We start from the raw sequence: 55,354 nt of genomic DNA on the forward strand, positions 1-55,354 counted from the left end.
GCGAAGAACCCCTTCTTCCGTTCTTCCGCCGCCTCCATCACGCCACCCGCCCCAGAATGTGCCAGCCGGCGCCGTTGGACATGGCCGTGACCGCGCTGCCGGTGGCGCCCAGCGTCACCGGCGCGTTGTCCGGCCCGCCGCCGCCCTGCACGGTGACGGTGACCGGGTTGCCCGAGACATCGGCCTTCTTGACCGTCACCGTGCGCCCCACCGCGTGCAGCGCCCCCGGTGGCGGCAGCCGCACCGTGACGGCGCCGCCGAAGGCGCTGACCAGATACAGCGCCTGGTTCAGGTCCGGCTCGAACAGGCCCGGCTGGTCGTGGAAATGGGCGTTGCCCGGCCGGTTGTTGCCTCCGACCACCCACCAGCCGGCGCCGTTCGACACGATGGTCACGAAGTCGTAGCGGTTGCCCAGCGCCACCGTCCGCCCGTCCGGCCCCGGCCCACCGTCCTCGGTGAGGATCAGGCGGTGGGTGGAGGCGTCGGTCCGCTTCACCGTCACCGCATGGCCGTTGGCCGCCCCCGCCGCCGGCAGCCGAAGCTCCACGTCCCCGCTGTAGGCGCTGACCAGATAGACGGAGCTGGTGAGGTCCAGCGCGATCACCCCGCCGGCCTGCGGCTCCACATACTCGGTGTCGTAGCGCATGGCCTCGACGACCAGTTCGGAGACGCGGCTGCGCGCCAGCCGGTTCTTTTCCGGATAGCCGGCGTTCACCGCCGTGTAGCGGCCGCCCGACAGGTCGTAAATGGCCGGGCCGGCGGACATCGACAGCAGGTTGACGATGGCCGTCTCGACCGACCCGGCGTCGAGCTGCACGTTCGGCACGCCGCCCAGCGATTCCGCGTAGAAGTTCAGGATCAGCGTCTTGTCGGTGTTGGCGCCGACCCGGAATCCGGCCAGCGCCATGGTCGACAGGTTGGCCTCGCAGTCCTGGAAGCTGTTGTTGTACTTGCCCTGCTCCACGAAGAAGCCGCAGCCGGCGATGGGCGCCGACAGGGAATAGACGCGCACCATGGAGAAGCGGTTGGCGTTGGGCGTGTCGCCCTCCCCCGTCCGGGTCAGCCACACCCCGTGCAGCGACGGGCGGGCCACCAGAACGCGCGACACCATGTTCCAGTAGCAGGGCCGGTTGGGATCGGCGTACCCGTCGAACAGCAGCCCCACCCGCGGGTCCCAGACGGTCAGGTCGCTCAGCGTGTTGTGCACGCAGGGGCCGTCCCGCCCGAACAGCCGCACCGCGGCGTCGCCCCGCTCCAGCCGCAGGCCGCTCACCGTGGCGTAGCCGTCCGGCAGATGGATCAGGTCGAACGCGGCCGAGGACCCGGCGATGACCGACCTCTGCCCGGCCCCGTACAGGGTTTGCCCATAGCCCACGGTCAGCGTGCTGGTGATCCGGTAGGTGCCCGGCGGCACATAAACGGCGTCCGCGCCGGTCAGCGCGGCTTGGATCGCCCGCGTGTCGTCCACGACGCCGTCGCCGACCGCGCCGAAATCCTTCACCGACAGGGCGTCGGCCAGCTTCTCGCGCACCGGGCGGCGCACCGCGCCGGCGCCGGGGGCGACGAAAGTGGACAGCGCCTCCTCGTCCACCGGCTTGCGGGCGATGGGGTTTCCCACCGTGTCGAAGGCCAGGAGCTGGCCGGCCCGCACCGCCCGTTCCGGCAACCGGTTGGAGGCCGGCAGGTCGGTGTCGGTGTAGCGCAGCATCAGTTCCTGGTCGCCGGCCACCTGCTGGAGCGCCGCGGTGAGCTGGTCGAACTCGCGGTTCAGGCTGGCGGCCGGAAGCGGCCCGCTCTCCAGAAAGTCGCTCATCCGCTCGATGGGCAGGCGGCGGCGCAGCAGGACCGGCGTCCCGGCCTCCGGCGGCTCCGCGAAGGCCACCGTGCCGCCCGCGGTCTCCCCGGCGCCGCTGACCGCATAGCCGGTGGTCTGCCGCGCCGCCCCCAGGAAGACCTGGAGGTCGCCCTCTTCGAAGACCGGAAACGGAAAGGTGAAGTCCGTCTGCACGCCGTCGGCAAGATACTGGACGCGCGGGTTGCCGCGCGGAACGTCGAGTGCGCTGGGCATGGGTTGCGCCCCTCCTGCTGCTGGGTGGACCGAAGGAAAGCGTTCAGTAGAAGCGGCTCATGAACTCCAGCCGCTGGCGCTCGGCGAGCTGCGCCTGTTCCAGCAGGTTGCGGCGGCGCACGCTGTCCACCTCCTGCTGGATGGCCTCGCGCTTCAGCCGGTCGGTGCTTTCCGCCTCCCCGCGCTCCGCGGCGCTGTCCTTGACGACGCCGAGCAGGATCGCCTCGCCGGAGCCGTCGGCCGCGCTGACCCCGTTGGAGCCGAGCGTGGCGCGGGCGCGCGCCACGGTCCGGCGCAGGGCGTCCACGCGCCGCCGCTCGTCGGACTGGGCGGCGGCGGACATCTGGGCCAGCCGCGTGCGGGCGTCGCCTTCCTTGTCGGCCAGCGTGACGGCCTGCCCCGCGCGGAGCTGCTGGGCGGCCAAATTCTGGCTCTGCGCCAGCCAGTCCATCTCGCGGGTGCGCTGCCGCTCCGCCTCGGCGCGGGCCTGCTCGTCCTTCTGGCGCTGAAGCTCCTGGTCCTGGCGGCGCAGCTCGTCCTCGCGCTGCCATTGCAGGCGCTGCTGCTCCGCCTGATAGGCGTAGCGGCGCTCGTCGGCGGCCTGCTGCCGGCGCGCGCTGTCCGAGGTGCCGGAGACGCGGTCCACCGTGTCGGCGACGGAGTTCGCCAGCGGCAGCGCCGCGGTGGCCAGGGTCGTGATTCCGCCCATCAGTCGTTCACCCTCAGTTCCATGGTTACGGACAAAAGCGTGAAGGGCAGCGGCGCGTCCTGCCGGATGCTCCACAGCGGCCGGTCGCTGTCGCGCCGCCAGCCCAGCGCCCGCAGCTTGCGGTCGCCGGAGACCGGCACAGGAACGCCGCCCGCCGGCTGCGGCCCCGTCCGGTGCAGCGGCAATTCCTGAAGCCCGCGCCCCAGGTCGGCGTGGAGCGCCGCCGTCTCCTCCAGCCGGAAGCCGACGGAGACCAGCCGCACCGCGTCCGTCCCGCCCGCCTGCCCCAGCAGGCTGACCGGCAGCGGCTCGATGCGGTGGCTGTAGGGCAGCCCGGCCTCGACGTGGCGGGCCGGCGGGTCGAGCACGATCTTTCCGGCGGCGACGGTGGCGTCGGCGCGCACCGTCCCGTCGGCGACCACCGCGACGGTCCGCCCCTCCAGATGGTCCAGCCCGCTCCACACCGCCGTCGGGGCGTCATGGTCGCCGACCAGGGCGGCGTCGAGGTTCAGGCCGTCGTCGAAGCGCTCCACGCTCCACCGCCCGGCGCGGTCGACCAGCGCGTAGACCTCGTCGCCGACCACCGCGACGGAGCGCACCGCCCCGTCCGTCTCCAGCCGGGTCCAGGCGGTCACCTGCTCCAGCCGGTAGACGGTCAGGGCGCACAGCGCCCCGTCCTCCATCACCACGAACATCAGGCGGCGGCCCTGGTCGTAATCCTGGTCGCGCGGCCTCACCACCAGATGGCGGGCGAGCAGCGCCAGATCGTTGGCCTGATAGGCCGCCTCGGTGTCGGTGTAGAGGAATTCGCGGATCTCCCGCCCGTTGCGCGACACGAACAGGGTGGCCCCGTCCACGTCGCGCGGCGGGACGGATCGGTCGACGGGGGAGCCGATGCGCGTCTGCCGGTGGACCTGGATGTTCTGCGGCGTCAGCGGGTCGCCCGACACCATGTATTCCGCGCCGGAGGTGAAGACCTGGAGATGCCGCCCGGAGAAGACGGCGCGCACCGCGTTGACCTGATCGGACAGGATGCCGAATTCGATGGCCTCGTCGTCCTGGCCGGTGCCCAGGTCGAAGTTCCACAGGTCGGCGGAGCGCGACAGCCAGAGCCGGTTGGGCAGGTCGCGCGACCCGCCGATGACCAGCCGGTCCTGATGGAAGGCCGCCGACACCGGCCAGCCGCGCAGCGGCGAGAAGGACTGCTCGTCCCAGGCCGTCGTGGCGGCGGTGCCGGCCAGCGTCTCCAGCACCGTCGCGGTGACCTGGGTCGCCGACACCACCCCCTCGACGCGGAGCTGTTTGCCCTGGATGCGCAGGCGCGTGCCCTCCTGCTTCGGGTCGAAGACGGCGGCGGAGGCGGTCACCGTCACCAGCCCCGCCGTTCCGGACGGGGTCAGCGTCACGGCGGGATCGGCGAAACGGTAGAAGGGCATCGCCACCCGCTCCCCGTCGGCGACGTAGCTCCAGCCGGTCAGCGCCCAGGCGTCGGCGCCGCTGCGCGTCAGCTTGCGCGGCGGCACGTCGGGGTGACAGACCAGCAGCGTGTCGGCGCTCTGCGTCCAGGTGATCTGGGGCAGCTGGGCCGCGGTCCAGGGGGCCGCGACGGTGGCGATGGGCGTGTCGTTGCCGTAGACGTCGATCCGCCCCTCGGAGAAGACCAGCAGGTAGGTCTGCTCCGTGTTGAACTCGAAGGCGACCAGCCGTCCGTCGCCGTGGGCCGGATCGACGAAGGCGAGGCCGGAGCGGCGCGTCACCCCGCCCGTCGGGTGGATGAACAGGTTGCGCAGCGCCAGCGCCCCGTTGTCGTAGGCGCGCAGGTCGCCGCGCCCGAGCAGGCGGCGGGAGATCTCCCCCGCCGTGAAGTTGGTCTTCACCTGACGAATCCGCGCCATCAGCCCCTCGCGTCGATCAGGGTGAAATCCTCGAAGCCCGGCTGGCTGTCCTGCAGGGCGTCGATCTGGCGGGCGCGGCGGAACTCGCTCTCGGCCAGCCGCTGCAGCAGCTCCGCCCGGCTCGTGCTCTCGGTCAGCGGGATGCAGAACTCCGCGGCCAGCCGGGCGATCAGCGCCTGATCGAAGAAGGCCGGGAAGTCCTCTTCCGCCGGTCGCCCGACATAGGTCAGCACCACCGCGTCGGACGCCGCGTGCAGCGCCCGCCCGGCGATGCGGTAGTCGAGCCCGCGGCCCCGTCCACCCGCCCCGGCGCCGAGCGCCCGCAGGAAATCGGCGGGAAGCTGGAAGGCCACGCCGTAGTCGGCGACCGGGTCGTCGGCCAGCCGGGCCAACCGGGCCTGCCGGGTGGCGAAGCTCCAGGCGTTGGCGGAGAGCAGCGCGTCGCGCGCCGGCTCAAAGAGCGCCGCCGCGACCTCCGCCTCGGCGGTGCCCTCGTCGAAGGCGGTGATCGCCGTCGCCCCGATCTTGATGAGCGCGCGGCTGCACAGCCCGATAGCGGTCAATGCCATGGGATCGATCCTTCCGGTCAGGGCGTCGGTCAGAGGCGGGGAAGCCCCGCCGGGGCTTCCCCACGACCCCCGTCAGTCCGTGTTGGACGCGCCGAAGGGCGACAGGTTGGTGACGTCCACCACCCCCGCCGCGTTGGCGGCGACCACGAAGACGCCGGCGGCGGGCGTCCCGGCGGTGCCGGTGTTGGCCAGGATCATGTCGCCGCTGCGCAGCAGGTCGGACGCGCCGTTGAAATAGCCGCTGTTGTCCACCAGCGTGGCGGCGTCCGGCGTCGTGTAGTGCCACAGCGTGAAGCCGTTGGCGTAGGCAAGGACGCTCAGGTCCTTCGGAAGATAGGCCATGGGAGGAAACTCCAGGTCGGTCGTCGGCAGGGGGGCGTCAGGCGCCCGGGGTCAGGCTTCTGGGAGTCAGGCTTCCAGGCAGCGCATGGTGACGACGCCCGCCGCGTCGATCAGGCCGGCGCCCTGCGACATCATGTTGTTGACGAAGTGCGCGGCGCGGTCGCCGTGCCAGGAGATGTCCGTCTTCACGTCGGCGCCGGAGGCGTGGCCGATGGCCGTCTTGTGGTACCAGTGGCACAGCCGGACGCCGCCCTCCGCCTTCAGGCCGGAATGCGGCATCCACAGCGTGCCCAGCCAGCGCTTGGCCTGGGTGCCGCGCCAGGGCAGCTCGTCGGCGCCGACATATTCGGTGCTGGCGAACTCGTCGATGCCCAGAAGCTGGCTCCACTGCTTCCAGCCGACGACGGCGTAGCGCTGGCCGTCGTCCGGCACATCGGACTCGCCCAGCTTCTCGAAGGCCGTCAGCACCTTCGCCTTGGTCAGCCCGTCGCTGGAGCCGCCCGCGAAGTTGGTGGACCGGTTCAGCTCGCCGAGGATGAGTTCGTCGGTCTTGCGGCCCAGCGCGTAGGCGCCGGCGCTGGCGATGATCTGCCGCTCGTCGATGTTGGTCTTCAGCTCGTCCAGCCGGTCGACCCAGTCGCCGGCGTAGAAGTCGTAGAGGGTGCATTCGACCGGCGTGTGGTCCAGGTTCATCACCGGAACCGCGCCGTGGCGCGCCTTGGTGGAGGCGGTGCCCTTGCCGACCTTCTGGAAGACGGTGGAGGCGCCCTGGACGTTGTTCTTGGTGCGCACCGTGTTGCGCAGCTTGGAGCCCATGCGCTGGTAGGCGTCGTGCACTTCGCGTTCGAACTGCTTGACGAAAGCCTGGGCGACCGAGGTGGACATCGGATTGTTTTCCTTTCGCGTTCTGCGGGGTCCCGTCCGGCGGGAAGCATTCCGCCACCCGGTTGTCGGGCGCGCCCGATCCCGGAACAGGACGCGGGGACGCGCGCCCGGCCGCGGGCGAAGCGCGAAAAAGAAAGGGGCCGACCGGGCCTTTCGGTTGTCCGGTCAGCCCCTTTCAGGACAGGCGTGGAGGGAGGTTCGCAACGCCGCGGCCCGCCGCGTGAGGGGACGCACGACGGGCGTTGGCAAGACCGTTTCTAGGACACGCGCCCTTTCATGTCAAGAATATTTTCCTTCATCGAGCCGGCATCCCTTGGCGCGGTACTCCCTTGGGGCATGGAATATCCCCCGGAACCGCGCTGTTGAATGGTTGGCCTCAACGGCCCGAAAAACACGGCATAAAAAAGGAATACGCTTCATGAAGACGATCATCACCGCCTGCGGCGTCGCGGCGCTTCTGCTCGCCACGCCGGCCCTGGCCGAAAGCATGTCCGGAACCACCGCCAAGGAGGTCCCGAACAACAAGGCGACCGGACAGGTCGCGGCCACCCACGGCTCGCTCGACCCGGCGGTCGGTAAGATGACCGCGGCCCAGCTGAAGGGAAAGGACATCTACGGCAGCGACGGCAAGGACATCGCCGAGATCGAGGGCATCGTCCGCAAGGGGGGCCAGACCTTCGCGGTGATCGACGTCGATCACGTCGCCGACATCAGCGACAAGGACGTCGTCCTGCCGCTGGAGCGGCTGCACATGAAGGGCAAGCGCCTGACCGTCGACATGACGGAGAACGAGCTCAAGGGCCTGGAGGCCTGGCAGAAGGACAAGTACGAGGACGTCAAGGGCGCGCTGCGCTGACGTCCGGGGCGGACCGGGGGCGGCTCATGCCCCCGGACGCTCACATCATTAGGCCGATCCTCACGCCGTCCGGCGCAGGCGCACGGCCAGCAGGTCGGCGGCCTGCCCGGCGGGTACCGGCCGCCCGGTCAGCCAGCCCTGGACCAGGGTGCAGTTGTGGTGGCGCAGGAAATTGGCCTGTTCCTGCTTCTCGACCCCCTCCGCCACCACGTCCAGCCCCAGCATGTCGGCCATGGCGATGATGGTGGAGACGATGCCGTTGTCCTCCCGCTCGCTCGGCACGCCGTTCACGAAGGAGCGGTCGATCTTCAGCGTCGTCACCGGCAGCCGCTTCAGGTAGCTCAGCGAGGAATGGCCGGTGCCGAAGTCGTCCACCGCCACCCGGATGCCCATGGCCTTCAGCGCCGCCAGCACGGACAGGGCGTGGTCCATGTCCTGCATCACGGCGCCCTCGGTGATCTCCAGCTCGACCAGATCGGGCGACAGGCGGTGGCGGTCGATGATGCGGCGGAAATCCTCGGCGGAGCGCTGGCGCAGATGGCGCGGGGAGATGTTGACGGCCACCGGCACCGGTTCCAGCCCGCGGTCGATCCATTCCCGCAACTGGCGGCAGGCCTCGTCCAGCACCCAGTCGCCGAGCGGCACGATGAAGCCGGTGTCCTCGGCGACCGGAATGAACTCGCCGGGGGAGATCATGCCGAAGCCCGGCTTGTCCCAGCGCAGCAGCGCCTCGAACCCCTCCAGCGACTGGTCGATCAGCGACACCTTGGGCTGGTAGTGGAGCTGGAACTCCCCGCGCGCCAGCGCCGCCCGCAGGTCGCGGTCCAGCGCGAGATGGCGGTGCGCCTGGTCGGCCAGCTCCTTGCGGAAGAAGGCGTGGCGCTTGCCGCCGGCCCGCTTGGCCGCGTAGAGCGCCGTGTCGGCGGAGCGGATCAGCTCCTGCGCGCTGTCGGCGTGGTCGGGGAACAGGGCGATGCCGATCGACGGGCGGACGTAATGCTCCGTCCCCATCAGCAGCACCGGCTCGTCGAAGGCGGCCAGGATGCGCTGGGCGGCGACCTCCGCCTCCTTCGCCTCGCCCACCTCGTCGAGGATCACCGCGAAATCGTCGGTGCCGATGCGCCCCACCGTGTCGCTGGCCCGCACCGTGACGACGATCCGCGAGGCGACCTCCTGAAGCAGCAGGTCCCCGGCGTGATGGCCCAGCGTGTCGGTGATCAGCTTGAAGCGCGACAGGTCCAGGCACAGCACCGCGAAGCGGCGGCCATGGCGGCGCGCCCGCTCGATCGAGGTGTCGAGCAGCGATTCGATCAGGGCCCGGTTCGGCAAGCCGGTCAGCCGGTCGCGGGTGGCGAGGCGCAGCAGCTCCCGCTCGTGGCGCAGCCGCTCCGTCATGTCGGCCAGCGCGCAGACGTAGCTGCGCCGTCCCTGCACGTCCAGGCAGGACAGGGAGAGCGAGGCGTCAATCCGCCCGTCCCCCCGCTCGATCACCAGCTCCTCGGCGCGCTCCGTGCGGCCGCCGGCGCCCATCACCGCATCGTCCCCGCCCGGCGTCTCCAGGCCGAGCAGCCGGGCGACCCGCTCGCGGTCCTCCTCGGCGAACAGGTCGGCGAAGCGATGGCCGTCGAGCCGCTCCGCGGGCACGCCGAACAGCGCGACGGCGGCGGGGTTGTGCTCCTGGACCAGACCGTCCTCGCCGACCAGCACGATGGCTTCGCCGATGTTGTTCATGATGCCGAACAACCGCTCGTCGCGCACGATCAGCGCCTCGGCGGCCTGCCGGAAATAGTCCATGGCGCGGGCCATGGCGCCGAACTCGTCCTTGCGGTCGCGGCCGGGGATGTCGATGCCGGTCTGCCCTTCGGTCAGCCGTTCCATCCGCTCCGACAGCGCCTCGATGGGACCCAGCACATGCTGCGACAGGAACACCGACAGCGGCCAGCTCAGCACCAGCAGAACGGTGATGAACAGGACGAAGGCCAGGGCCTCCATGGCGAATTCGCGGTCGAGGTCGTCGGTCCCGCTGGCCGCCGCGATGGCCCAGCCCCAGGGCTCGAAGGTCAGGCTGGCGCGGACCGAATGCCCCTCGCCCATCCAGCCCTCGGGCACGCGCCCGTCGGTGAAGACGCTGACATGGAACGGGTCGCGCCCCAGAGCCCGCAGCGCCAGCCGCGCCTGCCCCTGGCCCTCGTCCCGCGGCAGGGCGCCCGCCTCGATGGCCGCGTTGATCTCGCCAAGCATGGCGTGCGCCGAGCCGACCAAAGCGTGCGTCAGCCGTTCCCGCTCCGAGATCAAACCGCTGCGCAGCAGGTAAAGCGCCGGTATTGCCGCCATGAGGCAGCCGATCAGGCCAATCCAGGTCAGCCAACGGATCTTGCGGCGCAGCGTCATCACGGTTCCGGCGGCGGTCGTCGCACCCGGCCGCTGCCTCCGGCCGGTTGTCATTCTGCGCGAAAGCGTCGCTTTTTTATTTCAAACACGCAACGGTCAAGTTGCCCGCCCCGGCCCTCCCGCACCACTTTCAATCCGGCTGCGACATTTCGCCCATCCGGCGCGGCGTGACTTCGCAGGCCCTCCCGAGAGGCCATCCGCGAAACCACGCCGCGCCGCCGGTCCGCCGCCTCAGGCGGTCGGGTAAAGGCGCCGGAACCCGTCGGTCACCCGCGACACCACCGCCGGGTCGCGGTCGCGCCAATAGCGGGGGTCGCGCATCAGCGCCTGAAGCTCCGCCTCTCCGCCGGCGGACGGCGCGCCGGCCGGCATGGACAGGGCGGCGGGCTCGCCGCCGGTCATCATCCGGTGAAGCGCCATCACCCCTTCATAGGTGGTCGACAGGCCCTCGACCGCCGCGGGCGGCAGATTCTTCACCGCCCAGGCGTGGAGCTGCCGCGACACCTCCCGCCAGCGCTCGGCCCCGCCGAACTGGGCGGACAGCCGTTCGACCTCGCGTTCCGCCTGGAACTCGGCGGCCAGCTCCTGGATCAGCGGGACCAGCCGCTCGGCGGCGAGGTCGTAGACGAGCTGCGCCTGCTCCGGCGTGAAGCCGGCGCCGTGCAGACGACCGTTGATCGCCGGGTCCGGCTCGAACAGCCCGTGGTCGCAGGCGATGCAGTAGCCCTCCGGCCCGTCCGGCACGCCCGGCGCCGCCAGCAGGCCGGGCCGCTCGCCACCACCAGAAGCTGGGGCGGACAGCTTGCGCTCCAGCTCCAGATAGGACTTCAGCAGCGCCTCCACGCGCACCGCGCCGGTTTCCGGGTCGCGGAACTTCTCGGGCACCGCGGGCGGGGCGCCGGGAACGGACGCGGTCAGCAGATTGTCGGCCATGGATAGCTCCTTATCGATGAAAGTCTTCAGACGCCCTGCCCACGGGCGGTCAGGGCGAGGATGAGGGCGACCAGACGGCGCTGGCCCTCCAGGTCGCGCAGCGCGGCGTCGGAGGCATCGGGGCCGAGCGTGCGGCCCAACGTCATCGCCTTCAGCGTGGCCAGCACCCGTACGCCGTCCGGCCCGGCGAAGCAGCGGGCGAAGCTGGGCGCCGGATCGCCGGCCGGAACGGCCTCGGCGGGCGTGGCGCCATCCAGCCAGTCCCACCCTCCGTTGTTCCAATCCGCCGGATCAGCCATGGGGCGCCTCCGCCCGCACCAGCTTGGCGGGGACGCCGAAGGCCTCGCCCAGCCAGCGCGCGGTCGCCGCGACGTCCACCGCGGACAGCGCCTCCGGGCCGAGCTGGCGCGCGGTGTCCAGCCAGCGCAGCGTCGCCTGGACGTCGCGCTGCGCCTGGGCCTGGGCCAGCGGGGAACGGTGCTGCAGCGCCACCGTGCGCCCATCGACCGCGATGTCCGGGATCTCGCCGCGGCGGCGCAGGATGCCGACGGCGCGCAGCACCAGCGGGGTCAGCAGCTCCGCCTGGAGCCGCCCGTAAGTCGCGCCGAGCAGCCGGGCCATCTCGGCGGACCGTTCGACCACCTCGGTCGCGGTCATGCGCGGCTGGTCCAGCGGCCCCAGCCGGTCGGCGAGCAGCGCGTGGCGGATGCGCGCCCGCAGGTCGTCCAGCACGAGCTGCGACACGTCGAACCGGCCGGGGTTGGCGAGCGGCGTCAGCCCGGCGGAGCCCACCGCCTTGGGGATGATCGTCCCCGGCACCAGCCGGATGGTCGCGGGATTCAGCACCCCGTCGTCGTCGGCCTGCCAGATGCCGGTGACGGCGACCGAGGCGTTCTTCAGAACCAGCTCGACCACCTTGTTGGCGGTCTTGATGTCGGGCAGCGCCTTCATGACCGGCGACCGGCCATAGGTTTCCCCCGGTGCCTTCAGCCAGCGGAAATTGATGAAGGGGGACTGCGCGAAGCGCCCCTCGGCCAGCGTGGCGGGATCGGCCAGCCCGCTGTCCAGGACCACCGTCCAGCGATAGGCCAGCCCGTCCGGCAGCACCGCCTCGACCAGCGGAAAGCGGCTGTCCGGCTCCGCGGCGCCGCGTTCCCGCACCGCGTCCGGGAGGGCCGCGCCGGGGAAGCGGCGCTCGATCTGGGCCAGGGTCGCCTCGCTGCGCCGGAAGGTGCCGTCCAGCCGCCCGTCAGCCCCCTCCTCCAGCACCGCCTCGGCCAGCGGCACTGCGGTGAAGCGCAGGCTGGACGCGGCGCCGGGCGGGGCCTCCTCCATCAGCAGGCAGGCCGTGCCCACCGTCACGAGGTCGAGGAAGGCCTGATGGATCTCCACGGCGAAGTTGGAACGGTCGACATGCGCCTGCACGATGCCGGCGGCGCGGTCGAGCATCGGGGCCACGCGGTCGCGCTCGCCGTCCGGCAGCGACGGGCCGGGCTGCAGCCCGAACCAGCGCGACCAGGGCGGGGTCAGCTCGGCCAGCAGGCTGGCGGCGAGCTGTTCCACCGCGTCCGGCGCGGTGCCGTCGAACAGCCGGTCCACCCGCCGCTCGCCGGGGGTGCCGCCGCCGCGGAAGGGCTGCCCGTTGGGCAGGGCGTGGTCATAGCATTCCTGCCAATGGCTCTCCCAGACCGACCGGCGCTCCCGCGCCGCCCGGTAGCGCTCCAGCAGACGCTCCGGCCCGTTCGGCGGAGCGTCGGGGGCAGTGCCCTTGCGGTGCCCTTGCTTGGTGTCGCTCACGGCCTCACTCCCCCAACAGGCGCTTGCGCAGCGGCACCAGCGCGCCGGCGTCCAGCGCGCCCCGCCAGGAGGTCTGGACCGTCCCCGCCCGTCCCCGGTTGCGCCGCTGGATCATCGCCTCGGCGGCCTTGGCCGGGTCCTTCTCCTCCTCCGTGGCCGGAGCCGGGGTGGCCGGATCGACGGCGGGCGGCGCCACGGGGGCCGGGACCTTGACCACCGGGTTGGCCACCGGGGCGGCGGGTTCCGGAATCGGTTCCGGGGCCGTGTTCCACCAGGGCGTCGTGACGGGAGCCGGCGCCGGAACCTCCACGGGCGCCGGTGCCGGTGCGGGCTCGGGCGCGGGTGCTGGGGTGGGTTGAGGCGCAGGTTGAGGGATGGGCGCGGGTTCCGGGGCGGGCGCCGGCGGCGCCGTCGGCCGGGGCGCCTTGAACAGGTTCGCCATGGTTGGGAATTCCTTGTTCGTGGTGAGACAGGGCGACAGGAAGCGGGGACGGACCGGCGGCGCGGATCAGGACCCGGCGGCGGAGCGCGCCAGCCGCCGGTAAAGCTGCCAGGGCGTCAGGACGCCGGGCGCGTGCAACCCCAGCAGGCGCTTGACCGCCTCGACGCAGGTGAAGGGCGCCCAGGGGGCCGGGCGGGTCAGGCCGCGCCGCACCGGCGCCGGGGTCACCGCCATGCCCATCCCGTGGTACCAGCCCGGCAGATCGAAGGCCGCCGGCAGGTCGAGGACCGACACGTCGGTGAAGGGCGAGAGCGGATCGACGATCACCCAATGGCGCCCGTCGTGCAGCAGCGCGAAGCAATGGCGGAATCCCGGTTTCAGCAGGCGCAGCCACCACAGCTCCGCCTCGCCCCGGAAGACCACCCAGACGCGCGGTGCGTCCGCTGCGGCCCGGCAGGGCTGAGGCATCGGCATGCTCACTGGACGATGCCCTTCTCGCGCAGCACCGGGCGGAGCCGGTCGAACGCCTCCCGCCACAGCGTGTGGGCGCGCTGTTCACGGTAGCGCGCCGGGTCCGGCGCCATCAGGCGGCGCCCGTAGTGAACCAGCACATGCAGATGGTCGCGGATCAGCAGGCGGCGGCGGTACAGCCGGTCCACCGCGCACAGCACGTCGCCGGGCTCGCACGGGCGCTGGACGAGCCCCCGCCCGGCGGCGATGCGCGCGCCGGCGGCCTTGGCGTCCTGCGCCTGGACCGACCAGAACCACGCCTCCTCCGCGCTGCCGAACGGTTCCCCGACAGCGTCGGACAGGACCATGGACGTGTTGCGGTGATGGACCATGCGTGGGGTCTCCCTCGGAATTGCAGCTCTTGCGTTCGCGGGCGCAGCTTCGCTCTCGGGCGGAGCGCCGGATGGGCCGCGGCACGCGCGGCTGGCGAACAGATGTTCACGTTATGTACTGATTAAAATCCTTCGTCAAGGAAAATATGAATAGGTTCCTAGGGACGGGCCGGCCCGTTTATGTGATTATCCTCCCATGCTCAAACATGCGGACATTTGGCGGGCGATCGACCGCCTCGCGGCCCAACACGGGCTGTCGGCCTCCGGGCTCGCGCGGCGGGCGGGGCTGGACCCGACGACCTTCAACAAGAGCAAGCGGACCACCGGCGACGGCAAGCTCCGCTGGCCCTCGACGGAGAGCGTGTCCAAGGTTCTGGAGGCGACCGGAGCGTCGCTGTCGGAGTTCGTCAGCCTCGTCGGCGATGCCGCGGGCGCCGGCTCGCTCCAGCGGGTGCCGGTCATCGGCTACGCCCAGGCCGGCAACGCCGGCTTCTTCGACGACGCCGGCTTCCCCTCGGGCGTTGGCTGGGACGAGCTTCTGTTCCCCAGCATCGGCGACCCGCACGCCTACGCGCTGGAGATCGCCGGGGACAGCATGGACCCCGTCTACCGCGACGGCGACACCATCATCGTCTCGCCCGCCGCGCAGATCCGGCGCAACGACCGCGTCGTCGTCCGCACCAAGGGCGGCGAGGTGATGGCGAAGCAGCTCCTGCGCGAAACCGCCACGAAGATCGAGCTGATCTCCATCAACCGCGCCCATCCGGACCGCAGCATCCCGCGCGCCGAGGTCGCCTGGATGGCCCGCATCGTCTGGGCAAGCCAGTAAGCGGCAGCCCTGCGGCACACGGTCCTAGGATAATTTTCCTTTACATTGGCGACTTGAGGGCTTAGCGTCCGGTCATGACCGGAATCGCCGGAACGCTCCCGCGTTCATCCCTTCTCGAAGATTTGGTCCTTCTCGAAGATTTGGCCCTTCTCGAAGACTTGGCCCCTCTCGAAGCTTTGGAACGCCGTCACGATGACGCGCCGCCCCGCGACGCCTTGCGGGCTGCGGTTCTGCAGGGGGCGGAGCGCTACGCCATCCTGGCCCAGGCCGCAGCGCTTCGCCTGCATGCCCGAATGGCCGAGGAGGCGCGTCGGGGCTCCGCGCACCGTCGCCGCGCCCTGCCCGCCGACCGGACGGCCAGCGATGTCTGGCTGGCCCGCCTCGCCGCCGCGCTGACCCATCACCGCAACGCCGCCAGCGCGCTGGTCCGCGCGGACGGGTGAACCGGCGCGGTCCTCAGACCGCCGGAGGGGTGGCGGCCCCGTCCGTATCCGAGGACGCACCTTCGACGGCGGCGGGCGCGGCCCGCGCCTTCCTGACGCGCGGTTTGCGGACCGGCCGTGCGGGGGACGGGGCGTCCACCGGTTCGGCCACGCCCTCCACGCCCGAAGACTGGGTGGGGGTGGGCGTCGGCGCCTCCGCCGTCGCCGCGACCTTGTCCCGGTCCGCGCCCCTTTTCAGCACCTTGCTCTTGGAGAATCCGGACTCGCGCAGGGCCGTCTTCAACTCCTCCCACGCCAGCCGGATTTCCGTGGCGAAGGCCCGCGCATCGTCGTCGCGGTGGGTGCGGAAATACTCCGCCGCCTCCCGCATCTGGGCCGGCAGGGTTTCCGCCCCGGCGCGCACCGCCTCGTTGCGCAGGCGGTTGTGGCGGCCGTCGAGATAGGTGAGGACCTCCGGCAGCTCCTCCGGCGTGCAGCTTCTCTGAAGCTTGTCGGTGATCACGGGCGCGGCCTTGTCGATCTTCCCGACCAGCTCCGACCGCCCGCGCTTCAGGTCCGGATCATAGACGGTGCGGATCACCTGGATCACGCGGCGCCGTTCGCGGAATTGCATGAATGCCTCCCAGCCGCTTCCCTCGGCGGACCCGATCCGCCGTTTCGTGGGCATCATGCCGCGGAGAGCGCCGCCCATCAAGCCGGTTTCCGGGCCGCATACCGCCCGGAAACCGGCATTCTGAAGCGACCGGCGCCGCTCAGCGGAAGGCGAATTCCCAATAGAGCGCCCGCGCCCGCGCCGCCAGGGGGCCGGGTTGCAGGGCGCGCTCCTCGACGCGGGTGACCGGCACCACCTTCGCGTAGTTGCCGGTCGAGAACACCTCGTCCGCCTCCAGAACGTCGCGGGCGCTCAGGGTGGCCTCCTCCACCGTCACCCCGTCGTCGCGCAGCAGGGCGATCACGCGCTGGCGGGTGATGCCGTTGAGGAAGGTGCCGTTGTGCACCGGCGTGCGCACCACCCCGTCCTTGGCGATGAACAGGTTGGCCGTGGCGAATTCCGCCACGCTGCCGATGGGGTCGAGCATGATGGCGTTGTCGAAGCCGCGCTGCCGGGCCTCCTTCAGGGCCAGCCCGGCGTTGGGGTAGAGGCAGGCGGCCTTGGCCTCGGTCGGCGCCATGTCCGGCATCGGGCGGCGGCGGCTGGACAGGCAGGCGGTGAAGCCGGCGGCGCTGGGCAGCGGCGCCTCGTAGACCGACAGGACGAAGCGCGTGCTTTCCGCGTCGGGGGCGACGAAGCCCTCCTCCGCGTAGAACATGGGCCGGATGTACAGCTCGGCCTCCTTGGGGAAGCGGCGGATGCCGTCCCAGCACAGCTCCTCGATCTCCCCGGCGGTCAGCATGGGGGCGAGGCCCATCACCTGGGCGGAGCGCACGACGCGGGCGCAGTGGCGGTCGAGGTCGGGGGCCACGCCCTGGAAGGCGCGGGCGCCGTCGAAGACGACCGAAGACAGCCAGAGCGCGTGAGTCATCGGGCCGACGATGGCGGGGTTGCCCGCGATCCATTCGCCCTGGATGTAGCTCAACGCCTGACCGGCCGTGCTGCCCATGATCTTCTCCCTTTGTGGCTTCGGGTTGGTTCTATCCGGATGGTTCGCTCCCTCGAAAAGCATACCCCCTCATCGCCGCCGGTCAACCTGCGCAGACGGGCCGGCCGGACGGTTGATGCAGGACACCCTCACCACACCGGGAGCGACCGACCCATGGGCTGGACCTATTCGAGCGCCTTTCCGCAGCCGCTGCGCGCGGCCCCGCCCTTCCCGCCGCCGGGCCAGGACGTTCCCACCCCGGGGCCCCTGACCGACAACCCGGACCTGCCGACCCCCGGCCCGCAGGAGGACATGCCCTCCCCCCTGCCCAACGACGACCTGCCGCCCTCCCGGCCCACCGATCCGGACTTCGCGTAGGCCGACGCGCCGCCGAAAGGCCAAAGCAAACGGGGCGCCCCCTTGCGGAGGCGCCCCGTTTTTCATCGGTGAACCGCAGCGGACGGATCAGCGGCGCTGAACCATCAGCTTCTTGATCTCGGCGATGGCCTTGGCCGGGTTGAGGCCCTTCGGGCACGCCTTGGTGCAGTTCATGATGGTGTGGCAGCGGTAGAGGCGGAACGGGTCCTCGAGGTTGTCGAGGCGCTCGCCCGTCATCTCGTCGCGGCTGTCCACGATCCAGCGGTAGGCCTGGAGCAGGATCGACGGGCCGAGGTAGCGGTCGCCGTTCCACCAGTAGCTGGGGCAGGAGGTCGAGCAGCAGAAGCACAGGATGCACTCGTAGAGGCCGTCCAGCTTGGCGCGGTCCTCCGGCGACTGCAGGCGCTCGCGGCTCGGGGCCGGCGACTGCGACTGCAGCCACGGCTTGATCGAGGCGAGCTGGGCGTAGATGTGCTTCAGGTCGGGGACGAGATCCTTCACCACCGGCATGTGCGGCAGCGGATAGATCTTGACGTCGCCCTTCACCTCCTCGATGGCCTTCAGGCAGGCCAGCGTGTTGGTGCCGTCGATGTTCATCGCGCAGGACCCGCAGATGCCCTCGCGGCAGCTCCGTCGGAAGGTCAGGGTCGAGTCGATGTTGTTCTTGATGTAGATGATCGCGTCCAGGATCATCGGGCCGAACTTGTCGAGGTCGACGACATAGGTGTCGACCCGCGGGTTCTGCCCGTCATCCGGCGACCAGCGGTAGATCTTGAAGGTCTTCGCCCGCTTGGCGCCGCTGGCGGCGTTGATGGTCTTGCCGACGCCGACCTTCGAATTGGCGGGCAGGTTGAATTCGACCATGGTTCGTATCCTTGCCTTGCTCTTGCCGCCTTAGTAGACGCGGGCCTTGGGCGGGAACACCTGCACCTCGTCGGTCAGGGTGTAGAGATGGACCGGGCGGTACCCGATCTTCGTCTCGCCCTTGTCCGACACCTCGATGACGGTGTGCTTCATCCAGTTCTCGTCGTCGCGGTCCGGATAGTCCTCGCGGGCGTGGGCGCCGCGGCTCTCCGGCCGGTTCTTCGCCGAGTGGAGCGTGGCGACCGCCTGGTACAGCAGGTTGTCCAGCTCGATGGCTTCGACGAGGTCGGAGTTCCAGACCAGCGAACGGTCGCTGATCGCCATGTCGCTCTTCTTGGCGAAGGTCTGGTCGATGAGCTTGACGCCCTCCTCCAGCACCTCGCCGGTGCGGAAGACCGCGCAGTTGTTCTGCATGGTCCGCTGCATCTCCAGGCGGAGCTCCGACGACTTGATGGAGCCCTTGGCGTTGCGGATCCGGTCGAAGCGCTCCAGCGCGACGTCGGTCGCGGCGGCGGACGACGACACCGACTTGCCCTTCTCGACGATCTCGGCGGCGCGGATGGCCGCCGAACGGCCGAACACCACGAGGTCGAGCAGCGAGTTGGAGCCGAGACGGTTCGCACCGTGCACCGACACGCAGGCCGCCTCGCCGATGGCCATCAGGCCGGGCACCACGCGATCCGGATCCTCGGCGGTCGGGTTGACCACCTCGCAACGGAAGTTGGTGGGGATGCCGCCCATGTTGTAGTGCACCGTCGGTAGAACCGGGATCGGTTCCTTGGTGACGTCCACGCCGGCGAAGATCTTGGCCGTCTCGGCGATGCCGGGCAAGCGCTGGTGGATGATCTCCGGCGGCAGGTGCTCCAGGTGCAGGTGGATGTGGTCCTTGTGCTCACCGACGCCGCGGCCCTCGCGGATCTCGATGGTCATCGAGCGGGACACCACGTCGCGCGAGGCGAGGTCCTTGGCCGACGGCGCGTAGCGCTCCATGAAGCGCTCGCCGTTGGAGTTGGTGAGGTAGCCGCCCTCGCCGCGCACGCCCTCGGTGATGAGGCAGCCGGAGCCGTAGATGCCGGTCGGGTGGAACTGCACGAACTCCATGTCCTGCAGCGGCAGGCCGGCGCGCAGCACCATGCCGCCGCCGTCGCCCGTGCAGGTGTGGGCCGAGGTGGCGGAGAAGTAGGCACGGCCGTAGCCGCCGGTCGCCAGCACGACGAGCTGGGCGCGGAAGCGGTGGATGGTGCCGTCGTCGAGGTTCCAGGCCACCACGCCCTTGCAGACGCCGTCCTCCATGATGAGGTCCAGCGCGAAATACTCGACGAAGAACTCCGCCTCGTGCTTCAGCGACTGCTGGTAGAGGGTGTGCAGGATGGCGTGGCCGGTGCGGTCGGCGGCGGCACAGGTGCGGTAGGCCTGCTGCTTGCCGTAATGGGCGGTCATGCCGCCGAAGGCGCGCTGGTAGATCTTGCCTTCCGGCGTGCGCGAGAAGGGCACGCCGTAGTGCTCCAGCTCGATGATCGCCGGGATGGCCTCGCGGCACATGTACTCGATGGCGTCCTGGTCGCCCAGCCAGTCCGACCCCTTGACGGTGTCGTACATGTGGAAGCGCCAGTCGTCCTCGCTCATGTTGCCGAGCGCCGCCGAGATGCCGCCCTGGGCGGCCACGGTGTGCGAGCGGGTCGGGAAGACCTTGGTGATGCACGCCGTCTTCAGGCCCTTCTCGGCCATGCCGAAGGTGGCGCGCAGGCCCGCACCGCCGGCACCGACGACGACGACGTCATAGGAATGATCGATAATATCGTAGGCGGCCATGGCTCGTCAGGCTCCGAACGAAATCTTGAGGACGGCGATGACGCAGGCGGCACCCAGCACGAAGCACAGGGCTTTCACGGCCAGGATGCTCAGGATCTTCGCCATCTCATTGTGCACGTAGTCCTCGATCACCACCTGCAGCCCGGCCTGGGCGTGGTGGAAGGTGACCACGGCGGTCAGCACCATCATCAGCGCCGAGAAGGGCGACTTGAGCCACGCGACGAAGGCCGCGTGGTCGGCGCCGAGATGGCGGATCACCCCGAAGACGAACCAGACGGTCAGCGGAACCAGGGCGATGGCGGTCACGCGCTGGTGCCACCAATGCTCGGTGCCGTGCTTGGCGGAGCCCAGGCCGCGCGCGATCTGCAGCGGCGAGCGGAGGGTCTTGCTGTTGGACGCCATGTCTTCTCTCCTCACCACACGGCCAGGCCGATGATCCAGGTCAGCACGGTCAGCACGGCCGCCGCACCGATGACGATCTGGTTGCCGCGCTCGGCCTCGCTCAGCTCGAACGACTTGCCGGCGTCCCACACGAGATGCCGGATGCCGTTGCACAGGTGATAGTAGAGCGCCAGCGACCAGCCGAACATCAGCAGCAGCCCGAAGAAGGAGCCGATGAAATGCTGCGCGCGCTCGTACGCGGCGGGGCTGGTGGCGGCGGCGACCAGCCACCAGGTCAGCAGAAGGGTGCCGACGGCCAGCCCCACGCCCGTGATGCGGTGCGTGATGGACAGGAGCGCAGTCCTGGGGAGTTTGTAGACTTGCAGATGCGGAGAGAGCGGCCGACCGCTGCCGTTTGCCATTGCGTCGTCCTCAGTTCGGCGACCGGTCGCGGCAAGGAGGGCTGTTGCCGCGACGGCGGGTGATGCGAGACCGAAAGTTTTAAGCCCTGCTGTGTTTGGCGATTGAATTACGCCTCTACCGCACACGAGTCAACGGCAGGGACTTGGCCGTGGCCAAAATGGCGCACCGCGGGAAGTGCCTGAAAACTAACGGGCTTTGCTGCAGCTGGTATTACCAGGGCCGAAACCCGGTTTCGCCGTTCAGCCTATTACTTGTCGAAGCGGCGAACATTCTCCACCATCATCGAATACATCTGGGTAATCAGCTCCGCCGGACGCAGCCGGCCGAAGGGGATGTTCTCCTTGGCCCACTCCACCAGCCCCTCGGGCGGGCGGACCGGAGCGACCTCGTAGCCGGCCTTCTTCAGCGCGTTCATCACCGAGCGGGCCTGCTTGGTGTAGTCCTCGTTGAAGAAGGACTTGTCCGCGTCCTTGATCGCCTTGGCGATGATGTCTTCGAGCGGAGTGGGCATGCCCCGGAGTGCCGGTCGCGGTCGTTCGTGATAGGGCGCACACGGTGTCACAACGCGGGCGCTGTTGCAATTCCATTGGGAACCGCATACCTCAAGCCCTCTTCGCACCGTATATCACAGGGATTAACCGCCATGGGCTACACAGTCGCGGTCGTCGGCGCCACCGGCAACGTCGGACGGGAAATGCTGGCCACCCTCGCCGACCGCCGGTTCCCGGCCGACGCGGTGATCGCCCTGGCCGCCGACAGCGCGGTCGGCAAGGAGGTGTCCTTCGGCGAGGACGAGGTGCTGAAGGTCCAGGACGTCGCCCGCTTCGACTTCAAGGGCGTGGACATCGCGCTGTTCGCCGCGGACGCCAAGGTCTCGGCGGCCCACGCGCCGCGCGCCGCCGCCGCGGGCGCCGTGGTGATCGACGCCAGCCCGCAGTTCCGCATGGACCCCGACGTCCCGCTGGTGGTCCCGGAGGTCAACGCCGACGCGCTCGCCGGCTACGCGAAGAAGAACATCGTCGCCAGCCCCGGCGGCGCGGCCATCCTGCTGGCCATGGCGCTGAAGCCCCTGCACGAGCAGGTCACGGTGAGCCGCGTCGTGGTCTCCACCTACCAGGCGGCCTCGGACGCCGGCAAGGAGGGCATGGACGAGCTGTTCAGCCAGACCCGCGCCATCTACGTCAACGACCCGGTGCAGAAGTCCGTCTTCTCCAAGCAGATCGCCTTCAACGTCATCCCGCACATCGGCCCCTTCATGGAGGACGGCGCGACGCGGGACGAGTGGGCGATGAACGTCGAGACGAAGAAGATCCTCGACCCCAAGATCAAGGTGAGCGCGACCTGCGTCCGCGTCCCCGTCTTCATCGGTCATTCCGCCGCGATCACCGTCGAGTGCGTGGAGCCGGTGACCGCCGAGGAGGCCCGCCGCATCCTGCGCAAGGCGCCGGGCATGCAGGTGATCGACCAGCAGGAGAACGACGGCTACATCACCCCGGTCGAGGTCGCCGGCGACGATCCGGTCTTCGTCAGCCGCATCCGCGAGGACTACACGGTGGACAACGGCCTGTCCTTCTGGGCGTCCACCGACAACCTGCGCAAGGGCGCCGCGCTCAACGCGGTGCAGATCGCCGAGCTGCTGGCGAAGGAGTATCTCGACGCGTGATCCCGATCCGCTCCTCCCGCCCGGACGACGCCCCGGCGCTGTTCGCCGTCTGGCTCGCCGCGGTGCGCAGCACGCACGACTTCCTGAGCGAGGAGGACATCGGTTTCTACGCCGACCTCGTGCGCGACCAGTATCTTCCGGCGGCAGCGCTTCTGGTCGCCGTGGACGGTGACGACCGGCCGGTCGGCTTCCTGGGCATGACCGGGCGGAAGATCGACACGCTGTTCGTCGATCCGGCGTGGCACGGCCGGGGGATCGGCCGCGCCCTGGTCGCCCGCGCGCTGGAAGGCGGACCGGAGCTGACGGTCGATGTGAACGAGCAGAACGGCGCCGCCCGGGCCTTCTATCGGCGTCTCGGTTTCCGGGAGGTCGGGCGGTCCGCGCTGGACGACAGCGGCCGCCCGTTCCCCTTGCTGCATCTGACCCTTGATGGCTTGTCCTCAATGGCTCCGGACGAAGCGACCCGACCGGAGCCTGAAGGGCTTACTTGACGAACAGCCGGTACAGGGCGGAGTGGTCCAGCCCGCCGTCGCCCTGTTCGGCCAGCAACTCGAACAGCTCCAGGCTGAGGCCCAGCGCGGGAAGCTGGATGCCGGACTGCTCCGCCAGTTCCTCCGCCTGTTTCAGGTCCTTGATCTGGGTGACCACGCGGCCGCCCGGCGTGAAGTCGCCGGAGACCATGCGCTGGCCGTGCAGCTCCAGGATGCGCGACTCGGCGAAGCCGCCGCGGATGGCGTCGCGGACCTTGCCCGGCTCCACCCCCGCCGCCTTGGCCAGCGCCAGCGCCTCGGCCACCGCGCCGATGCTCAGCGCGACGATCACCTGATTCGCCATCTTGGCGACCTGCCCGGCCCCGCTGTCACCGACATGGGTGATGCGCTGGCCCATCGCCTGGAACAGCGGCAGGGCGCGGGCGAAGGCCTCCTCCGTGCCGCCGGCCATGATGGTCAGGGTGCCGGCCTCCGCCGCCACCGTGCCGCCGGACACCGGGGCGTCGACCCAGTCCGCGCCCTTGGCGCGGACGGCCTCGGCCAGCTTGCGGGTCGCCCCGACCGCCGTGGTGCCCATGTCGATGACGAGATGGCCGGGCCGCAGCGCCTCGATCAGGGCCGCGGCCACCGCCTCCACCGCCACCGTGTCCGACAGCATCAGAACGATGGCATCGGCGCGGGCGGCGACCTCGGCGGGAGAAGCGGCGGGGCTCATGCCCTCGCCGGCCAGCTCCTCGACCGGGCCGGGGCTGCGGCTGCTGATCACCAGGGCCGCGCCGGCCTTCGCCAGATTGCGGGCCATGGGCCGGCCCATCAGGCCCAGCCCGATGAAGCCGACCGTCCGCCCCGCCAGACCCGTCCGTCCGGTCATGTCGCGGTCCGTCACAGGCGGGTGTGGCGCGCCCGCGCGCCGCGTTCGATGGCGGCGGCGCACAGCCGGTCCACGCCCAGCTTGTGCCGGATCAGCTCCAGCATCCGCAGCTCCTCCTGCGAGGCCGACGGGTCCGCCGCGGCGATGTCGCAGGCGAGCGCGTAGGCGGTTTCGGACAGCTTGGACGGAATCGCCTCCTTGACGATCTGGAGCGTCGTCTCCAGCCCGTCGGCGTCGGCCAGCAGGCCGGAGCATTCGCGGGTCACGTCGGTCAGCCGGTCGATGTCGAAATCCTTGAAGATCGGCAGGTAGCGGACGTTCTCGCCGATGGCCTCAAGCTCCGCGTCCGTCATGTCGCCGTCGCACGCCGACACCAGCACCATGACGTAGATGAGCGCGCTGTGGTGGTTGATCATCGAAACTCCTGCGGAAAAAGGGCCCCGCCCAATCTTGCCCGCCCCCCGCGCGCCGTCAAGGGAGCCATGTCTCCGACGGAAGGGTGGGTCCCTCGACAGGAGACGGGCTGCCCCTTAAGGTCGGGCCCCATGTCGGTGGTCATCAACGTGGCGCTCCCGGTCTTCGCCATCATCCTGGCGGGCGTCCTCTCCGGTAAGGCGAAGCTGCTCGGTCCCGCCTCGTCGGAGGCGCTGAACAAGTTCGTCTATTGGATGGCCCTGCCGCCGGTGCTGTTCCTCGGCACCGCGAAGCGCTCGGTGGCGGAGATCTTCAACGGCCCCTTCATCGGCGCCTTCCTCGGCTCGATGCTGGCGGTCTACGCGCTGGGCGCGCTGCTCGGCTGGCTGATCCACCGGGAGCGGACGCAGATCCAGTGCATGCAGGGGCTGAACGCCTGCTTTTCCAACACCGGCTACATGGGCATCCCGCTGTTCCTGGCGGCCTTCGGCCCGGACCGTCTGGCCCCGGCCATCCTCGCCACCGTCATCATGAGCGCGATCATGGTCGGCATCGCGGTGATCTGGCTGGAATTCGCCAACAGCCAGGGCGGCGGGATCGGCAAGGCGCTGCGCGACGTCGGCCGGGCGCTGGTCAAGAACCCGCTGATCATCTCCACGGCCCTCGGGCTCGCCTGGTCGGTCTTCCTGTCCGGCATGCCGGTGCCGCGCCCGATCGCCATCTACTGCGATCTGATGGGCGCCTCCGCCGGTCCCTGCGCCCTGTTCGCCATCGGCCTGTTCCTGGCGACCCAGAGCCTGAAGGCCAACCTGCTGGAGGTCGGCTGGATCAGCGCCCTGAAACTGGTAGTGCAGCCGGCGCTGGCCTGGCTCCTCATCCAGACCCTGTTCCCGCTGGACCCCTTCTGGGCCGGGTCGGCCATCATCCTCGCCGGCCTGCCCACCGGCGCCCTGACCTTCGTGGTGGCCAGCCAGTACCGCATCTATGTGGAGCGCACCTCCGCCGCGATCCTGATGTCCACCATCGCCAGCGTGGTCACCCTGTCCTTCCTGCTGGCCACCTACGCGCCGTCTCTCTGACCCTTGGCCGGCGGCCTTCCGGCCGTTCATCTTTATTAAAAGAAAGAGTCCACCCGGGAAAGCGCAAGGCGGACCGCCCTTCGCCGCCCTTGCGTCTTTCTTAATATTTGTTGTTCCATCATTTGATCCCGGTAAGTCCAACGCCCGGCGCATGGGCGTCTGGTCTGCCAAATCCTTTCGTTCAGACTCAATACAATCGATCGCCATGATTTCGCTTCCGGGGAAGAGACACGTGCCATGTCCATGCTGAGTTCCATGACCATCCGGACCAAGGTGGTCGCCGCCACCGTCTGTGTCCTGCTGATGTCGGTCGCCTTGGGACTGTTCGCCGTTGACCGGCTGAGCACCGTCAACCACGCCGCTGAGGAAATTCGCTCCAACTGGCTGCCCAGCGTCACCGCCATCGGGGAGATCGACGGTGCGGCGAACGACTACCGCATCCTGGAGGCCTCCCACATCCTCGCCCTTTACCCCGCGGAAATGGCCGAGGTGGAAAAGGAGATGACCACGGTTCTGAACCGCTTGGCGGAGGCCAGGCGGAAGTATGAGCCGCTGCTCGCCTCCGGCTGGGAAACCCAGACCTTCAAGCGCTGGGAGGCTGTCTGGGACAGCTATCTGAAAATCAGCCAGGGCAAGCTGCTTCCCCCTTCCCGGGCCAACGAGAACGAGAAGGCCACGGGTATCTATCGGGAGGAATCACGCAGGGCGTTCGATGAGTGCTCCGCGCTCATCAACGAGCTGACCGCCTCCAACGTCCAGAATGCGGCGAAGGCGGCGGACTCGGGGCGGGCCACCTATGTCGGGGCGCAGCGCTGGATTCTGGGGGCCATCGCCTTCGTGGCGGTCCTCTGCCTGTTCGCCGGCATCGCCATGACGAAGTCGGTCGCCCGGCCCATCGTCGCCCTGACCTCCATCATGGACCGTCTGGCCAAGCGCGACCTCGGCGTCGCGGTGGAGGGCGGCGCCCGCCAGGACGAGATCGGCGCCATGGCCCGCGCGGTGCAGGTCTTCAAGGACGGGCTGATCGAGGCGGAGCGCCTGACCGCCGCCCAGGCCGCCGAGGAGGAGAACAAGCGCCGCCGCACCGAACGGATCGATTCGCTGATCCGCAACTTCGACAGCGCGGTGCACAGCGTCCTGCAGACCGTGGGCGCCGCGGCGTCGCAGCTCGACACCACCGCCCGCAGCATGACCGACATCGCCGAGCACACCCGGGCCGAGGCCGGCAGCGCGGCGGCGGCGGCCGAGCTGACCTCCGCCAACGTGCAGACCGTCGCCGCCGCGTCGGAGGAGATGGCCGCCTCCATCACCGAGATCTCCCAGCAGGTCTCGCAGTCGGCCGGCATCGCCGGCAAGGCGGTGGACGAGGCCGACCGCACCAACGCCACCGTGCAGGGGCTGTCGGAAGCGGCCCAGCGCATCGGCGACGTGGTGGACCTGATCCAGAACATCGCCGCCCAGACCAACCTGCTGGCGCTGAACGCCACCATCGAGGCGGCCCGCGCCGGCGAGGCCGGCAAGGGCTTCGCCGTCGTGGCGAGCGAGGTCAAGAGCCTCGCCAACCAGACCTCCAAGGCGACCGAGGAGATCGCCCAGCAGATCGGCGCCATCCAGGCGGCCACCGGCGGTGCGGTCGGCGCCATCCGCGGCATCGGGGCGACCATCTCCTCGATCAACGACATCTCCTCCTCCATCGCCGCCGCCATCGAGGAGCAGGGTGCGGCGACCCAGGAGATCAGCCGCAACGTCCAGCAGGCGGCGCAGAGCACCCAGGAAGTGACCAGCAACATCGGCCGCGTGTCGCAGGCCGCGACCGAGACCGGCAGCGCCGCGACCCAGGTGATGTCGGCCTCCGGCGACCTGAACCAGGGGGCGATGCGCCTGAAGAGCGAGGTCGAGAACTTCCTCGTCGCCATCAAGGCGGCCTGAGGCGGCGCGGCCTGGACATCATGCGACCGGGACCGCCCGCCGGCGGTCCCGCCGCTGTTGCCAAGCCGCCGCTGCCCGTATAATGTGCACCGCGCATCAAGAGTTGAGCGGACGCTCAACGCCAACCTGCTTTCCCGAGCAAGGTGGCGTCCCGAAGGGGGATGTGGCCGGACCGGCAAACAAACGGGGTTCGCCATGACGTCTGTTCCGACCGATGCACCGACAGCGGAGCCGGACGAGTCATGCCCATCAAGATACCCAACGATCTTCCCGCCTTCACCGCCCTGCAGGCCGAGGGCGTCATGGTCATGCAGGAGGCCGACGCCATCCGGCAGGACATCCGGCCCCTGCGCTTCGGCCTGCTCAACCTGATGCCCGACAAGATCCGGACCGAGACGCAGATCGCGCGCCTTCTCGGCAGCACGCCGCTTCAGGTCGAGCTGTCGCTGATCCGGATCACCAACCATGTGCCGCGCAACACCGCGGCGGACCACATGAGCGCCTTCTACCGGTCGTGGGAGGACGTGCGCCGCGAGACCTTCGACGGCTTCATCATCACCGGCGCGCCGGTCGAGACGATGCCCTTCGAGGAGGTGTCCTACTGGGACGAGCTGTGTTCGGTCTTCGACTGGACGCAGAGCCACGTCCATTCCTGCCTGAACATCTGCTGGGCGGCGCAGGCCGCCGTTCATCATTTCCACGGCGTGCCGAAGCATCTTCTGCCGCGCAAGGCGTCCGGCGTGTACCGGCACCGCAACCGCGCCCCCGCATCGCCCTATCTGTGCGGCCTGTCCGACGGCGTGCCCATCCCGGTCTCGCGCTGGACCGAGGTGCGGGAGGAGGACATTCCCCCCGAAAGCGGCCTGCGGGTGCTCCTGGACTCCCCGGAAACCGGCCCCTGCCTGCTGGAGGACGCCGCCCACCGGTCGCTGCACATGTTCAACCACATCGAATACGACACCGACACGCTGCGCAACGAGTATGTCCGGGACGTCGCCAAGGACGCGGCCACGCCGGTTCCCCAGGGCTATTTCCCCGATGACGACCCCAGCCTCCCGCCCGAGAACCGGTGGCGGAGCCACGCCCATCTGCTGTTCGCGAACTGGATCAACCGGATCTACCAGACGACGCCCTTCGATCTCGCCCGCATCGGAACGGCGGGATAGGCCGCCATCAGGGCAGCCGATCCGCCCCGTCACCCTCCCCCGCCGGCCGCACCGCGTCGTCCATCTGCAAGGCGAGCCAGAGCAGATGCGCCGCGGCGGCCGGGCTGACGCGCGGCGGGCGGGAACCACCCCCGTCACCGTCCTCCCCCTCCATCGCCAAACCGTACAGGGCCGCCACGAGATTGCCCTTGGCGCGGGGCGACAGGCGCCGGCCCCGGTCGGCCAGCCCCTGCTCGACAAGGGCGATCGCCTCGCTCAGCAGCGCGAGGTCGAGCACCGGCCGGGGAACGCCGGATTCCCGCGGCGCGGGCGGAAGCGCGCCGTCGCCGGACTCCGGTCGGCCGCCCGCTGCCCGCATGCTGCCCCGTCCGGTCAGCAGCCAATTCATGTCGATGCCAAGGGCGGCAAGCTCCGCCAGGGTCTCCCCCTTCGGAAGCTTGCCGTTCAACTCGTACGACTGCCAGGTGTTCTCCCCGAGATGGAACCGGCGAGACATGGTTTTTTGTGTCTCACCGAGAAATTCGCGCACGGCCTTGAGCCGATCCCCAAGCTGAGCCATGCCGGCCTCTCCCGACCGTGGGGAAATATCCGTTGTCCCAAGGGTGAATTTGCTTTCCACGGCACCCCACGCGCGACGAGGCCAATCGTCGGTTGCACGCTTTCTCATGTTGCGACGATACGTATTATCGTGTAAGAAACGCTGGGATACGCGGTGCGCAGCACTTTTACACATGGATAAGACATGGGCATCCTCGGTGTGCGCTCCATTCATTCCGCCTTCGGTCCGGGCTCCGCGGGGCCACCCGACTCCTGCCCATGACGCCAGAAACCATGCGCGTCCATGGGCCGCGCTGGTTCTGCGTCGATAGAATAGCGAAGTCTCCTTCACCGCCTGCGGGAGCAGGGCGGCCGTGATGACTGTGCGACGCCAGTTTCTTCCCGATCAACGTCTTCGGAGGCGTCCCGCGAACCTCTCCGCATGGTCACTCCTTGGCCGGCGATCAATCATTCAACTTATCGCAGAACATGTGGGGTTTTGCATTGCCCATCCGCGCGCCCGTGCAGCCGGGCGTGCGGAACCGTTTGAGACATCCCGTCACCGACACACAACGAACGATTTCGACGCAACGCACTCATCACGAAATTTTAAAAACCAACCAAAAACAACAAAAATGGCGAACGCCTCTTTGGTGAAAACGCGAGGAAACCGACCACAAAACACCGCCGAAAAGAGAAAAAAACACCATGAACGACATCAGCGTCAGAACAAAAACCTTCACCGTCTTTGCGTTTCTATCCCTGCTTTTTGCTGGAATCAGCGTTCTCGGAATCAATCGGCTGTCGGTGGTCAACGACAGCTCGACGGAGATCGCCACCTTCTGGATGCCGCGGGTCGTGCAGGTCAACACGATGAACGACACCGTGTCGAGCTTCCGCATCCTGCAGAGCACGCACATCCTCGCCACCAGCGAGCCGGACATGGCCGCGGCGGAGAAGAAGATGGACGATCTGGAATCCGGCATCACCACCGCCCGCCGGGTCTATGAGGCGACGCTGAGCAGCGTCGAAGGGCGCGCTCTGTTCACCCGGTTCGAACAGCAGTGGGGGCAGTATCTCACTCTTCACCGCCAGATCGTCGCCCTGTCGCGCCGCAACGAGAACACCGCCGCCACCGCCCTGTTCCGCGACGCGGCGGACAAGGGCTTCCAGGAGGTCGGGCAGGCGCTCGACGCCATGATCGACCACAACAACCGGGGGGCCGCCAAGGCGAACGACGACGCCGACGCCGTCTACGCCCAGTCCAGCTCGACGCTGATCGTCGCGCTGGTCATCGGCATCGCCGTCTGCCTGGGCGGCGCGCTGATGATGATCCGCGGCGTCTCCTCGCCGATCGGCGCGATGACCGAGGCGATGCGCCGGCTGGCCGGCGGCGACAAGACGACGGCGATCCCCTTCGCCAACCGGGGCGACGAGATCGGCGCCATGGCCACGGCGGTCCAGGTGTTCAAGGACGGGCTGATCGAGGCCGACCGGCTGGCCGCCGAACAGGCCGCCGAGCAGGCCGCCAAGCTGCGGCGGACCGAGGCGGTCGAGCGGCTGATCGCCTCCTTCGAGGAGCAGGTCGCCGACGCGCTGCGCAACGTCGCCGCCGCCGCGACCGAGCTGGACACCACCGCCCAGAGCATGGCGGTCACCGCCCGCCAGACCAACGACCAGGCGGCCAACGCCGCCGCCGCCGCGGAGCAGACCAGCGCCAACGTGCAGACGGTCGCCAGCGCCGCGGAGGAGATGTCCAGCTCCATCGGGGAGATCGGCTCGCAGGTCACCCGCTCCACCGGCATCGCCGGCCAGGCGGTGCAGGAGGCCGGGCGCACCACCGACTCCGTGCGCGGGCTGGCCGACGCCGCGCACCGCATCGGCGCCGTGGTCCAGCTCATCACCAACATCGCCGGCCAGACGAACCTGCTGGCGCTGAACGCCACCATCGAGGCCGCCCGCGCCGGCGAGGCCGGCAAGGGCTTCGCCGTGGTGGCGTCGGAGGTGAAGCAGCTCGCCAACCAGACCGCCCGCGCGACGGACGAGATCGCCGCCCAGATCACCGCGATCCAGGAGGCCACCGCCGGCTCGGTCGGTGCCATCGAGGGGATCGGCCGCACCATCGCGGCGATCAACGAGATCTCCACCTCCATCGCCGCCGCGATCGAGGAGCAGGCCGCCGCGACCAACGAGATCTCCCGCAACGTCCAGCAGGCCGCGATCGGCACGCGCGAGGTCTCCAGCAACATCGCCCAGGTGACCGAGGCCGCCGGCACCACCGGGGCCGCCGCCCACCAGGTGCTGGGCGCCGCCGGCGGTCTGGCGTCGCAGGCGGAGAATCTGCGCCGCGACGTGGAGAGCTTCCTGGCGGCGATCCGCGCCGCCTGAGGCGCTGTCCGCCTCCTGCGGGGTCTCACCAGCCCCGCAGGAACTCCGCCGTCGCCTCCACTGCCTCCTTGATGCCGACGCGGCGGACCTCCACCCCCTCGGGGAAGGCGCCGAACAGGCGGCTCGGCATCATCGGGTCGAGCAGGACGAACACCCCGGTGTCGTCGGCCCGCCGCACCAGCCGGCCGAAGGCCTGCTTCAACCGCAACCGCGCGATCATGTCCTCGTAGCGCCGCCGCCCGAAGGCGTCGCGCCGGGCGCGGTGCAGGATGTCCGGACGCGGCCAGGGCACCCGGTCGAACACGATCAGCCGCAGCGAGCGGCCCGGCACGTCCACCCCGTCGCGCACCGCGTCGGTGCCGAGCAGGCAGGCGTGCTCCTCCCCCGGAAGATGTCGATCAGGGTCGCCACGTCCAGCGGGTCGACATGCTGGGCGTAGAGCGGGACGCCGGTGGCGTCCAGCGGCTCCACGATGCGGTCGTAGACGGCGCGCAGCCGGCTGATCGCGGTGAACAGCCCCAGGCCCCCACCCCCCGCCGCCTGGAACAGCGTGCGGTAGGCCGACGCCACCTGCCCCAGATCGTCCTTGCGCACGTCGGTGACCACCATCACCCGCGTGCGGTTGGGATAGTCGAAGGGCGAGGGCACCTGGGCGCGCAGCGCCGGCTTCGGCAGGTGGCTGGCGCCGCAGCGGTCCTCCGCCGCCTGCCAGTCCATGGCGGTGTCGCCGGTGCCGTCGGTCAGCGTGGCGGAGGTCACCACCATGCCATGCGCCGGCCCGGCCAGCGCCTCCGCGAAGGGAACCGTCGGGTCGATCCAGTGGCGGTAGAGCCCGACGTCGACGTCGCGCCCGTCGATCCGCTCCACCGCGAACCAGTCCACGAACTGCGCCGGCGTCTCCACCGGCAGCGTCTTCAGCATGGCCCGCCACGCCTCGACCGTCAGCACGCCGCGCCGGGTCAGGCTGCGCGCCATGGCGTCGATGCGCCGCCGCTGGTCGCTGTCCAGCTCCGCCGTCTCGTCCTCCAGCCGTGCCGCCAGCCGCTTGGCCAGCCCGGCCAGCGGTTCCGACAGCCGGACCAGCGCCGCCTCCAGCGCCACCGCCGCATCCAGCAGCCCGTCCACCGGGTAGGCCTTGTCGGCCTCCAGGCTGTAGGGGCCGCCTTGCCCCGCCGTTCGCGAATAGACCTGACGGCGCGCGGCGAGCAGGAAGGCTTCGGTCGGCCCCTGCGGGTTGTCGGCGGACAGCCGCGCCGCCCAGCCCTCCGCCGGCAGGACGCGGGCGCCCAGCATCACCGCGTCCATCAGCTCCTGCGCCTTCTCGTCGCTGGCCACCAGATCCTCGATGCGGCGCTTCAGCCCGCGGGCGCGGCTGCGCCCCGTCTCCTCGGCGCCCAGCAGCCAGCGCCGCAGCTCCTGCGTCTCGCGCCCGGTCAGATGCCCGGCGAAGGCGCTGTCCGCCGCGTCGAAGACGTGGTGCCCCTCGTCGAAGACGTAGCGGGTGGGCAGCGTCGGCTCCTCGCCGCCGCCCAGGGCGGCCTGCACCATGACCAGCGCGTGGTTGGCGATGACCACGTCGGCCTTGCGGGCGCGGCGCACGCTCTTCTCGATGTAGCAGCGGGCGTAGTGGTCGCAGGCGGAATAGATGCACTCGCCCCGCCGGTCGGCGAGGCCGAGCGTCCGCCCGCGCCCGGCGATGTCCACCAGCCAGCCGGGAAAATCGCCGCCGGTCAGGTCGCCGTCACGCGTCGCCGCGGCCCAGCGCGCCATCAGCCCGACACCGATGGCGTGGTGCGGCTGCATCGGCATGCCGCGGACGGCCTCCTCCAGATTCAGCAGGCACAGGTAGTTTTCCCGGCCCTTGCGCAGCACGACCTTGCGCGCCTTGGTCGCCGGCTCGGGGTAGAGGCGGTCCAGCTCCGCGTCGATCTGGTGCTGGAGGTTGCGGGTGTAGGTGGAGATCCACACCGTGCCGCCGTTCTTCTCCGCCCACACCGTGGCCGGCGCCAGATAGCCCAGCGTCTTGCCGACGCCCGTTCCGGCCTCCGCCAGAACGACGTTCGGCGTGTCGGGGGCGGGGCGCGGGGCGAAGGCGGCGGACACCGCGCTGGCGTAGTCGGCCTGCTGCGGGCGCGGCTCGGCCACCTTGCCGGGCACGCTGGCCGCCAGCATCACCGACAGGCGGCGGCGCGCCTCGTCCGGCTCCACCGGGTGGTGGGCGGGCGGCGGTTCGGGCGGGCCGTCCTGCCACTCCTTGATGCGGGTCCAGACGCGCAGGCCGGCGCGGGCGGCGCCCTTCTCCGGCCCCTCCGGCTTGCCCAGGGCCGCCAGCACGGCGGGCGCCCACAGCCAGCCGGCGCGCCCCATCTCCCAGGCGAAGGCCACGGGGTCGGACGCCTCCTCCCGCCCCGGCGTGCCCAGCAACCCCAGCAGCTTGCGCACCGCCCGGTGCAGGGCCAGCGCGTCGTCCTCCAGCCCGTCGGGGATCGGCAGGTCCAGCGCCTCGGCCAGACCGCGCGGGGTCGGCACGCAGAAGCGGGCGGGCAGGACGAAGGCGAACAGCTCCAGCAGGTCGAAGGCGGCGAAGGGCTCCGTCCCCAGCCGCCGCGCCATCGCCCGCGCGTGGCAGACCAACGGCGGCTGGCGGCGCGCCCGCTTGGCCGCCGCGGCGGGCGGCACCTCCTCGACCTCGCCGTCGCCGGTCAGCAGGACCACGCGCCGCGCGCCGGCCACCAATGCCGGCGCGTCATCAAGGCTGAAGGACGGGAGGGAGGGCGCCGAGGTCAGATCCATGGCGCGCAGTATAAAGGCCCCCGCCGCCGCAATGCGAGCAAACCCGTGTTGACCGATCGGCCCGCCCCCTCGAAAGTGCTCCCCCGTCCTTGAGCGTCGCAGAGGAGAGGTCGAGCGCATGCGGTTTCCGGTCCGGCGTCTGCTGAGACTCCTGATGGCTCTAGCCGTCGCCCTGGTGGCCTTCAGCGTCGGCTGGGCGGCGCTCTACCGCGTGGTGCCGGTGCCGGCCACGCCCCTGATGCTGATCCGCGCCGCCGGAGGGTCCGGGCTGGAGCACGACTGGGTGCCCAAGTCGCAAATTTCTCCCCACCTCGCCCGCGCGGTCATCGCGTCGGAGGACACGCTGTTCTGCGGCCATGGCGGCTTCGACTGGGCGGCCATCGAAGGCGCCTTCGAGGACAACGAGGAGGGCCGGCGCCTGCGCGGCGGCAGCACGATCAGCCAGCAGACCGCCAAGAACGCCTTCCTCTGGCCGGACCGGAGCTGGACCCGCAAGGGCGCGGAGGCGTGGTTCACCCTGCTGATCGAGACGCTGTGGCCCAAGAGCCGCATCCTGGAGGTCTATCTGAACATCGTGGAGTGGGATGACGGCGTCTACGGCGCCGAGGCCGCCGCCCGCCACCATTTCAAGAAGCCGGCGTCGGCCCTGACCCGCCGCGAGGCCGCCCTGCTGGCCGTCGTCCTGCCCAACCCCCGCAACTGGTCGCCGAACCCGCCCGGCGCCTATGTGGCGCGGCGGGCGGGCGTCATCGAGCGACGCATGGCGGTGGTGGAGCGGGACGGACTGGCCGACTGCGCGCGTTAGGCCCCGACCGCCATCGCTCAACCTGGGAACTTGCTGATCGACCATCAATACAGCCGGTGGTAAACTGTCCCGATTGCCCTTGCATGGGCTCGGGGTGGTCCGGCGCGCCGACACGCTCCGTCATTGGCAAATCTCGGCAATGGGAGGGCCGCCTGATGAACGTCATGGAGCCATCGGTGGGTGCGGCTCGGCAGCCGGCCACCTTGGTCGCGACGACACCGTCCGCCTCCAAGGCGGCGGCGGGGACCAAAGATACGGGGCCAAAAGACACGGCCGGCGGCTCCTCCGCCGGCACGCGCGATGCGGCGGCCATCGATGCGGCGGCCGTCGTCACGCTGTCGGAGACGGCCCAGGCGTCCCTGGCGACCCAGACGGCGGGCAAAAAGGATTTCGCGACCGTCGCCAAGGACGCGCGGGCGGCCATCGACGCCAAATACGCGGAGCTGGCCGCGAACGGCAAGCCGATGGACTACATGCACGCCACCCAGGAAAGCTGGGACACCGTCTATGGCGGGCTCGACCGCCGCGCCCTTTTCGCCATCGCCAGCAACAGCGACGGCAGCTTTTCCAAGGACGAGCAGAACACCGCCCAATCGATCATGTCGCAGCAGCAGGGGCAGGCCATGATGGCCGCGGACCCGACGGGCAACGATCACGCCGCCCGCTTCCGGGCCGGCGTCGCCTTCCTGGAGGGCGTCAGCGACGAGGAGAAGGCCTCGGCCAACTGGGCGGTCCAACGCGCCGCCACCCAGTTCGGGTACGAACAGTCGATGCGGAGCAGCGGCCGGGAACCGGACGATCTCGACAGCGAGAATCCGCTGGTCGCCATGATCAAGGGTGCCATGGACCGCCTCAAGGACAAGTCGCCCGAGGCCGTGGCCACCGGCGGCTATGTCAAGGACCTGAAGGACATGCCCTTGTTCCGCGACGGCGTCCCGGCGGTGGCGGCCGGCACCAGCCCGTCGCTCGACATCCGGGCATGAGGATCTACGCCCCGCCCCCCGACATCCGGAGGCTGACCACCCCCGCCACGATCAGCAGGATCCCCGCCAGCTTCAGGAAATTCAGCGACTCGCCGAACACCCACACCCCGATCGCCGCGATGGCCGCGGTGCCCACCGCGGACCAGATGGCGTAGGCGACGCCGACCTCGATCTCGCGCAGCGCCTGGGCCAGCATCGCGAAGGCCACCAGATAGCAGGCCACCACCGCCAGGCTGGGCCACAGGCGGGTCATGCCGTCGGACATCTTCATGGCGACGGTGCCCACGATCTCGAAGGCGATGGCGACGGACAGAAACAGCCAGCTCATGCGGGTCCTCGGCGGGTGATCCACATCCAGACATGCGCCCGATCCGCGAAACGGACAAGCGGCGCCCGTTGACGGACGGCGCGGAGCGCCCTAGGGTCGCTGCCTTTCTTTCTACACTTCCGTCGAGTTTTGAAGGGGCTCTACCATGACCGGCGAGCGGGAATTGGCGTTGCAGGCGAAGGCGTGGCCGTTCGAGGAGGCGCGCAAACTGGTCGCGCGCTTCGCGAAGGAGCCGCCGGCCAAAGGCTACGTCCTGTTCGAGACCGGCTACGGTCCGTCGGGCCTGCCGCACATCGGCACCTTCGGCGAGGTGGCGCGCACCACCATGGTCCGTCAGGCCTTCCAGCGGATGAGCGACATCCCGACGAAGCTGTTCTGCTTCTCCGACGACATGGACGGGCTGCGCAAGGTCCCGGACAACATCCCGAACAAGGAGCTGGTGGCCGCCAACCTCGGCAAGCCGCTGACCCAGGTGCCCGACCCGTTCGGCACGCACGACAGCTTCGGCGCGCACAACAACGCGCGGCTGCGCGCCTTCCTCGACAGCTTCGGCTTCGAGTACGAGTTCCAGTCCTCCACCGACTGGTACAAGTCGGGCCGCTTCGACGAGGCGCTGCTCGGCGTGCTGCGGCGCTATGACGAGATCATGGCCGTCATGCTGCCGACGCTGGGCGAGGAGCGCCAGCAGACCTACAGCCCGTTCCTGCCCGTCTCCCCCTCCACGGGGCGCGTGCTGCAGGTCCCGGTGCTGGAGCGCGACGTGGACGCCGGCACCATCGTCTTCCAGGACGAGGACGGCAAGAAGGTCGAGGTCCCCGTCACCGGCGGTCACGTCAAGCTCCAGTGGAAGCCCGACTGGGGCATGCGCTGGTACGCGCTGGGCGTCGATTACGAAATGTACGGCAAGGACCTGATTCCGTCGGCCGAACTGGCCGGGAAGATCGTCAACATCCTCGGCGGCACCCCGCCGCAGGGCTTCAATTACGAGCTGTTCCTGGACGACAAGGGGCAGAAGATCTCCAAGTCCAAGGGCAACGGCCTGACCATGGAGGAGTGGCTGGCCTACGCCCCGCCGGAGAGCCTCGCGCTCTACATGTTCCAGAAGCCGAAGTCGGCCAAGCGCCTGTATTTCGACGTGATCCCGCGGGCGGTGGACGAGTATCTCGCCTTCGTCGCCAAGCTGCCGGTGGAGGAGCCCGCCAAGGCGCTGGAGAACCCGGCCTGGCACATCCACAACGGCACGGCGCCGGCGGTGCGCTCGGACGTGTCCTTCAACCTGCTGCTCAACCTCGCCGGGGCGGCGAACGCCGAGACCAAGGACGTGATGTGGGGCTTCATCAGCCGCTACGCGCCCGAGGCGACGCCGGAGAACAGCCCCTTCCTGGACAAGCTGGTCGGCTACGCCGTCCGCTACTACCAGGATCAGGTGAAGCCGACGAAGCGCTTCCGCGCCCCCACCGACGCCGAGCGCGCCGCGCTGGAGGATCTGCTGACGCGGCTGGACGGCATCCCCGCCGACGCGGCGGGCGACGTCATCCAGAACGAGGTCTTCGCGGTCGGCAAGGAGCATGGCTTCACCGAGCTGCGCGCGTGGTTCCAGGCGCTCTACGAGGTGCTGCTCGGCCAGACCACCGGCCCGCGCATGGGCTCCTTCATCCAGCTTTACGGGCTGGACGAGACCAAGGCGCTGATCCGCGAGAAGCTGGCCGCCTGAACGCCGGCCATCGGCCTTTTCCCCTCCCCCGCGCCGCCGGTCCGCCGCGGGGGAGGGTTTCCCCAGCGGACCGGCGCCCCCGCAAACAATTCGCCAAACGCACAAACCGCTCCCAAGGGAGGCGGTGCCCGAGGGCATGGCCGGATGAGTGTCGCCCAGCGTTCGATGAGACTTCACCCGCCATCGTTCCCATTGCAAACAATATTCCCGCTCTGATCGTTTGCATTTCCATCATCCGCCTGTGCGGCTCGAATGTGTGCAAACGGTCGAAATCCTGCCCACCGGCTGGGCAAACAACATTTTATTCCCGCGTCGCCATGCACACACCGCACCGCACCAATACCAACTTGGTATTACCATCTGCCAAGGTCAGAGCCTATGATCCGCCCCGTTACTGCTTTTGCAGTGCGTTTCCTCCCTAAACTCTTCAAGGCCGCGCCCCATCGGGGTTGCGGCCCTTTTTCTTTTCAACCTTGGCATGCCGACGCTTTGACATCGCCGGCCGACAGCATGACTGCCGGCGCAGGGTACGGTTGCGCACGGTGGGCGCCGATGACAAGTTCGGCTTCATTAGCGGCCCGTTAACCGGCCCGTCGTTGGATATCCGGATGCAGCCACGTCAGGCCCTCCATTCCGATCAAGGGGACGACCGTCCCGGCGCGGCCCGCTCGGCGCCGCGGCCGGACCCCTCTGCGGAGGATGGCGTGGACCCGGAACTCCTCGGCTATCTGTTCGACGATTCTCCCCCCGCTCCTCCTGCGCCGGAACCGGCCCGCCGCCGCGTCGGCGCGGCGCTGGTCGAATCGCGGAGGGCCGGCATGGGCGACGCCGGGGTGCGCGCGCTGCTGGCGCGCAAACTGTGCCGATTGCTTCCCGATCTCCCCCCGGATCGCCAGGACAAGGCCACCGCCACCGCCCTGCGCACGCTGGAGCGGCTGGCCCGCGATCACGCCGCCCATGTGCGGACGGCGCTGGCCGGGGCGTTGAAGGACGTCGCCTGCGCCCCGCCCACCGTGGCGCGCACGCTGGCCCGCGACGTCGAGCGCTCGGTGGCGGAGCCGATCCTGCACTGTTGCGCCACCCTGACCGACGAGGACCTGCTGGAGATCATCGCCGCCCACCCCGCGGGCTGGGCGCTGGCGGCCATCGCGCGCCGGCCGGCGGTCAGCGCGCCGCTGTCCTGCGCCATCGTGGACACGGGCGACGCCGAGGCCACCGGCGTCCTGCTGGACAACGACGGCGCGGTCATCCCGGACGACCGGCTGGAGGATCTGGTGGAGCGGTCCGGCGGCCATCCGGACTGGCAGGCCAAGCTGGCCGGCCGGCCGGCCCTGCCGCAGCGGTTGGCCCTGCGGCTGACGGAGTTCGTCGACGACTCGGTGGCCGATCTGTTGCGGCGGCGCACCGATCTCGACGCGGTCACCGCGGCGGAGGTCGCCGCCGTCACACGGCGCCGCGTCGCCTGGGTCGAAGGGCGTGACCCGGGCGAGTCGCCGGGACGCCGCGCCGTCCGCCTGCACCGCCAGGGCGCCCTTGACGAGACGGCGCTGGGCGACGCCCTGTCCTGGGAGGAGATGGACTTCGTCCGCGCCGCCCTGGCCCTGCGCGCCGCCGTCCATCCGGGGATCGTGGACGACATCCTGCGTTCCGGCGATCCCCGCGCGGTCACCGCCCTGGTCTGGCGGGCGGGCTATTCGATGCGCTGCGCCATGCGGGTGCAGATCCGCGCCGCCGGCATCCCGCCGCGCGCCGTGCTGAACGCCCGCCAGGGCACCGACTACCCGTTGCCTGCGGCGGACATGGCCCGCCACCTCGCGCTCTACGGCGTCCGTTCCTGACGCCGCGGAGCCCTGTCCCCGAAATTTCCCCTACTGGATTTCCAGCGGCTGGCGGGCCGGCGCGCGCCGCGTGTCGGGGGCCAGCGTCGGATCGTTCTGGTAGAGGGGTCGCGACGGGTCGGTGTCGATCAGCTGCGGCGGGGTGACGATCTCCTCGCCGGACCCGGAATCGAACTGGATCACCGCCATCCGGCGCACCGTCTCGCACAGGTCGCGCTTGCGCAGGGTCGCCGGGTCGCTCGGCCCGTCGAAGGCCACGAAGGGCACCACGATGCCGCTGCGCTCCCCCGGCGGAACGGAGGTGTACACATAGTTCGACACGGGCCGGCAATAGAGCACGTCGGTGGCCGACGGGGTGTCCGAGGGCGCGGCGGCGGCGGCCTCGCCCAGCGGCGCGCTGGCCAGCGGCGCCTTGGCCAGAGCGGCCTCATAGTCTGCGACGGTTTGTCCCAAGGCTGCGCCGCCGCTTCCCAGCGCCAGCGTCACGGTCAGGCAAAATGCCGGTGCAAAGCGAATCATGGTTCTTCCCCCCATCCCGAACGGCCTTCAAAACCTATCCAAAGAATAGTGCGCCGCACCCCGAACGCCAAATTCCTGTTTGCCGTTCCGGCCATTCGCCGTAATCGATTGCACAGTTCCGTCTCCCGTGCTTGCGGTCACGCTTGCCCTCGGGACGGAATCGCGCTAGGAACCGCCCTCGAAATCTCAGGGCGCTGGACCCCTAGGACGCTACACTCAATCGGTTCTGTCCTCCGCTGAATGGGGGACGCTCACGCTTAGGGAAACGCTCCATGGCTCGCAAGAAGATTGCGCTCGTCGGCGCCGGCCAGATTGGCGGCACGCTGGCTCTGCTCGCTGCCCAGAAGGAACTCGGCGACGTCGTCCTGTTCGACATCGCCGAAGGCATGCCGGAGGGCAAGGCCCTCGACCTGGCTGAGACCTCGCCGGTCGAAGGCTTCAACGCCAAGCTCAGCGGCGGCAACGACTACTCGGTCATCGAAGGCGCCGACGTCGTGATCGTCACCGCCGGCGTGCCGCGCAAGCCGGGCATGAGCCGCGACGACCTGATCGGCATCAACACCGGCGTCTGCCAGACCGTCGGCGAGAACATCAAGAAGTACGCCCCGAACGCCTTCGTCATCGTCATCACGAACCCGCTGGACGTGATGGTGTGGGTGCTCCAGCAGGCCTCCGGCCTCCCGCCGGAGCGCGTCGTCGGCATGGCCGGCGTGCTCGACTCGGCCCGCTTCCGCTACTTCCTGGCCGACGAGTTCAAGGTGTCGGTCGAGGACGTCACCGCCTTCGTGCTGGGCGGCCACGGCGACACCATGGTCCCGCTCGTCCGCTACTCGACCGTCGCCGGCATCCCGCTGCCGGATCTGGTCAAGATGGGCTGGACCACGCAGGAGAAGCTGGACGCCATCGTGCAGCGCACCCGCGACGGCGGTGCGGAGATCGTCAAGCTCCTGAAGACCGGCTCGGCCTTCTACGCCCCGGCCGCGTCCGCCATCCAGATGGCCGAGTCCTACCTGAAGGACCAGAAGCGCGTCGTTCCGGTCGCCGCCTACCTGACCGGCCAGTACGGCCAGAACGACCTCTACGTCGGCGTCCCGACGATCATCGGCGCCGGCGGCGTCGAGAAGATCATCGAGATCGATCTCTCCGCGGAAGAGAAGAAGATGTTCGATCACTCGGTCGACGCTGTGAAGCAGCTCGTCGAGGTGGTCAAGAAGCAGCAGGCTGAGAAGGCCGCCTCCTAAGGCGGCCTGTTTTTTGCCTGCGCGGCGACCTGCGGCCTCATCGCCCGGGGTGGACGGTTGAACCGTCCGCTCCGGGTGGTACAGTGATCGCGGTCGTTCGCGCCAGCCGGCGTAAGGCTTCCTGAAGGACTCGTCCCCCCGAAGACTTGCGCCCTGGCGCGTCCGCCAGCAGGAAACGCCTGCCCGATCTTCGCCCATCGTCAGCCGACCACACTCTGTCAGCCGACCATAAAAACAGATGGACGCCCGATGAACATCCATGAGTATCAGGCCAAAGGCCTGCTGAAGAAGTACGGCGTCGCGGTGCCCCGCGGCGGCGTCGCCTACACCCCGCAGGAAGCCGAGACCGTCGCCCGCGAGCTGGGCGGCCCGGTGTGGGTCGTCAAGTCTCAGATCCACGCGGGCGGCCGCGGCGCCGGCCGCTTCAAGGACAACCCCGAGGGCAAGGGCGGCGTCCGCGTCGTCAAGTCCATCGAGGAGGTCGGCAAGAACGCCGGCGAGATGCTGAACCACGTTCTGGTCACCAAGCAGACCGGTCCGGACGGCCGCGAGGTCAAGCGCCTCTACGTCGAGGAAGGCGCCGACATCAAGCGCGAGCTCTACCTCGGCATGCTGACCGACCGCGCCACCGGCCGCGTCACCATCATGGCGTCCACCGAAGGCGGCATGGAGATCGAGGAGGTCGCCCACAACACGCCGGAGAAGATCGTCAAGGTCGCCATCGACCCGGCCACCGGCATCCAGGGCTACCACACCCGCAAGGTCGCCTTCGCCCTCGGCCTCGAAGGCAAGCAGGTCTCCGCCGCCGCCAAGTTCATCGTCGCCGCCTACCAGGCCTTCGTGGACCTGGACTGCGCGATCGTCGAGATCAACCCGCTGATCGTCACCGGCTCGGGTGACATCCTGGCGCTCGACGCCAAGATGAGCTTCGACGACAACGCCCTGTTCCGCCACAAGGACGTCGAGGAGCTGCGCGACGAGGCCGAGGAAGACCCGGCCGAGATCGAGGCCGCCAAGCACAGCCTCAACTACGTCAAGCTGGACGGCAACATCGGCTGCATGGTCAACGGCGCCGGTCTGGCGATGGCGACCATGGACATCATCAAGCTGTACGGCGGCGAGCCGGCCAACTTCCTCGATGTCGGCGGCGGCGCCACGAAGGAGCGCGTCACCGCGGCCTTCAAGCTGATCCTCTCCGACCCGAACGTCGAAGGCATCCTGGTCAACATCTTCGGCGGCATCATGCGCTGCGACGTCATCGCCGAAGGCGTGGTCGCGGCCGCCCGCGAGGTGCATCTGCACGTTCCGCTGGTCGTCCGTCTGGAAGGCACGAACGTCGAGCTGGGCAAGAAGATCCTTGCCGAGTCCGGTCTGCCGATCCTGTCGGCCGACAACCTCGCCGACGCCGCCGAAAAGGTGGTCAAGGCCGTGAAGGAGGCCGCGTAAGATGGCTGTTCTCGTCGATAAGAACACGAAGGTGATCTGCCAGGGCTTCACCGGAGCCCAGGGCACCTTCCATTCCGAGCAGGCGATCGCCTACGGCACGAAGATGGTCGGCGGCGTCACCCCGGGCAAGGGCGGCACCAAGCACCTCGACCTGCCGGTCTTCGACACGGTGGCCGACGCGGTCGAGAAGACCGGCGCCAACGCGTCGGTGATCTACGTGCCGCCGCCCTTCGCGGCGGACGCCATCCTGGAGGCGATCGACGCCGAGATCCCGCTGGTGGTGTGCATCACCGAGGGCATCCCGGTGCTCGACATGGTGCGCGTCAAGCGGGCGCTGGGCAACTCCAAGACCCGGCTGATCGGGCCGAACTGCCCGGGCATCATCACGCCCGACGAGTGCAAGATCGGCATCATGCCCGGCCACATCCACAAGCGCGGCAAGATCGGCATCGTCTCGCGGTCGGGCACGCTGACCTACGAGGCGGTGGCGCAGACCACCGCGGCGGGGCTGGGCCAGACGACCTGCATCGGCATCGGCGGCGACCCGGTCAACGGGACCAACTTCGTGGACAGCCTGGAGCTGTTCCTGAAGGACCCGGAGACCGAGGGCATCATCATGATCGGTGAGATCGGCGGCGACGCCGAGGTCAAGGGCGCGGAGTTCATCCGCGACTCCGGGACCAAGAAGCCGGTCGTCGGCTTCATCGCCGGGCGCACCGCGCCTCCGGGCCGCCGCATGGGCCATGCCGGCGCGGTGATCTCCGGCGGCAACGACACCGCCGACTTCAAGATCGACTTCATGAAGTCCGTCGGCATCGCCGTCGCCGACAGCCCCGCGAGCCTGGGTTCCACCATGCTCAAGGTCTTCAAGGGCTGATAAAGCGGGGGCGGGACCCCATATTCCCGCCCACTGCCGAAGGACCGGCGGCCCCCGTGTCTCCATCCGGAGAACCGGGGGCCGTCCGGACCCCAGCGACAAGCAAAAAAACTCTCTGAGGGAACCGGGCAAACGCCCGAGGCAAACATATGTCCGCTAATCTGGAGAAGACCTCGTTCCTGTTCGGCTCGAACGCCGAATATGTCGCGGAGTTGTACGCGCGCTTCCTGAAGGACCCCTCCTCGGTGGATTCGAGCTGGAACGGCTTCTTCAGGGAGCTGGACGACGACTCCCGCGCCGTCCTGAACGAGCTGAACGGCCCGTCCTGGAGCCTGGAGGAGGGCACGCTCGCCAACGGCGCGCTCGACCCCGTCGCCGCCTCGCTGGAAAGCGTCGGCGCCCCGGCCCCGGCCAACGGCAACGCCGGCCTCGTCGCCCATGCCCAGCAGGTCTATGGCGGCATCAGCCACCAGCAGCTGCGCGCCGCGACGCTCGACAGCATCCGCGCGCTGATGCTCATCCGCGTCTACCGCGTGCGCGGCCACATGAACGCGCATTTCGACCCGCTGGGTCTCGAGAAGCGCGAGCCGCACCCGGAACTCGACCCGGCGACCTACGGCTTCGGTCCGGGCGACATGGACCGCCCGATCTTCCTGAACTACTCGCTGGGCCTGGAGACGGCGTCGCTGCGCCAGATCCTGGAGATCCTGCAGAAGACCTACTGCGGGAACATCGGCGTCGAGTTCATGCACATCCAGGACCCCGAAGAGAAGGCCTGGATCCAGGAGCGCATCGAGGGCGGGCGCAACCACACCGAGTTCACGGTGAACGGCAAGCGCGCCATCTACGAGCGGCTGATCGCTGCCGAGGGCTTCGAGAAGTTCCTCCAGCTCAAATACACCGGCACCAAGCGCTTCGGCCTTGAGGGCGGCGAGTCGATGATCCCCGCGCTGGAGCAGGTCCTGAAGCGCGGCGGCCAGCTCGGCTTGAAGGAGGTCGTCGTCGGCATGGCCCACCGCGGCCGGCTGAACATGCTGACCAACTTCATGGGCAAGCCCTTCGCCGCCGTCTTCTCGGAGTTCCAGGGCAATCCGTCCAGCCCGCAGGACGTGCAGGGCTCCGGCGACGTGAAGTACCATCTCGGCACCTCGTCGGACCGCGACTTCAACGGCAACATCGTCCACCTGTCGCTGACCGCCAACCCGTCCCACCTGGAATGGGTGAACCCGGTCGTGCTCGGCAAGGTGCGCGCCAAGCAGGCGCAGCGCAACGACCTGGACCGCGAGCAGGTCATGGGCGTGCTGATCCACGGCGACGCCGCCTTCGCCGGCCAGGGCATCGTGGCCGAGACGCTGGGCCTGTCGGAGCTGCGCGGCTACCGCACCGGCGGCACCGTGCACTTCATCATCAACAACCAGATCGGCTTCACCACGAACCCGACCTATTCGCGGTCCGGCGTCTACTGCTCGGACATGGCGAAGATGGTCCAGGCGCCGATCTTCCACGTCAACGGCGACGACCCCGAGTCCGTCGTCCACATCAGCCGCATCGCCGCCGAGTTCCGCCAGAAGTTCAAGCGGGACGTGGTGATCGACATGGTCTGCTACCGCCGCCACGGCCACAACGAGGGCGACGAGCCGGGCTTCACCCAGCCGTTGATGTACAAGAAGATCCGCGCCCACGGCACCACGCGGGAGCTGTACGGCAAGCAGCTCGTCGAGGAGAACGTCCTCACCCAGGCCGAGTCCGATCAGATGATCCAGGACTTCATGAAGAAGCTGGAGGCTGAGTTCGAGGCCGCCAACTCCTTCAAGCCGAACAAGGCCGACTGGCTGGAAGGCAAGTGGTCGGGCCTGGAGGCCGCGAAGACCGACGACGAGCGCAAGGGCAACACCGGCGTGGCGATCGACGTGCTGCGCGAGGTCGGCAACAAGCTCTGCGAGTATCCGAAGGACTTCGCGATCAACTCGAAGATCGCCCGCCAGCTCGAGGCCAAGAAGAAGTCGCTGGAGACCGGCGAGGGCATCGACTGGGCGACGGCGGAAGCGCTCGCCTACGGCACGCTGCTGGTCGAGGGCAACGGCGTCCGCCTGTCCGGCCAGGACTCCGGCCGCGGCACCTTCTCGCACCGCCACGCGGTGATGTACGACCAGAACAACGAGAACAAGTACATCCCGCTGAACCACCTGCGCCCCGACCAGGGCCCGTTCGAGGTGCATGACAGCCCGCTGTCCGAGGCCGCCGTCGTCGGCTTCGAATACGGCTATTCGCTGGCCGAGCCGCACAGCCTCACGCTGTGGGAGGCGCAGTTCGGCGACTTCGCCAACACCGCCCAGACCATCATCGACCAGTTCCTCTCGTCGGGCGAGTCGAAGTGGCTGCGCATGTCCGGCCTCGTGCTGCTGCTGCCGCACGGCTACGAGGGCCAGGGTCCGGAGCACTCCTCGGCTCGTCCGGAGCGCTTCCTCCAGATGTCCGCCGAGGACAACTGGCAGATCTGCAACCTGACGACCCCGGCGAACCTGTTCCACGCCTTCCGCCGCCAGATGCGCCGGCCCTTCCGCAAGCCGCTGGTGCTGTTCACGCCGAAGTCGCTGCTGCGCCACAAGCTGTGCGTCTCCAGCCTGTCGGAGCTGGCCGAGGGCACGAACTTCCGCCGCGTGCTCGGCGAGACGGCGACGGACCTGCTGCCGAACGAGGAGATCCGCCGCATCGTCGTCTGCACCGGCAAGGTCTACTACGACCTTCTGCAGGAGCGCACCGCGCGCGGCATCAAGGACGTGGCGCTCGTCCGGCTGGAGCAGCTCTACCCGTTCCCCCGCTCCGCCCTGACCGAGGAGTTCGCCCGCTACCCGAACGCCGAGGTGGTGTGGTGCCAGGAGGAGCCGGAGAACCAGGGCTACTGGGCCTTCGTCGACCGCCGTCTGGAAGGCGCCCTCACCTCGATCGAGCACAAGGCCTCGCGCCCCAGCTACGCCGGCCGTCCGGCCTCCGCGTCGCCGGCCACCGGCCTGCTCAAGCGTCACAACCAGGAGCAGGCGAAGCTTCTGGAAGACGCGCTCGTCATCCGCTGACTCGACGCCCAGGCGTAGAACAAGAAAGTACGAGAGGAACTTATGGCTACCGAAATCAAGGTCCCCACCCTGGGCGAGTCCGTCTCCGAGGCGACCGTTGCCCGCTGGCTGAAAAAGGTCGGCGACGCGGTCGCCGCCGACGAGGCGCTGGTCGAGCTGGAGACCGACAAGGTCACGCTTGAGGTGAACGCCCCGACCGCCGGCACGCTGGCGGAGATCGTCGCCGCCGACGGCGCCAACGTCGGCGTCGGCGCCCTGCTGGGCGTGCTGGGCGAGGCCGGCGCCGCCGTCGCCGCCCCGGCCGCCGCCGCCGCTCCCGCCGCCGCCCCGGCTCCGGCGGCTGCCCCGGCCGCCGCTCCGGCCCCGGCGGGCGCCGCCGCCCTGGCCGACGCCGGCCCGGCCGCCCGCAAGCTGGTCGCCGAGAAGGGCCTCGACGCCGCGCAGATCGCCGGCACGGGCAAGGACGGGCGCATCACCAAGGGCGACGTGATCGACCACGCCGCCAAGCCGGCCGCGGCCCCCGCCGCCGCTCCGGCCGCCGCCCCGCAGAAGTACCAGTGGACCGCCGGCACCGCGGGCGACCGTCCGCGCGCCGCGCAGGAGGAGCGGGTCCGCATGACCCGCCTGCGCCAGCGCATCGCCGAGCGTCTGAAGGAGGCCCAGAACAGCGCCGCCATGCTGACCACCTTCAACGAGGTGGACATGACCAACGTCATGGCGCTGCGCAACGAGTACAAGGACTTCTTCGAGAAGCGCCACAAGGTGCGTCTCGGCTTCATGTCCTTCTTCGTGAAGGCCGCCATCCAGGCGCTGAAGGAGATCCCGGCCGTCAACGCCGAGATCGACGGCACCGACCTCGTCTACAAGAACTACTACGACATCGGCGTCGCCGTCGGCACGCCACAGGGTCTGGTGGTTCCGATCGTCCGCGACGCCGACAAGCTCGGCTTCGCCCAGATCGAGGGCAAGATCGGCGAGCTGGGCAAGAAGGGCCGCGACGGCAAGCTGTCGATGGACGAGCTGACCGGCGGCACCTTCACCATCTCCAACGGCGGCGTCTACGGCTCGCTGATGTCCACCCCGATCATCAACCCGCCGCAGTCGGCCATCCTGGGCATGCACAAGACCCAGGAGCGTCCGGTCGTCGTGAACGGGAAGATCGAGATCCGCCCGATGATGTATCTGGCCCTGTCCTACGACCACCGCATCATCGACGGCAAGGAGGCGGTGACCTTCCTCGTCCGCATCAAGGAGAACATCGAGGACCCGCGGCGCCTGCTGCTGGACGTCTGATCCCGACACAGGGAACCGACAAGGGGATCGCGGGAGGCAACGCCCTCCCGCACCCGACCAGCGGGGACCAAAATCCCCGGACCTCGAAAAGGCGCCTCGCGGCGCCTTTTTCTTTGCCGTCCGATTGCCGGGCGCCGGTCACACCAGAGCGGCGGCGATCCGCGCGGCGGTGTCTTCCGGCTTCACCACCCGCTCGGCGGGCAGGCGCAGGGTCATGGTGGTCCCGGCGCCGAGCGTGCTGGCGCAGGTCAGCGAACCGCCATGCAGCTCCATGAAGTTCTTGGAGATGGACAGGCCCAGGCCGGTGCCCTCGAACTGGCGGCTGGCGGAGTTGTCGGCCTGCCGGAAGGGCTGGAACAGATGCTCCATGAAGTCCTTCGGGATGCCGATCCCCGTGTCGGTGACCGACAGGGCCAGGGCTCCGTCCTCATCGACGCGGGCGGCCAGGGTGACGCTGCCGCCTTCCGGCGTGAACTTCACCGCGTTGGACAGCAGGTTCAGCAGCACCTGCTTGAAGGCGCGGCGGTCGACCCAGATGGCGGGAAGGCCTCCGGACACGCCGTTGCGCAGATCCACCCCGCTGTCGGCGGCGCGGTCGCGGACCATGGTCAGGCACTGGGCCACCGCTTCGCAGGGGTCGATCACCTCTTCGGACAGCTCGTAGCGGCCCGCCTCGATCTTCGACATGTCGAGCACGGCGTTCACGATGTCCAGCAGGTGCTTGCCGCTGTCGTGGATGTCCTTGGCGCAGGACTTCTGGCGCTCGTTGAGCTTGCCGAAGAACTCGCTGTCGAGGATTTCCGAGAAGCCGATGATGGCGTTCAGCGGCGTGCGCAGCTCGTGGCTCATGTTGGCCAGGAACTCGGACTTGGCGCGGTTGGCCATTTCCGCCTGGCTCTTGGAGGCGAGCAGTTCGGCCTCCTGCTGCCGGCGCTTGGTGACGTCGCGGATGACGCCGACGAAGACGCGGCGCGGCGCCCCAGTCTCTTCCGCCCCGCCCTCCCCATCCGGCCCGCCCAGCCGCAGCGCGCTGACCGCGAGGTTGATCGGGAAGGTGCTGCCGTCGCGGCGCAGCGCCAGGACCTCGCGGTCGTTGCCGATGATGCGCGATCCGGCGTTCGGACGGTAGCCCGCCATCGAGCGGTCGTGGCCGGCGCGGAAGCCTTCCGGCAGCAGGATGTTGACGCTCTGCCCCACCACCTCCGCCTCGGCATAGCCGAACATGCGCTCCGCCGCGGGGTTGAAGGTCTCGATGACGCCGTGGGAATCGATGGTGACCACCGCGTCCACCATGGATTCCAGGATGCCGCGGATGCGGCGGGAGGCGCGTTCCAGCCGGTTCTGGTCCTGCTCACGCCGGGACTGCTGCCGCTCCACGTACCAGGTCAGCAGGGCGATCACCACCGACATGGCGAGGCCCATGGCGATCCACACCGCGCTGTCGCGCTTCCATTCGCCCAGCGCCTCGGCCTTCGGCAGGGTGGCGGCGACGGTGAAGGGATAATCGGCGACGCGGCGGACGCTGGCGATGCTGGGGCGCCCGTCGGTGGGCAGCACGGTGTCCAGCGTCGCCGCGTCCCGCGTGCGCAGCGCGGCGTCGACCTCCGGCCAGTCGGCCAGCGTGGCGAGGCGCTGGCGGCCCTCGTCCCAGGGGCGGTGGATCAGCACCGTGCCGTCGGCCAGCGCCAGGGTGACCGTGCCCTCCAGCCCCAGCCGCAGCCCCTCGAAGCCGGCTCCCAGCCGCAGCGGGTTGATCATGGCGACGACCACCCCGGAGAAACTCCCGTCCGGGTGGGACCAGCGGCGGCTCATCGGGATGACGTAGGTGCCGGGGAAGGCGATGCTGGGGATCGGCGCGCCGATGTGAAGCCCGCCGTCCGACGCGTTCTCGTCCCGGTGGACCGCGAAGTAGGGCCGGTTGGTCAGATCGAAGGCCGGCGGGCTGCTGTCGGCGGAGTGGTGCAGCACGCGGCCCTGCTCGTCCACCACGACCAGCCCGGAAACCGGGCCGATGGCGTCGCGCCGGTTGCGCAGAAGGGCGTTCACCGACGGCGCCGCGACGGTGCGCGCCTGCGGGTGGGTGTCGAGGACGGTGACCAGATCGGACAGCAGCAGGTCCACGCTGAACACCGTGCGGACGGCCTGCTCCTCCAGGATGCGGGCGAGGTTGCGCGTCGAGCGCTCGGCCCCCTGGACCGCCTCGGCGTGGCGCTGCCAGACGCCGTAGCCGATCATCGCGTTCACCACGACGATGAAGGCCACGCCGGACGCCCTCATCAGGAAGCGCACCGACCCCAGAACCTCGAACAGCCGCTCCCCCATTCCGGCGGGCCCCGTTCCAGAGGGCGGCAAGGTCGCGTCGCGAACCGGATTGCGGCTGGCCATGGCTGTGAAAAATTCTCCGCACGCAGTCCAACGGGGCCGGTGAGGGACCGTCCGCGTGGCGTTACCCAACGTAAGACAGTGCCAACCACCGGCCACCGCCAATCTCGCGCGAAAACCATAATGGAAGTTTAACCTTAATGCATCAATGAACCCGACCGTCCGGACGAGCGATTGTCGCTTTGCCTGACGCTCGCCGAGCGTTAAGTATTCACCGGGGTTGGGGGCGGCTGCACAAAGGAACAGGGACGATGGACAGCCAGAAAGACCGCAAGGCCACGATCCTCGCCGCCACGCTGTCGTCGCTGTGGACGGACACCGAACCCGCCGTGCGCGAGCGCGTCACGGCCATCGCGCTCGCCGACGCCGACGCGATCTCCGACGTCTTCTACACGATCCTGCTGGACCGCCCGGACAGCAACACCTTCCTCAACCACGCCCTGGTCCAGGAACGGCTGCGCCCCTCGCTGGCGCGCTGGATCAGCGCCCTCTTCACCGCCTCCACCGACGAGGCCATCGCGGCGGTGCTGGAGCAGAATTACCAGGTCGGGCTGATCCATGCCCGCATCAACATCCCGCTGACCCTGGTCAACGCCGGGATGCGGATCGTCAAGAAGGAGCTGTCGGCCCGCCTGCTCGCCGCCGACCTCAGCCGCGCCCAGACCGCGTCCGCCATCCTGTTCGTCGGCGAATTGCTGGACACCGTGCTGGACAACATGCACGAGGCCTATCTGGGCGACCTGCTGGGGAACGTGCGCCACCAGCAATCCCTGAAGATGTTCATGAGCGGCCCCAATCTGGCGCTGGAGGGCGAACGGCTGAAATCGTCGCTGTTCGACTGGCTGCGCAACACCGTGGTGTCCTTCTACGCGCATGAGGACAACAACCACGCGAACCCGCCGCCCATCGAATCCTCCGATTTCGGCCTGTGGCTGAACCACAAGGCGGAGCTGACCTTCGGCCGCGTGACCGAGCTGGACCTCATCCGAGAGCGCACCACCCGCATCAGCGCCAAGGTGACCGCCGCGGTCGAGGGAGGCTGGATCACCCCTGCCTTCGTGAAGGAGCTGAACAACGACGTCACGGAGATCGCCTACGTCCTCGGCACCATCATCGAGAAGGCGATGGAGATCGAAAGCGGGCGCGACCCGCTGACCCGGCTGCTGACCCGGCGCTTCATGCCGGCGATCTTCCAGCGTGAGGTCTCCATCAGCCTGCGCCATGGCAAGCCCTTCGCCGTGCTGCTGATGGACGCCGACCATTTCAAGACGATCAACGACACGCTGGGCCACCAGGCCGGCGATTCCGTCCTGTCGGACATGGCGGAACTGCTGCACACCCATGTCCGGGCCGGCGATTTCGTCTTCCGCTACGGCGGCGAGGAGTTCCTCATCCTGCTGACCGAGATGGACGAGGCGGCGCTGCGCGTGAAGGCCGAGCAGTTGCGCCGGATGGTCGAGGAGCACCGTTTTCCCGGCGCCGGGGGCGCCGGGAACGGGCTGCGCGTCACCGCCTCGATCGGGGCGGCGCTGCACGAGGGGCACCCGGATTACGAACACACCGTCCGCCGGGCCGACGCCGCGCTCTACGAGGCCAAGCGCCAGGGCCGCAACCGCGTGGTGATTGCCTGAATGGTGGGCGCCTGAGCGCATCTGCATCCCGGCATCGGGCGTTGCCCTGCGGGGGCGCATCGGCTACGTAAGACCTTTCCCTGCCGAGACCCGCGAATTCCATGTCTGACGGACCGCTTTCGCTCTACCGGGCCCGCCGCGGCACCGGGACGCTGCGCCCCGACCCCGACCAGGAGCTGGCCGCCGAGAAGCTCCAGAGCCTCTACAAGGCGCTGACGGGCTACAGCCCGCAGCCCGCCGGGAAGGCCGGAGGGGCGAAGGCCGGCTGGCTGGAGCGGTTCGGGCTGGGCCGCCCGCGCTCCGAACCGGCGGAGGCGCCGCAGGGCCTCTACATGTACGGCGGCGTCGGGCGCGGCAAGTCGATGCTGATGGACCTGTTCTTCGACACCGCCCCGGTGGAGAAGAAGCGCCGCGTCCATTTCCACGAATTCATGCTGGAGGTGCACGAGCGCATCCACCAGCACCGCCAGTCGGGCAAGAGCAAGGGCAAGGACGCCGACGACGCGTTGCCCGAACTGGCCCGCGCGCTGGCCGACGAGGCGTGGCTGCTCTGCTTCGACGAGTTCCACGTCACCAACGTCGTGGACGCGATGATCCTGGGCCGGCTGTTCACCAGCCTGTTCGATCTGGGCGTGGTGGTGGTCGCAACGTCCAACTGGCCGCCGGACATGCTCTACAAGGACGGGCTTCAGCGCGAGCTGTTCCTGCCCTTCATCGCCCTGCTCAAGGAGAAGCTCGACGTTCTGGCGCTGGAGGGGCCGACCGACTACCGGCTGGACCGGCTCCAGGGCAAGCCCGTCTATTTCTGGCCGCTCGGCCCGGAGAGCGACGCCAGGATCCGCCAGACCTTCGAAACGCTGACCGACGGCGCCCGGGGCGAGCCGACCCATCTCGCCGTCCAGGGCCGGAAGGTGGAGATCGCCTGCGCCGCCAAATGCGTCGCCCTGGTGGATTTCTGGAGCCTGTGCGGCAAGCCGCTGGGGGCCGCCGACTACATCGCCATCGCGACGCACTTCCACACCGTGCTGATCCACGGCGTGCCGACGATGAAGGACGAGCTGCGCAACGAGGCCAAGCGCTTCATGACGCTGATCGACGCGCTCTACGAGCACAAGGTCAACCTCGTGGTCGCCGCCGAAGGCCCGCCGGAACGGCTGTACCCCGAGGGCACCCACGCCTTCGAATTCGAACGCACGGTCAGCCGCCTGATGGAGATGCAGAGCGAGGACTACCTGCGCCAGCAGCACCTGACCTGAGGGGGCCGAGGCGCCCCGCCTCCACCCGTGTTACCACGGCGATCCCGCCCTACTCCCGTTTCGCGCCGAAGATAAACGGGCGCCCGACGTTGTATTGCTGAACGTCGGTCCAACGGCGAGGGAGAGGGCGAAGCATGCCTTGGCGGTCCCGGTGCGGTGCACTGACGCTGGCGCTTTTTCTGACGGCACCGATCCAGTCCGCCCCCGCCGCCGCGGCGGGCAGCGTCGACTGCTGGCTGCTCGACGGCGAGGCGCTGACCCAGGCGCGCGAGGGCGGCTGGTGCAAGGACGCCTTTTCCCGGAACTCGCAGACCGGAGCGGCGCCCGTCGTCACGGTCACCGCGGCCCCCCTGCCCGCCCGCAAGCCCGACCCGCCCCCGAAGAAGCGGGTCGTCACCGTCCAGCGCAAGGCGAAGGCGCAGCCCGACTCCCAGGCCGCGGCCATCGTCCGCCCCGCCGCCCGCGGCAACGCGGTCGCCGAGGCGGATTTCGGCACCCAGTTCAAGCGCGACTGGAACGCCCTGATGAAGAAGCTCTTCGAGCCCTGAGCCCCAAGCCACGTCAGGCGCGGATCAGGTCCGGGCCTCGTCCAGCCACTTCCGCACCGCCGGCGGCTCATAGGCGGCGAAGGCGTCCAGGATGCCCGGCGCGGTGTCGCGGACGATCAGCATGTCGCGGTGCTTGGGCTGCATGAAGCGCTCCCCCGCCACATGGTCGAGGAAACCGGCCAGTCCGTCGTAGAATCCCGAGGCGTTGAGCAGGCCGCAGGGCTTGTCGTGGCGGCCGAGCTGCGCCCAGGTCCACACCTCGAACAGCTCCTCCAGCGTGCCGATGCCGCCGGGCAGCGCGATGAAGCCGTCGGACAGCTCGGCCATCAGGGCCTTGCGCTCGTGCATGGTGGCGACGATGCGCAGTTCCTGGAGGCCCTGGTGGCCGACCTCCTTGTCCATCAGGAATTGCGGGATGATGCCGGTGACCGTGCCGCCCGCGGCCAGGACCGAGTCGGCGATCCGCCCCATCAGGCCGGTCCGCCCGCCGCCGTAGACGAGGCCGATGCCACGCTCCGCCATGTGGCGGCCAAGCTGCTCCGCGGCCTCGCCATAGGCCGGGTTGGTGCCGGGGTTGGACCCGGCATAGACGCAAATCCGCATGTCGTTCCTCTGTTCGCGCCGTCTCTTGGACGCGTGTCGTAACAAGTGGCTTACCGGACGCGGGTGACCGTGAAGCGCTGGCTGGGATTCACGAACTCGTCCTGCGCCGCGATCAGTTGCAGCTCCCGCGTGCCCATCCGGCGGGTGGTCTGGAAGATGGCGTAGATGGCCGCCGCCGCCTGCTCCAGCGCTTCGGCCGGGTCGAAGGCCTTCAGGTAATGGGCCAGGAACAGGGCGGCCACCGCGTCGCCCGACCCGTTGGGCGGCGGGTCCAGCGGCAGGCGCGGGGTGGAGACCAGCCACGCGCCGTCGCGGTCGTCGGCCAGCATCTCGATGTGGCCGGGGTCGGCGTCCTTGCGGGTCAGGCTGGTCACCAGGACCAGCCGCGGCCCGCGCTCCCGCAGGGCGGCGGTGGCGGCCAGCGCGTCGTCCAGCGTCTCCACCGTCCGGCCGGTCAGATACTCCAGCTCGAACTGGTTGGGGGTCATCAGGTCGGCGGCGGGGACGGCGTGGTCGCGGATGAACTCCGGCAGGCCGGGGCGCACGAAGAAGCCGCGCCCGACGTCGCCCATCACCGGGTCGCAGGCGTAGACGGCGCGCGGGTTGGCGGCCTTCAGCCGGGCCGCCGTCTCGACGATCACCTGCCCAAGCCCGACGTCGCCCATGTAGCCCGACAGCAGCGCGTCGCAGCCGGGCAGGACGCCGCGCGCGGCGACGCCGTCCATCAGGTCGGCGACATGCTCCGCCGTGAAGACCTGCCCGGTCCATTCGCCGTAACCGGTGTGGTTGGAGAACTGCACCGTGTTCACCGCGATGGCGTCGCAGCCGAGCCGCTGCAGCGGGAACACCGCGGCCCGGTTGCCGACATAGCCGTAAGCGACGTGGGACTGGATCGAAATGACGGTCTTCATGGGCGGACGATCCGAAAGGTTGGGCACGCATCCTAAACCGTCCGCGCCACACGCTGGGGATGTTTCCATGCAGACCAGAGTTACGCGCCGCATGGACAGGGGGATCGGACGCGGCTAATCCTGCGGCAACGACAC

At 69.5% G+C, this 55,354-nt stretch carries 51 protein-coding genes, 1 pseudogene and 1 riboswitch (1 of these 53 only partly in view); of the genes and pseudogenes, 22 read left to right on the top strand and 30 right to left on the bottom strand.

Annotation, left to right across the window (positions count from 1 at the left end; all coding sequences use genetic code 11):
* The 7 genes from terL to TSH58p_RS09355 form a co-directional block, all read right to left on the bottom strand.
* Positions 1-38 carry the start of a phage terminase large subunit gene (gene terL, locus TSH58p_RS09325; protein WP_109071804.1) on the bottom strand. Its footprint begins 1,504 nt before the window's first position, so only the first 38 of its 1,542 coding nucleotides appear in the window; the start codon lies at positions 36-38; the stop codon falls past the left edge of the window.
* Positions 38-2,068: a glycosyl hydrolase family 28-related protein gene (locus tag TSH58p_RS09330; RefSeq protein WP_109071803.1), complete on the bottom strand. Its 2,031-nt coding sequence runs from the start codon at positions 2,066-2,068 to the stop codon at positions 38-40. Before TSH58p_RS09330 ends, terL begins: the two co-directional genes overlap by 1 nt.
* Positions 2,069-2,111: 43 nt before the next feature.
* Entirely contained in the window at positions 2,112-2,777 is a 666-nt protein-coding gene (locus TSH58p_RS09335; RefSeq protein ID WP_109071802.1) for a hypothetical protein, read from the bottom strand.
* Positions 2,777-4,672, bottom strand: coding sequence for a hypothetical protein (locus tag TSH58p_RS09340; RefSeq protein ID WP_109469204.1), 1,896 nt, complete (start codon positions 4,670-4,672; stop codon positions 2,777-2,779). Before TSH58p_RS09340 ends, TSH58p_RS09335 begins: the two co-directional genes overlap by 1 nt.
* Complete coding sequence (locus TSH58p_RS09345) at positions 4,672-5,241, bottom strand: hypothetical protein (RefSeq protein ID WP_109072281.1); 570 nt, start codon at positions 5,239-5,241, stop codon at positions 4,672-4,674. Before TSH58p_RS09345 ends, TSH58p_RS09340 begins: the two co-directional genes overlap by 1 nt.
* Positions 5,242-5,313: 72 nt before the next feature.
* The gene (locus tag TSH58p_RS09350; RefSeq protein ID WP_035675734.1) at positions 5,314-5,583 is read right to left on the bottom strand and encodes a hypothetical protein; all 270 of its coding nucleotides are present in this window, start codon (positions 5,581-5,583) and stop codon (positions 5,314-5,316) included.
* Positions 5,584-5,649: 66 nt separating this feature from the next.
* The gene (locus TSH58p_RS09355; RefSeq protein ID WP_109072280.1) at positions 5,650-6,468 is read right to left on the bottom strand and encodes a phage capsid protein; all 819 of its coding nucleotides are present in this window, start codon (positions 6,466-6,468) and stop codon (positions 5,650-5,652) included.
* 418 nt (positions 6,469-6,886) lie between these two features.
* Here TSH58p_RS09355 and TSH58p_RS09360 point away from each other — a divergent pair, with 418 nt between their 5' ends.
* The gene (locus tag TSH58p_RS09360; RefSeq protein ID WP_109072279.1) at positions 6,887-7,324 is read left to right on the top strand and encodes a PRC-barrel domain-containing protein; all 438 of its coding nucleotides are present in this window, start codon (positions 6,887-6,889) and stop codon (positions 7,322-7,324) included.
* Positions 7,325-7,384: 60 nt separating this feature from the next.
* On the opposite strand, the gene TSH58p_RS09365 is transcribed toward TSH58p_RS09360, so the two are convergent.
* The 7 genes from TSH58p_RS09365 to TSH58p_RS09395 form a co-directional block, all read right to left on the bottom strand.
* Positions 7,385-9,715: a bifunctional diguanylate cyclase/phosphodiesterase gene (locus TSH58p_RS09365; RefSeq protein ID WP_247874269.1), complete on the bottom strand. Its 2,331-nt coding sequence runs from the start codon at positions 9,713-9,715 to the stop codon at positions 7,385-7,387.
* A 231-nt stretch (positions 9,716-9,946) separates the two neighbouring features.
* A complete protein-coding gene (locus TSH58p_RS09370) occupies positions 9,947-10,648 on the bottom strand; it encodes a hypothetical protein (RefSeq protein ID WP_109072277.1) in 702 nt (233 codons plus the stop codon).
* A 26-nt stretch (positions 10,649-10,674) separates the two neighbouring features.
* The gene (locus tag TSH58p_RS09375; RefSeq protein ID WP_109072276.1) at positions 10,675-10,947 is read right to left on the bottom strand and encodes a hypothetical protein; all 273 of its coding nucleotides are present in this window, start codon (positions 10,945-10,947) and stop codon (positions 10,675-10,677) included.
* On the bottom strand, positions 10,940-12,445 hold the full coding sequence (locus TSH58p_RS09380; RefSeq protein ID WP_109072275.1) for a portal protein: 1,506 nt from the start codon (positions 12,443-12,445) through the stop codon (positions 10,940-10,942). The genes TSH58p_RS09375 and TSH58p_RS09380 overlap by 8 nt, the downstream gene beginning before the upstream one ends.
* A gap of 4 nt (positions 12,446-12,449) precedes the next feature.
* Positions 12,450-12,755: a hypothetical protein gene (locus tag TSH58p_RS09385; protein WP_162600017.1), complete on the bottom strand. Its 306-nt coding sequence runs from the start codon at positions 12,753-12,755 to the stop codon at positions 12,450-12,452.
* A 198-nt stretch (positions 12,756-12,953) separates the two neighbouring features.
* Entirely contained in the window at positions 12,954-13,361 is a 408-nt protein-coding gene (locus tag TSH58p_RS09390; RefSeq protein ID WP_247895524.1) for a hypothetical protein, read from the bottom strand.
* A 2-nt stretch (positions 13,362-13,363) separates the two neighbouring features.
* Positions 13,364-13,729, bottom strand: coding sequence for a hypothetical protein (locus tag TSH58p_RS09395; protein ID WP_109072273.1), 366 nt, complete (start codon positions 13,727-13,729; stop codon positions 13,364-13,366).
* Between the two features lie 196 nt (positions 13,730-13,925).
* On the opposite strand from TSH58p_RS09395, the gene TSH58p_RS09400 reads away from it, so the two are divergent.
* Both TSH58p_RS09400 and TSH58p_RS09405 read left to right on the top strand, forming a co-directional pair.
* Entirely contained in the window at positions 13,926-14,558 is a 633-nt protein-coding gene (locus TSH58p_RS09400; RefSeq protein WP_014241596.1) for a helix-turn-helix transcriptional regulator, read from the top strand.
* 158 nt (positions 14,559-14,716) lie between these two features.
* The gene (locus TSH58p_RS09405) at positions 14,717-15,001 is read left to right on the top strand and encodes a hypothetical protein (RefSeq protein WP_247874268.1); all 285 of its coding nucleotides are present in this window, start codon (positions 14,717-14,719) and stop codon (positions 14,999-15,001) included.
* Positions 15,002-15,014: 13 nt separating this feature from the next.
* Here the strand turns inward: TSH58p_RS09405 and TSH58p_RS09410 are convergent, their stop codons facing one another.
* The gene (locus TSH58p_RS09410; RefSeq protein ID WP_146205958.1) at positions 15,015-15,614 is read right to left on the bottom strand and encodes a hypothetical protein; all 600 of its coding nucleotides are present in this window, start codon (positions 15,612-15,614) and stop codon (positions 15,015-15,017) included.
* A gap of 139 nt (positions 15,615-15,753) precedes the next feature.
* A complete protein-coding gene (locus tag TSH58p_RS09415) occupies positions 15,754-16,602 on the bottom strand; it encodes a branched-chain amino acid aminotransferase (RefSeq protein ID WP_109072271.1) in 849 nt (282 codons plus the stop codon).
* Positions 16,603-16,755: 153 nt separating this feature from the next.
* Between TSH58p_RS09415 and TSH58p_RS09420 the strand changes: the two genes are divergently transcribed.
* Positions 16,756-16,959, top strand: a complete 204-nt coding sequence (locus TSH58p_RS09420) for a hypothetical protein (RefSeq protein WP_035675800.1) — start codon at positions 16,756-16,758, stop codon at positions 16,957-16,959.
* An 87-nt stretch (positions 16,960-17,046) separates the two neighbouring features.
* On the opposite strand, the gene TSH58p_RS09425 is transcribed toward TSH58p_RS09420, so the two are convergent.
* From TSH58p_RS09425 to TSH58p_RS09445, 5 genes are all read right to left on the bottom strand, one after another.
* Positions 17,047-17,823, bottom strand: coding sequence for a succinate dehydrogenase iron-sulfur subunit (locus TSH58p_RS09425; protein ID WP_014241601.1), 777 nt, complete (start codon positions 17,821-17,823; stop codon positions 17,047-17,049).
* A gap of 30 nt (positions 17,824-17,853) precedes the next feature.
* Entirely contained in the window at positions 17,854-19,635 is a 1,782-nt protein-coding gene (gene sdhA, locus TSH58p_RS09430) for a succinate dehydrogenase flavoprotein subunit (RefSeq protein ID WP_035675802.1), read from the bottom strand.
* Between the two features lie 6 nt (positions 19,636-19,641).
* Positions 19,642-20,037 carry a succinate dehydrogenase, hydrophobic membrane anchor protein gene (sdhD, locus tag TSH58p_RS09435; RefSeq protein ID WP_109072270.1) on the bottom strand — a complete coding sequence of 132 codons (396 nt, stop codon included), beginning with the start codon at positions 20,035-20,037 and terminating at the stop codon, positions 19,642-19,644.
* Between the two features lie 11 nt (positions 20,038-20,048).
* A complete protein-coding gene (sdhC, locus tag TSH58p_RS09440; RefSeq protein WP_109072269.1) occupies positions 20,049-20,438 on the bottom strand; it encodes a succinate dehydrogenase, cytochrome b556 subunit in 390 nt (129 codons plus the stop codon).
* Positions 20,439-20,686: 248 nt separating this feature from the next.
* Positions 20,687-20,950 (bottom strand): hypothetical protein, encoded by a 264-nt coding sequence (locus tag TSH58p_RS09445; protein WP_109072268.1) that lies wholly within the window; start codon positions 20,948-20,950, stop codon positions 20,687-20,689.
* A gap of 132 nt (positions 20,951-21,082) precedes the next feature.
* On the opposite strand from TSH58p_RS09445, the gene TSH58p_RS09450 reads away from it, so the two are divergent.
* Positions 21,083-22,102: an aspartate-semialdehyde dehydrogenase gene (locus TSH58p_RS09450; RefSeq protein WP_109072267.1), complete on the top strand. Its 1,020-nt coding sequence runs from the start codon at positions 21,083-21,085 to the stop codon at positions 22,100-22,102.
* Positions 22,099-22,593: an acetyltransferase gene (locus TSH58p_RS09455; protein ID WP_109072266.1), complete on the top strand. Its 495-nt coding sequence runs from the start codon at positions 22,099-22,101 to the stop codon at positions 22,591-22,593. Before TSH58p_RS09450 ends, TSH58p_RS09455 begins: the two co-directional genes overlap by 4 nt.
* On the opposite strand, the gene TSH58p_RS09460 is transcribed toward TSH58p_RS09455, so the two are convergent.
* Together TSH58p_RS09460 and TSH58p_RS09465 are read right to left on the bottom strand one after the other, a co-directional pair.
* Positions 22,586-23,464 carry an NAD(P)-dependent oxidoreductase gene (locus TSH58p_RS09460; protein ID WP_109072282.1) on the bottom strand — a complete coding sequence of 293 codons (879 nt, stop codon included), beginning with the start codon at positions 23,462-23,464 and terminating at the stop codon, positions 22,586-22,588. The two genes, TSH58p_RS09455 and TSH58p_RS09460, sit on opposite strands and share 8 nt — an antisense overlap.
* A gap of 11 nt (positions 23,465-23,475) precedes the next feature.
* The gene (locus TSH58p_RS09465) at positions 23,476-23,880 is read right to left on the bottom strand and encodes a tellurite resistance TerB family protein (RefSeq protein WP_014241609.1); all 405 of its coding nucleotides are present in this window, start codon (positions 23,878-23,880) and stop codon (positions 23,476-23,478) included.
* Between the two features lie 129 nt (positions 23,881-24,009).
* On the opposite strand from TSH58p_RS09465, the gene TSH58p_RS09470 reads away from it, so the two are divergent.
* The 3 genes from TSH58p_RS09470 (at position 24,010) to metA (ending at position 28,052) form a co-directional block, all read left to right on the top strand.
* Positions 24,010-24,957: an AEC family transporter gene (locus TSH58p_RS09470; RefSeq protein ID WP_109072265.1), complete on the top strand. Its 948-nt coding sequence runs from the start codon at positions 24,010-24,012 to the stop codon at positions 24,955-24,957.
* A gap of 237 nt (positions 24,958-25,194) precedes the next feature.
* On the top strand, positions 25,195-26,886 hold the full coding sequence (locus TSH58p_RS09475; RefSeq protein WP_109072264.1) for a methyl-accepting chemotaxis protein: 1,692 nt from the start codon (positions 25,195-25,197) through the stop codon (positions 26,884-26,886).
* Between the two features lie 88 nt (positions 26,887-26,974).
* Positions 26,975-27,079: riboswitch (SAM-I-IV-variant riboswitch) on the top strand.
* Between the two features lie 49 nt (positions 27,080-27,128).
* Positions 27,129-28,052: a homoserine O-succinyltransferase gene (metA, locus tag TSH58p_RS09480; RefSeq protein ID WP_109072263.1), complete on the top strand. Its 924-nt coding sequence runs from the start codon at positions 27,129-27,131 to the stop codon at positions 28,050-28,052.
* A gap of 7 nt (positions 28,053-28,059) precedes the next feature.
* Here the strand turns inward: metA and TSH58p_RS09485 are convergent, their stop codons facing one another.
* On the bottom strand, positions 28,060-28,548 hold the full coding sequence (locus TSH58p_RS09485) for a hypothetical protein (RefSeq protein ID WP_247874267.1): 489 nt from the start codon (positions 28,546-28,548) through the stop codon (positions 28,060-28,062).
* Between the two features lie 749 nt (positions 28,549-29,297).
* Here TSH58p_RS09485 and TSH58p_RS09490 point away from each other — a divergent pair.
* Entirely contained in the window at positions 29,298-30,977 is a 1,680-nt protein-coding gene (locus TSH58p_RS09490) for a methyl-accepting chemotaxis protein (protein ID WP_109072261.1), read from the top strand.
* 25 nt (positions 30,978-31,002) lie between these two features.
* Here TSH58p_RS09490 and TSH58p_RS09495 read toward each other — a convergent pair.
* A pseudogene (locus tag TSH58p_RS09495) lies at positions 31,003-33,770 on the bottom strand (ATP-dependent DNA helicase).
* A gap of 118 nt (positions 33,771-33,888) precedes the next feature.
* Between TSH58p_RS09495 and mtgA the strand changes: the two are divergent.
* Positions 33,889-34,575, top strand: a complete 687-nt coding sequence (gene mtgA / locus TSH58p_RS09500; protein ID WP_109072259.1) for a monofunctional biosynthetic peptidoglycan transglycosylase — start codon at positions 33,889-33,891, stop codon at positions 34,573-34,575.
* Between the two features lie 155 nt (positions 34,576-34,730).
* Entirely contained in the window at positions 34,731-35,558 is an 828-nt protein-coding gene (locus TSH58p_RS09505) for a hypothetical protein (protein ID WP_109072258.1), read from the top strand.
* A gap of 4 nt (positions 35,559-35,562) precedes the next feature.
* Here TSH58p_RS09505 and TSH58p_RS09510 read toward each other — a convergent pair whose 3' ends face one another.
* Positions 35,563-35,886 (bottom strand): multidrug efflux SMR transporter, encoded by a 324-nt coding sequence (locus TSH58p_RS09510; protein WP_014241623.1) that lies wholly within the window; start codon positions 35,884-35,886, stop codon positions 35,563-35,565.
* 145 nt (positions 35,887-36,031) lie between these two features.
* Between TSH58p_RS09510 and TSH58p_RS09515 the strand changes: the two genes are divergently transcribed.
* Positions 36,032-37,600 (top strand): lysine--tRNA ligase, encoded by a 1,569-nt coding sequence (locus TSH58p_RS09515; protein WP_109072257.1) that lies wholly within the window; start codon positions 36,032-36,034, stop codon positions 37,598-37,600.
* A 704-nt stretch (positions 37,601-38,304) separates the two neighbouring features.
* Positions 38,305-39,438 carry a DUF2336 domain-containing protein gene (locus TSH58p_RS09520; protein WP_247874265.1) on the top strand — a complete coding sequence of 378 codons (1,134 nt, stop codon included), beginning with the start codon at positions 38,305-38,307 and terminating at the stop codon, positions 39,436-39,438.
* A 30-nt stretch (positions 39,439-39,468) separates the two neighbouring features.
* On the opposite strand, the gene TSH58p_RS09525 is transcribed toward TSH58p_RS09520, so the two are convergent.
* Positions 39,469-39,957, bottom strand: a complete 489-nt coding sequence (locus TSH58p_RS09525) for a hypothetical protein (RefSeq protein WP_146205957.1) — start codon at positions 39,955-39,957, stop codon at positions 39,469-39,471.
* Positions 39,958-40,229: 272 nt separating this feature from the next.
* Between TSH58p_RS09525 and mdh the strand changes: the two genes are divergently transcribed.
* From mdh to odhB, 5 genes are all read left to right on the top strand, one after another.
* On the top strand, positions 40,230-41,198 hold the full coding sequence (gene mdh, locus TSH58p_RS09530; RefSeq protein WP_014241628.1) for a malate dehydrogenase: 969 nt from the start codon (positions 40,230-40,232) through the stop codon (positions 41,196-41,198).
* Positions 41,199-41,447: 249 nt separating this feature from the next.
* A complete protein-coding gene (gene sucC, locus TSH58p_RS09535) occupies positions 41,448-42,644 on the top strand; it encodes an ADP-forming succinate--CoA ligase subunit beta (protein WP_109469206.1) in 1,197 nt (398 codons plus the stop codon).
* Between the two features lies 1 nt (position 42,645).
* The gene (gene sucD, locus TSH58p_RS09540) at positions 42,646-43,521 is read left to right on the top strand and encodes a succinate--CoA ligase subunit alpha (RefSeq protein WP_109469207.1); all 876 of its coding nucleotides are present in this window, start codon (positions 42,646-42,648) and stop codon (positions 43,519-43,521) included.
* Between the two features lie 149 nt (positions 43,522-43,670).
* Positions 43,671-46,595 carry a 2-oxoglutarate dehydrogenase E1 component gene (locus TSH58p_RS09545; RefSeq protein WP_109469208.1) on the top strand — a complete coding sequence of 975 codons (2,925 nt, stop codon included), beginning with the start codon at positions 43,671-43,673 and terminating at the stop codon, positions 46,593-46,595.
* 42 nt (positions 46,596-46,637) lie between these two features.
* Positions 46,638-47,888 (top strand): 2-oxoglutarate dehydrogenase complex dihydrolipoyllysine-residue succinyltransferase, encoded by a 1,251-nt coding sequence (gene odhB / locus TSH58p_RS09550; protein ID WP_109469209.1) that lies wholly within the window; start codon positions 46,638-46,640, stop codon positions 47,886-47,888.
* Between the two features lie 138 nt (positions 47,889-48,026).
* Here odhB and TSH58p_RS09555 read toward each other — a convergent pair whose 3' ends face one another.
* Positions 48,027-50,273 (bottom strand): ATP-binding protein, encoded by a 2,247-nt coding sequence (locus TSH58p_RS09555; RefSeq protein WP_109469210.1) that lies wholly within the window; start codon positions 50,271-50,273, stop codon positions 48,027-48,029.
* A gap of 248 nt (positions 50,274-50,521) precedes the next feature.
* Here TSH58p_RS09555 and TSH58p_RS09560 point away from each other — a divergent pair, with 248 nt between their 5' ends.
* The 3 genes from TSH58p_RS09560 (at position 50,522) to TSH58p_RS09570 (ending at position 53,705) form a co-directional block, all read left to right on the top strand.
* Positions 50,522-51,901, top strand: coding sequence for a diguanylate cyclase (locus TSH58p_RS09560; RefSeq protein WP_109469211.1), 1,380 nt, complete (start codon positions 50,522-50,524; stop codon positions 51,899-51,901).
* A 101-nt stretch (positions 51,902-52,002) separates the two neighbouring features.
* On the top strand, positions 52,003-53,157 hold the full coding sequence (gene zapE, locus TSH58p_RS09565) for a cell division protein ZapE (RefSeq protein WP_109469212.1): 1,155 nt from the start codon (positions 52,003-52,005) through the stop codon (positions 53,155-53,157).
* 134 nt (positions 53,158-53,291) lie between these two features.
* Complete coding sequence (locus TSH58p_RS09570; protein ID WP_109469213.1) at positions 53,292-53,705, top strand: hypothetical protein; 414 nt, start codon at positions 53,292-53,294, stop codon at positions 53,703-53,705.
* Between the two features lie 24 nt (positions 53,706-53,729).
* Here the strand turns inward: TSH58p_RS09570 and TSH58p_RS09575 are convergent, their stop codons facing one another.
* Both TSH58p_RS09575 and pdxY read right to left on the bottom strand, forming a co-directional pair.
* Positions 53,730-54,308 (bottom strand): TIGR00730 family Rossman fold protein, encoded by a 579-nt coding sequence (locus TSH58p_RS09575; protein ID WP_014241640.1) that lies wholly within the window; start codon positions 54,306-54,308, stop codon positions 53,730-53,732.
* A 50-nt stretch (positions 54,309-54,358) separates the two neighbouring features.
* Positions 54,359-55,219: a pyridoxal kinase PdxY gene (gene pdxY, locus TSH58p_RS09580; protein ID WP_109469214.1), complete on the bottom strand. Its 861-nt coding sequence runs from the start codon at positions 55,217-55,219 to the stop codon at positions 54,359-54,361.
* Positions 55,220-55,354 lie beyond the last annotated feature (135 nt).

The sequence above is a fragment of the Azospirillum sp. TSH58 genome, from assembly GCF_003119115.1.
Taxonomy (GTDB): Bacteria; Pseudomonadota; Alphaproteobacteria; order Azospirillales; family Azospirillaceae; genus Azospirillum.

Excerpts from the sequence above, each read along its gene's own strand:
- TSH58p_RS09355 (WP_109072280.1), bottom strand. The coding sequence starts at position 6,468 with ATGTCCACCTCGGTCGCCCAGGCTTTCGTCAAGCAGTTCGAACGCGAA.
- TSH58p_RS09485 (WP_247874267.1), bottom strand. The coding sequence starts at position 28,548 with ATGTCTCGCCGGTTCCATCTCGGGGAGAACACCTGGCAGTCGTACGAG.
- pdxY (WP_109469214.1), bottom strand. The coding sequence starts at position 55,219 with ATGAAGACCGTCATTTCGATCCAGTCCCACGTCGCTTACGGCTATGTC.
- sdhC (WP_109072269.1), bottom strand. The coding sequence starts at position 20,438 with ATGGCAAACGGCAGCGGTCGGCCGCTCTCTCCGCATCTGCAAGTCTAC.
- TSH58p_RS09395 (WP_109072273.1), bottom strand. The coding sequence starts at position 13,729 with ATGGTCCATCACCGCAACACGTCCATGGTCCTGTCCGACGCTGTCGGG.
- TSH58p_RS09575 (WP_014241640.1), bottom strand. The coding sequence starts at position 54,308 with ATGCGGATTTGCGTCTATGCCGGGTCCAACCCCGGCACCAACCCGGCC.
- metA (WP_109072263.1), top strand. The coding sequence starts at position 27,129 with ATGCCCATCAAGATACCCAACGATCTTCCCGCCTTCACCGCCCTGCAG.
- TSH58p_RS09370 (WP_109072277.1), bottom strand. The coding sequence starts at position 10,648 with ATGGCCGACAATCTGCTGACCGCGTCCGTTCCCGGCGCCCCGCCCGCG.
- TSH58p_RS09510 (WP_014241623.1), bottom strand. The coding sequence starts at position 35,886 with ATGAGCTGGCTGTTTCTGTCCGTCGCCATCGCCTTCGAGATCGTGGGC.
- TSH58p_RS09340 (WP_109469204.1), bottom strand. The coding sequence starts at position 4,672 with ATGGCGCGGATTCGTCAGGTGAAGACCAACTTCACGGCGGGGGAGATC.
- TSH58p_RS09555 (WP_109469210.1), bottom strand. The coding sequence starts at position 50,273 with ATGGCCAGCCGCAATCCGGTTCGCGACGCGACCTTGCCGCCCTCTGGA.
- TSH58p_RS09515 (WP_109072257.1), top strand. The coding sequence starts at position 36,032 with ATGACCGGCGAGCGGGAATTGGCGTTGCAGGCGAAGGCGTGGCCGTTC.
- TSH58p_RS09400 (WP_014241596.1), top strand. The coding sequence starts at position 13,926 with ATGCTCAAACATGCGGACATTTGGCGGGCGATCGACCGCCTCGCGGCC.
- TSH58p_RS09330 (WP_109071803.1), bottom strand. The coding sequence starts at position 2,068 with ATGCCCAGCGCACTCGACGTTCCGCGCGGCAACCCGCGCGTCCAGTAT.
- sucD (WP_109469207.1), top strand. The coding sequence starts at position 42,646 with ATGGCTGTTCTCGTCGATAAGAACACGAAGGTGATCTGCCAGGGCTTC.
- zapE (WP_109469212.1), top strand. The coding sequence starts at position 52,003 with ATGTCTGACGGACCGCTTTCGCTCTACCGGGCCCGCCGCGGCACCGGG.
- TSH58p_RS09445 (WP_109072268.1), bottom strand. The coding sequence starts at position 20,950 with ATGCCCACTCCGCTCGAAGACATCATCGCCAAGGCGATCAAGGACGCG.
- sdhA (WP_035675802.1), bottom strand. The coding sequence starts at position 19,635 with ATGGCCGCCTACGATATTATCGATCATTCCTATGACGTCGTCGTCGTC.
- TSH58p_RS09450 (WP_109072267.1), top strand. The coding sequence starts at position 21,083 with ATGGGCTACACAGTCGCGGTCGTCGGCGCCACCGGCAACGTCGGACGG.
- sucC (WP_109469206.1), top strand. The coding sequence starts at position 41,448 with ATGAACATCCATGAGTATCAGGCCAAAGGCCTGCTGAAGAAGTACGGC.
- TSH58p_RS09425 (WP_014241601.1), bottom strand. The coding sequence starts at position 17,823 with ATGGTCGAATTCAACCTGCCCGCCAATTCGAAGGTCGGCGTCGGCAAG.
- TSH58p_RS09505 (WP_109072258.1), top strand. The coding sequence starts at position 34,731 with ATGAACGTCATGGAGCCATCGGTGGGTGCGGCTCGGCAGCCGGCCACC.
- TSH58p_RS09345 (WP_109072281.1), bottom strand. The coding sequence starts at position 5,241 with ATGGCATTGACCGCTATCGGGCTGTGCAGCCGCGCGCTCATCAAGATC.
- odhB (WP_109469209.1), top strand. The coding sequence starts at position 46,638 with ATGGCTACCGAAATCAAGGTCCCCACCCTGGGCGAGTCCGTCTCCGAG.
- TSH58p_RS09415 (WP_109072271.1), bottom strand. The coding sequence starts at position 16,602 with ATGGGCAGCACGGCCGGTCAGGCGTTGAGCTACATCCAGGGCGAATGG.
- TSH58p_RS09335 (WP_109071802.1), bottom strand. The coding sequence starts at position 2,777 with ATGGGCGGAATCACGACCCTGGCCACCGCGGCGCTGCCGCTGGCGAAC.
- TSH58p_RS09470 (WP_109072265.1), top strand. The coding sequence starts at position 24,010 with ATGTCGGTGGTCATCAACGTGGCGCTCCCGGTCTTCGCCATCATCCTG.
- TSH58p_RS09475 (WP_109072264.1), top strand. The coding sequence starts at position 25,195 with ATGTCCATGCTGAGTTCCATGACCATCCGGACCAAGGTGGTCGCCGCC.
- TSH58p_RS09410 (WP_146205958.1), bottom strand. The coding sequence starts at position 15,614 with ATGCAATTCCGCGAACGGCGCCGCGTGATCCAGGTGATCCGCACCGTC.
- TSH58p_RS09560 (WP_109469211.1), top strand. The coding sequence starts at position 50,522 with ATGGACAGCCAGAAAGACCGCAAGGCCACGATCCTCGCCGCCACGCTG.
- sdhD (WP_109072270.1), bottom strand. The coding sequence starts at position 20,037 with ATGGCGTCCAACAGCAAGACCCTCCGCTCGCCGCTGCAGATCGCGCGC.
- TSH58p_RS09570 (WP_109469213.1), top strand. The coding sequence starts at position 53,292 with ATGCCTTGGCGGTCCCGGTGCGGTGCACTGACGCTGGCGCTTTTTCTG.
- TSH58p_RS09390 (WP_247895524.1), bottom strand. The coding sequence starts at position 13,361 with ATGCCGATGCCTCAGCCCTGCCGGGCCGCAGCGGACGCACCGCGCGTC.
- mtgA (WP_109072259.1), top strand. The coding sequence starts at position 33,889 with ATGCGGTTTCCGGTCCGGCGTCTGCTGAGACTCCTGATGGCTCTAGCC.
- TSH58p_RS09465 (WP_014241609.1), bottom strand. The coding sequence starts at position 23,880 with ATGATCAACCACCACAGCGCGCTCATCTACGTCATGGTGCTGGTGTCG.
- TSH58p_RS09365 (WP_247874269.1), bottom strand. The coding sequence starts at position 9,715 with ATGACGCTGCGCCGCAAGATCCGTTGGCTGACCTGGATTGGCCTGATC.
- TSH58p_RS09490 (WP_109072261.1), top strand. The coding sequence starts at position 29,298 with ATGAACGACATCAGCGTCAGAACAAAAACCTTCACCGTCTTTGCGTTT.
- TSH58p_RS09545 (WP_109469208.1), top strand. The coding sequence starts at position 43,671 with ATGTCCGCTAATCTGGAGAAGACCTCGTTCCTGTTCGGCTCGAACGCC.
- TSH58p_RS09420 (WP_035675800.1), top strand. The coding sequence starts at position 16,756 with ATGGGCTGGACCTATTCGAGCGCCTTTCCGCAGCCGCTGCGCGCGGCC.
- TSH58p_RS09360 (WP_109072279.1), top strand. The coding sequence starts at position 6,887 with ATGAAGACGATCATCACCGCCTGCGGCGTCGCGGCGCTTCTGCTCGCC.
- TSH58p_RS09460 (WP_109072282.1), bottom strand. The coding sequence starts at position 23,464 with ATGACCGGACGGACGGGTCTGGCGGGGCGGACGGTCGGCTTCATCGGG.
- TSH58p_RS09350 (WP_035675734.1), bottom strand. The coding sequence starts at position 5,583 with ATGGCCTATCTTCCGAAGGACCTGAGCGTCCTTGCCTACGCCAACGGC.
- TSH58p_RS09525 (WP_146205957.1), bottom strand. The coding sequence starts at position 39,957 with ATGATTCGCTTTGCACCGGCATTTTGCCTGACCGTGACGCTGGCGCTG.
- TSH58p_RS09375 (WP_109072276.1), bottom strand. The coding sequence starts at position 10,947 with ATGGCTGATCCGGCGGATTGGAACAACGGAGGGTGGGACTGGCTGGAT.
- mdh (WP_014241628.1), top strand. The coding sequence starts at position 40,230 with ATGGCTCGCAAGAAGATTGCGCTCGTCGGCGCCGGCCAGATTGGCGGC.